The sequence below is a fragment of the Serratia sp. YWN4 genome, from assembly GCF_055790845.1.
Genome location: NZ_CM147696.1, coordinates 5,233,118 through 5,290,788, shown reverse-complemented (window position 1 = coordinate 5,290,788; position 57,671 = coordinate 5,233,118). Strand labels below are relative to the sequence as shown.

The following is a 57,671-nucleotide window of genomic DNA, read 5'->3' as shown; positions in this document are numbered from 1 at the left end:
CTGGCAGGACAACGGCGGGGCGCTGAACGATTGCGCGATCCTGTACCGCAGTAACGCCCAATCGCGCGTATTAGAAGAGGCGTTGCTGCAAACCGCGATGCCGTACCGTATTTATGGCGGCATGCGCTTCTTCGAACGCCAGGAAATCAAAGACGCGCTGGCCTATCTGCGCCTGATCGCTAACCGTAACGACGATGCCGCTTTTGAGCGTGTGGTGAATACCCCAACGCGCGGCATTGGCGATCGCACGCTTGACGTGGTGCGCCAAACGGCGCGCGATCGGCAACTGACGCTGTGGCAGGCAACGCGGGAGCTGTTGCAGAATAAGGTGCTGGCGGGCCGTGCAGCCTCTGCGTTGCAGCGTTTTATTGAACTGGTGGATTCACTGGCGCATGAAACCGCAGAGATGCCGCTGCATGTGCAAACTGACCGGGTGATCCGCGATTCCGGCTTGTTCATCATGTATGAGCAGGAAAAAGGTGAGAAAGGTCAGGCGCGCATCGAAAACCTGGAAGAACTGGTGACGGCCACCCGCCAATACAGCTATCAGGATGAAGATCAGGATCTGATGCCATTGCAGGCATTTCTCTCCCATGCCGCGTTGGAGGCGGGCGAAGGCCAGGCAGATGCCTATCAGGACGCGGTGCAACTGATGACCCTGCACTCGGCCAAAGGGTTGGAGTTCCGCCAGGTGTTTATCGTCGGCATGGAAGAGGGCATGTTCCCGAGCCAGATGTCGCTGGATGAAGGTGGTCGCCTGGAAGAAGAACGCCGCTTGGCGTACGTCGGCGTAACCCGCGCGATGCAGAAACTGACGCTGACCTACGCTGAAACCCGCCGCCTGTACGGCAAAGAGGTGTATCACCGTCCATCGCGCTTTATTGGTGAAATCCCGGAAGAATGTGTGGAAGAGGTGCGCCTGCGCGCCAGCGTTTCGCGCCCGGTGAATCATCGCCGCATGGGTACGCCAATCAGCGAGAACGATACCGGCTATAAACTGGGCCAGCGCGTGCGCCATCCGAAGTTTGGTGAGGGCACGATCGTCAACCTGGAAGGCAGCGGTGAACACAGCCGGTTGCAGATTGCGTTTCAGGGGGAAGGGATCAAGTGGTTGGTGGCGGCTTATGCCAGGCTGGAAACGGCTTAACTGAGGGTGATCGGGGCACCGTTTGCCGTGCCCCGATAATTTGCCTCAATGAGGGTAGCGATCGCCCACTTTGGCGGTGGCATACCAACGCATCACCGCTTCAATACCTTCGCCGCTTTCCGGCGGTGCCCAGGCCATACAATCTTCTTCTGCCAGCGCGCGATAAGGGCCTTGTTTCACTTCAAACACCACACCACCTGGATCGACGGACAGCACGGCGTGCCAGGTCGATGCGGGCATCTCCAGCACTTTGGTTTCTTCGCCCAGCAGGGTGCGTTGGGTGACGACGCCATCATCGTTGAACTGCAACACCACAAAGCGGCCACGCAGCGGAGTCAATAATTCCCAGGTTTGCGGATGGCGATGTGGGCGAATATAGGTACCCGGCTCCATGGCGATCGCCAATCGTTGCACCGGATCGCTTAACTCTTCATGTAAAGTGCGGTGCGCGCGCAGGCGTGCTACTTTGGCGGCCTGCTCGCTCATGGTCGTCAGGTCGTGGGCGGTAATCTGTTTCATAGGGTTATTCCGCAAGGGTTTTGTGCCCTAATCTTAGCAATTTTCCGGGTTGCGGTCAGAGATCGCTGTGTGTTTTTCTACAGCGCCGGGCCTCTGTTAGCAAATTGTGACAGGCCCACAGCCCGCGTGATGAATTGTGGCGCAATTATCCTGTCTACGTGTTGACAGGCTTTTTCTTCTCGGCGTAACATGCGCGCACTATTATCAATGAGGACACACGCCTTGGACACACCCAGTAGATACTGGCTCAATGACCTGGACAACAACAGGTACAACTTCTAAGGCTATCCCATCGCGCTGATACCCTTCGTGGTTGTCGGCGACCTTCTTTGTGTCGCTCTGAGTCAGATCTCTTCATGGTCTGGAACGAGCTGGTAATCAATTCCTCCCTCGATTTCTGTGCTTCAACGCGTTGTCTCTACCCGTCACCATAGGGGAGTTTTGGCACATGCTAAGCGCTTTTCAATTAGATAACGGCCGCTTATCCCGTCTGGAGTTGGATGACTCAGACGATTTGACCATGTCGCTGTGGGTTGACCTGGTTGAGCCAGAGGAGGGCGAGCGTGAGCGCGTGCAAACCGAGTTAGGCCAAAGCCTGGCAACACGCCCGGAACTGGACGACATCGAAGCCTCCGCCCGTTTCTTTGAAGATGAAGACGGCCTGCATATCCACTCCTTTTTCTACTTTGAGGATGCCGAAGATCACGCGGGTAACTCCACGGTGGCCTTCACCATCCGTGATGGCCGCCTGTATACCCTGCGTGAGCGCGAACTGCCTGCGTTCCGGCTTTATCGTATGCGTGCCCGCAACCAGAGAATGATGGAGGGTAACGCTTACGAGCTGTTGTTGGATCTGTTTGAAACCAAGATCGAACAACTGGCTGATGAGATCGAAAACGTCTACAGCGATCTGGAAAAACTCAGCCGGGTAATTATGGAAGGCCATCCAGGGGATGAATATGACGCAGCGCTATCAACGTTAGCGGAACTGGAAGATATCGGCTGGAAGGTGCGGCTGTGTCTGATGGATACCCAGCGTGCGCTGAACTTCCTGGTGCGCAAGGCGCGTTTGCCAACCGGCCAGTTGGAACAGGCGCGTGAAGTGCTGCGCGACATCGAATCCCTGCTGCCGCACAACGAATCGCTGTTTCAGAAGGTGAACTTCCTGATGCAGGCGGCGATGGGTTTTATCAACATCGAGCAGAGCCGCATCATCAAGATCTTCTCGGTGGTGTCGGTGGTGTTCCTGCCGCCAACGCTGGTGGCCTCCAGTTATGGGATGAACTTCGACTTTATGCCGGAGCTTAAGTGGTCATTGGGTTATCCAGGGGCCATTCTCCTGATGCTGCTGGCGGGGCTGGCGCCTTACCTATATTTCAAGCGCAAGAATTGGCTGTAAGCTAGGGCAAAAGGGGCTGAGTTTTCAGCCCCTTTTGCTAATGACCTTTTACCGCCTCAGTGCGTGTCCTCATGCGATTTCTTCTGTCAGAACGGTGTTTTTAACTACCTGAGCAGGGATCACTGCCACCAGTAACAAGGTGAAGGCAATCGCAATACCGGCGATCCCCAATAGAACCGGGATGCTGAACAGTGAAACCAGCCATGCACCGATTAATGCGCCGCTGCCAATTGCTCCATTAAAGAACGACACATAAATGGCTGTGGCTGGGAAAGCGTTATCCCCAGCCAAGCGAAGCACCCAGGTTTGGAAACCGACAAAAATGCCCGAGACCGCCAAACCCCATACAATCACCAGCAACAGGATTTCACTGCTGGTTAGGCTGTTACTTAATTGCCCCAATGCAATCAGTGTGGCGGCAATTAGCATCACAGAAAGTGCCACCATCGGTTTCAACCATTTATCTATCAGCGCACCGGTGAGGAAATTACCCGCCAAACCCGCCACTCCGAAGACAAACAGCACCACAGGGATCATGCTGGACGAAACGGAGGCAACGCCGTGTAGCCAGGGTTCGATAAAGGTGAAGGCGGCAAAATGAGCGGTAATGGCCAGCAGGGTCGCTATGTATATTTTCCACAGTGCGCTGGAGCGCATGACCTGCCGTAAGGCCGCTATGCCTAGCGTACTCTGGTGTTTCACCGCCGGGACAATCAATGCTATGCCGACAAACGCTACGATGCTTAGCAACGACATCAGCCAGAAAGCGGTACGCCAGCCGATGTTCAATCCGATATAGTTCGATAGCGGTACACCGAAGACGCTGGCAGCAGAAACGCCGCCAAACATTATTGACGTGGCTAAGCCAATAAATCGTACAGGCACCAGTGAAACGGCTGTTACTCCAATCATCGCCCAAAATGCCCCATGCGCCAGCGCACCAATCACGCGGGCAAACAGCAGCCACGAATAATTATCTACCGTGGCGCACAGGCTGTTGGAAATCAAAATGATCAAAGTCAGGATCAGCAGCAACGGTTTTTTTGGCAAATTACCGAGAAAGAGTGACGACAATAGCGCACTGATGGCGCCAACCCATGCATAGAGTGTCACCGTTAGTCCGATCATGGATTCAGACTGGCCCAAACCTTTGGCCATCGGTGTCAGTAAGCCAATGGGGGCCAGTTCGGTAGTGACGATGGTAAAGGTGGATAGAGCAAGGATGATCAATGCCAGCCAGGTTTTCAACGTTAGTCCCTGGTGGTCATGCGTTCTAGTGTTCATGGTGTTCCTATCGATTTTTCTGTGGCTGGGTATTAACGTGGTTTTTTTAATGGGGAGCCCATGAGCAGGGCGTATTTGGCAGGCATGGTGAAACCTCCTTTGCTAATGTTGAGAGGCTTTACAATAACTAGCTAATAACATTAGAGAAGTGTTAGTTTTGTAATATAACTATTGTATCAACGTGGAATGTTGTGGATTGCTCATACGTATTTATGGAAAGCCAAACCCTGGGCTTAAGTGCTCTTTGGATCCCACAGTGGCAGCACAATGCTGGAGCCAGTAACTGATGAATTTTAATGTGAAATTGCCGACTATCAGGCAATTGCAGTGTTTTCTTGCCGTTGCCCATGAGCTGAATTTTCGTCGTGCTGCCGAACGCATGCGAATGACCCAGCCCCCGCTGACACGGCAAATCCAGTGTCTGGAAGAGGTGATCGGTTGCCCCCTGTTTACCCGTGATACCCATCAAGTTCATTTGACGAATATTGGCCAACAGTTGGAGGAGCAAGCGAAACAGCTGATCAGCCAACTGACTGGTTTGGTTAAAGGGCTGCAAGTGGAGAGCGAAAGAGTGAAGATCGGTGTGACTCGTACGTTGGATTTCACTCAGATCCCAACGCTCTACAGCGCCCTGGAACAACTAACGAATATTGATGACATCTCTTCCCACCAACTGACTTCCAGGCAGCTATTGCAAATTCTGGCGCGCGGTAATCTGGATATGGCATTGGTGGGGGAAACTACGGCCGACAATGCGCAAGATTTCTGTTTCCATCGCCTCTATCGTGAGCCGCTGATGCTGGCGATGCCTGCTTCACACTCAGCCAGCCTTCAAGACCGTGTTGCGTTGAGCGAGGTGGCTGATTTACCCCTTTACTGGTTTGCTCGCAGCGCTAACCCGGTTTATTACGATAAGTGTGAGGCTTATTTGCAGCAGTTGCCCTTTGTGCTGAAGCGCCAATCAGAACCTGATGATTCGCTGATTATGCTGGCAAATATTGCCCGTGGAAAAGGCATGGCATTGATGCCGCAATCGATGTGTGTCTCTACCCGTGAAGGGCTGTGCTACCGTAAACTGGATCAGGAAGCGAATGAGAGGTTAAATATCGATGTTTATCTGGTGGTTAGGCACGATGAAAAGAGGGCTAACGTATTGAATACCAGAGATGAGTTTTTGTCCCTTATCCAAGACAATTGATGCCCTCTTAGTTACCTGACTATTTGCAACAGGTTCACCCTTAGCCTGCTAAATAAGGGTAGAATAGCGCCCATATTTGGTAGTCCGTAAGGCATGGGTTTTGATGGAGCGTTTCCCCCCTTTAGTTCAATGGTTGATCCTGTTACTGGCTTCGCTGGCATTGGGTTTTGGCTTGCAGGTTTTCCACATTCCCGCCGCATTGTTGCTGGGGCCGATGATCGTCGGCGTCGCGATGGGGTTGCTCGGTGCCTCGGTACGTATTCCCGAACCCTTTTTTATTGCCTCGCAGGCGGTGCTGGGTTGCATGATTGCTCAAAGTATTTCCCCTGCCATTATCACCCCTCTGCTGGCTGACTGGCCGCTGGTGCTGCTGGTGTTGATCGCGACGCTGATGGCCAGTGGTTTCTCGGGCTGGTGCCTGGTGCGCTTCAGTGATTTACCCGGTTCAACCGGCGCATGGGGGTCTTCCCCCGGCGGCGCATCGGCCATGGTGGCAATGGCAGGGGATTACGGGGCGGATGTTCGGCTGGTGGCGTTTATGCAGTATCTGCGCGTGCTGTTTGTTGCTACCGCGGCGGCGATGGTGGCACGCATCGGCTTGGGTGATGAGGCTGGGCACGGCAGTGTCAATCTGGTGTGGTTCCCGCCGCTTGACTGGCGCTTTCTCGGCACCTTGGCTATTGCCGCCGCAGGTTGCTGGTTGGGCCCACGCCTGCGCATTCCTTCCGGTTCGCTGATGTTGCCGATGATTATTGGCGCGGCGTTTCACGCCACCGGTACCATGACGTTGCAGGTGCCGGAGTGGTTATTGGCGCTGGCTTACACGCTGATTGGCTGGAGCGTTGGCTTGCGTTTTACCCGGCCGATATTTTTGCTGGCGTTGCGTACCTTGCCGCAGATGGTGGTGTCTATCATCGGGTTGATGCTGTTTTGCGGCGGGTTGGCCTGGCTGTTGACGCAGTTTCTGTCGGTCGATCTGCTGACGGCCTATCTGGCAACTAGCCCGGGTGGGCTGGATACCGTGGCTATTATTGCCGCTGGCAGCCGGGTGGATATGTCATTTGTAATGGCAATGCAGACGCTGCGTCTGTTCACCATTCTGCTCACCGGCCCGGCGATGGCGCGGCTTATCACCCGGCTATCGCCCACTCTTGATCAGAATCGCAAAAAAGCGCTAAGTTAACGCCGCTTGCGTTGGTTGTAGAGCGCATCCAAAGTGAACAGCAGCAACGCAGCCCAGATAAAGCCAAAGGTGACCAGTTTGTCTTGGCCGATGGTTTCATCGTAGAAAGTGACGGCCAGCAGGAACATTAGCGTTGGCCCCAGATATTGGAAGAACCCGAGCGTAGAGAGGCGCAGGCGGGTGGCCGCTGCGGTAAAGAACAGCAGCGGCACCGTGGTCACCACCCCGGCGGCGGCCAACAGCAGGTTCAGCGACCAAGGGTTGGCGCTCAGGTGGCTGGTTGGGCTGTCGGCGATCAGGAACAGGTAGATCGCGGCCACCGGCAGCAGCCACAGGGTTTCGATCAGCATGCCGGTTTGTGCATCAATCGCAATTTTCTTGCGCAACAGGCCGTAGAAGGCAAAGCTGAAGGCCAAACCTAACGCGATGATTGGCAAGGAACCGAATTGCCACAGTTGCAGCAGCACCCCGGTGAACGCCAGCGTGACGGCTACCCATTGCATGCGGCGGAAACGCTCGCCCAGAAACAACATCCCCAGCAGAACGTTGACCAGCGGATTGATAAAATAGCCCAGGCTGGCTTCCAGCATATGATGGTTATTCACCGCCCAGATAAACAGCAGCCAGTTGCCGCCCACCAGCAGTGCGGTCACCGCCAATAGCAGCAGCCGCTTGCGGTTACGGCAGGCCGCGCGCACCTGCGGCCAGTGATGCCCCAGTGACACCAATAACAACATAAAGAAGAATGACCAGATCACGCGATGAGTGAGGATCTCGTCGGCGGGCACCTGTTGGATCAGCTTGAAGTAGGCCGGGGCGATACCCCAAATAAAATAAGCGGCCAGAGCAAAGAGAATGCCCTGCCGCGTTTGTTTCACATCCATGACAGTTACCGGGTGGGGAAAAGAAGATGCGGCGATTTTACTTGAAGAGGGTAGGTTGTGTCCCGTCATTACGGGACACAATTTAGCTTATCCCACCAGATACGTGGCGGTAGCACTGGCGATATGCAGGCCATCGTGGTTGTGCAGCTCAACGCGCGCGACGGCGACTTTGTTGCCGCTGCGCAGCACGCTGGCGGTGGCAGTAAAATGCTCGCCACGGCCGGGGCGCAGATAATCGACGCGTAAATCGATGGTGCCCATACGCGAGAGGCGTGAAGCCAGCTCTTCTTCGATCAGCGGATCCTGGCGCATCAGCACGCTGCCGACGCAGACCAATCCGGCGGCCACATCCAGAACCGAGGCGATCACGCCGCCATGCAGGATGTTCTGCGCGGCATTGCCCACCAGTTTAGGCTGATTGGTAAAGGTGAGTTCGACAACGTCGTCGTCGAAGCGGCGCAGCTCCAGCCCCAACTCACGGTTAAACGGCATGTGGTAGACAAAGATCTCGCCTATTTTCTGGCGTGCGGCTTCTAGGGTGAGTAATGTATGCGACATAGTTCCTTTCTTCTTAACTGTTGTGACTGGGCTAACTGGTCAGTCCAGGTTAATCATTTGTAGATTTTATGCTTATTTTTTGTTGCTTTCCAGGTTTATCCCGTCTGCGTATTCCTAGGCTGTGTCCCTCAATTAAAAATGGTATACTGATCACCTAATTTTCAAACAGTTATCGCTATGGCTCGCTACGATCTTCCTGATGCTGCATGGGCACTCATCCTGCCATTATTACCTCCAGAACGCTCTCAGCGCCCTGGGCATCCCTATAGTGAACACCGTAAAGTCATCAATGGCATGTTTTGGGTGCTGTGCTCTGGGGCTCCCTGGCGTGATTTACCCGAACGCTATGGGTCATGGAAAACCGTCTACAACCGTTTCAACCGGTGGGCAAAAAAAGGCATCATTAACTCTATATTCAATAAGTTACTGTCCATTCTTGATGAGCATAAGCTGCTCGACTGGTCGGCTATCTCTCTGGATGGTAGCAATATTCGTGCAATGCGTTGTGCTGCCGGTGCCCAAAAAAACATCCCGATATCGCCAGTGATCATGGCCTGGGTCGCTCACGAGGCGGTTATGGCACCAAAATCCATCTGGCAACAGACGGAAACGGGCTCCCTTTAAATATCGTGCTGAGTGCGGGTCAAGCTCATGAAAGTCAGTTTGCGCTACGGTTATTAGATGGCATCGGCGTTCTAAGAAAAAATGGTTTTATGAAGCGTCGAGGCAAGGCCGTTCTCGCTGATAAAGCCTATTCAAACAAGGCATTACGTAGTGACTTAAAGCGGAGTGGTATCAAGGTCGTTATTCCGCATAAGTCGAATGAGAAGGCCAGTACAGATGGACGAACCCGATTTGATAAAGAGATTTATCGTAGGCGCAATGTTGTAGAAAGAAGCTTTGGTTTGCTGAAAGAAAACCGCCGCATAGCGACACGTTATGAAAAGACGGCGAGGAACTACCTGTCGATGGTTCAACTGGGCTGTATTCGGCTGTTTTTACGACGAATATGTAATTGAGGGACACAGCCTAGTGCGGTAAATGATTCTTTGTGTGTAAAATGGCCTGCTTTTATTTCAGGTCTTTTCCTAATCTTTCTGGAGTGATCAAAATCATGCGCGTTCTGTCTGGGGTTGTTATGGCGATGCTGTTAGCGCCAACGGTGGTGCAGGCTGATGAGGCCAAGAAGCAAGCAGGTCTGGTACGTGGCAGCATTATTTCCGGCATGCTGCAAAATTATGACGGGCCATTCACCTTTTATGCGTATGAACCCAACTACCTCATCTATACCGAGACCAGCGATCTCAATAAAGAAGCCATTGAATCCTATAACTGGGCTAAGAATGCCAATAAGGATGAGGTGAAATTTCAACTGAGCCTGGCTTTCCCGATCTGGAAAGGGATTGCCGGTGAGAATTCACTGCTGGGGGCTTCCTACACCCAACGTTCCTGGTGGCAGCTCTCCAACCATGAGGAATCGGCCCCGTTCCGTGAAACCAACTATGAGCCGCAGATCTTCCTGGGCTGGGCAACGGATTACCAATTTGCTGGCTGGACGCTGCGTGATATCGAAGTGGGTATCAACCATGAATCCAACGGGCGCGAAGATCCCACTTCCCGCAGTTGGGACCGTGGCTATGCGCGCCTGATGGCACAAAACGGTGACTGGCAGGTAGAAGTCAAACCCTGGTTCCGTTTTTCAGAAAGCGACAGCAATGACGACAACCCGGATATCACCAAATACATGGGTTATTACCGCCTGAAAGTGGGCTATGCCTGGCGTGAAAGCGTGTTCAGTGTTGATGGCTACTACAACTGGAACACCGGGTACGGCGGTGCAAAACTGGGTTGGAGCTATCCGATTACCAGCCATGTGCGCTTCTATACCCAGTTGTTCAGCGGTTATGGCGAATCGATGATTGATTACAACTTCCAGCAGACACGGCTTGGCGTTGGTGTCATGCTTAACGATATTATGTAATCTTGCCGTTCAAATAGCGGTGCTTATGGGCATCGCCGTAGCGTAAAAATGGGGAAGTGTGTGTCAACCGCAGCAGTGATAAACAGAGAGTTGCTGGCAGAACAGGTATTGCGCGATACCTTCGGTTACCAGCAGTTCCGTCCGGGCCAACAAACGATTATCAACGCTGCCATCGGCGGGCAGGATTGCCTGGTGGTGATGCCGACCGGCGGCGGTAAATCGTTGTGCTACCAAATCCCGGCGCTGGTGATGGATGGGTTGACGCTGGTGGTCTCCCCCCTGATCTCGCTGATGAAAGATCAGGTCGATCAGCTTCTCGCTTATGGCGTTTCTGCCGCCTGCTACAACTCGACGCAAACGCGCGAGCAGCAACTGGAGGTGATGGCCGGTTGCCGCAGCGGCAAGATCAAGCTGCTGTATATCGCCCCCGAGCGGCTGATGATGGACAGCTTCTTCGATCTGCTGGAGCAATGCCCACCGGCGTTGCTGGCGGTGGATGAAGCGCACTGTATTTCCCAGTGGGGCCATGATTTCCGCCCGGAATATCGCGCCCTGGGCCAGTTGAAACAGCGCTTCCCGGCGATGCCGGTGCTGGCGCTGACGGCCACGGCCGATGAAGCCACACGTAATGACATTGTGCGCCTGCTGGCATTGCAGGATCCGCTGATCCAGATCAGCAGCTTTGACCGCCCGAACATCCGTTACACGCTGGTAGAGAAATTCAAACCGCTCGATCAACTGTGGCGTTTTGTGCAGGATCAGCGCGGTAAGAGCGGCATTATTTATTGCAACAGCCGCGCCAAGGTAGAAGACACCACCGCCCGTTTGCAAAGCCGTGGGCTGAGCGTGGCGGCCTATCACGCCGGGTTGGAAAACGAGCGCCGTTCTCAGGTGCAAGAAGCGTTCCAGCGTGACGATTTACAGGTGGTGGTGGCCACCGTCGCCTTTGGTATGGGCATCAACAAACCCAACGTGCGCTTTGTGGTGCACTTTGATATTCCACGTAATATCGAATCTTATTATCAGGAAACCGGTCGCGCCGGGCGTGATGGCCTGCCGGCGGAAGCGATCCTGCTGTATGACCCGGCCGATATGGCCTGGCTGCGCCGCTGCCTGGAAGAGAAACCGGCGGGCCAGCAACTGGATATCGAACGTCACAAGCTGAATGCCATGGGCGCGTTTGCCGAAGCGCAAACCTGCCGCCGCCTGGTGCTGCTGAACTACTTTGGCGAAGGCAAGCAGCAATCCTGTGGCAACTGCGATATCTGCCTCGATCCCCCCAAGCGTTACGATGGGCTGGAAGATGCCCGCAAGGCGCTGTCGGCGATTGGCCGTGTCGGGCAACGCTTCGGGATCGGCTATGTGGTAGAAGTGCTGCGCGGTGCCAATAACCAGCGCATCCGCGAATTTGGCCATGAAAAGCTGCCGGTGTACGGCATTGGTCGCGATAAAACCACCGAACACTGGACCAGCGTGCTGCGCCAGTTGATTCACCTGGGCTTTATCAGCCAGAACATTGCGATGTATTCGGCACTGCAACTGACCGAGGCCGCGCGCCCGGTGCTGCGCGGTGAAGTCGAACTTCCTTTGGCGGTGCCGCGCATTCAGAGCCTGAAGGTGCGCAGCAGTGCCAATCAGAAATCCTACGGCGGCAATTACGATCGCAAGCTGTTTGCCAAACTGCGCAAGCTGCGTAAATCGATCGCCGACGAAGAGAATATCCCCCCCTACGTGGTCTTCAACGATGCCACGCTGTTGGAGATGGCAGAACAGATGCCGATCAAGGCCAGCGACCTGCTGAGCGTGAACGGCGTCGGCCAGCGTAAGCTGGAACGTTTTGGTGCGCCATTTATGGCGATGATCCGCGATCATCTCGACGATGACGATGAATAAGGACGAACAATCATGCTGATATTATTTTTGACCGTGGCGTCCACTATCAATAAATAAGCAGAGGGCCGGTTAATGAGTGCACAAGATGCGACAAAGCGCTTGCAGGGAAGGGTTGCCGAAGTTTCAATAAAGGGGTTTCGCAGCTTGGCAAACATCGAAAAACTGCAACTTCCCCAGTTGACCGTGCTCATCGGTGCCAATGGCGTTGGTAAATCCAGTTTTATCCGTTTTTTTGAGATGCTGGGATGGATGTTGCGGGCACAGAGACTGCAGGAGTTTGTTCTCCGGCAAGGCGGCGGGGATGATCAGTTTTTTATGGGTTCCCGTACCACGCCACAGATTACGGCAGAAATCCGCATCAGCACCAAGAGTGGGTTTAACGATTACTCCTTCGAAATGGCTCATCTCTCAGCGGGCGATACGGTAATGCTGACCAAAGAGGCATATCGCTATTCTGATAACCGCAAGCCGACAGAGGCACGTTGGAGCAGCTTGGGGAGCATCGGAAGAGAGTCGGCTTTGCCCAGTCAAAACAACAATACGGCGAAGACAATCTATCAATTACTCAAGCAGTGCTCCACCTATCAGTTTCATGATACTTCCGCTAACGCTGCGATTCACCAGCGCTGGGATGTTTCTGATGCGGTTCGTTTGCGTTCTGACGGCGGTAATTTAGCCGCAGTATTGCTTGATTTAAAAGAAAATGCGCACTCTCGATATGAGCAGTTGATCCGGCAGATCCAACGGGTTTTCCCAACGTTGGATGACTTTGTTTTGGAGCCTGTGGCAGGTAAGGTGCTGTTACGATGGAAAAGTAGGTATAGCGATAAAGTGTTCGGTTCGCATCTGACTTCCGATGGTTCGCTGCGTCTGTTTTGTCTTTTAACCCTGTTAAGTTTACCAGACGAACGCCTGCCAGATGTTTTGTTCTTTGACGAACCCGAATTGGGGCTGCACCCACACGCGATCACTCTGGTATCAGAGATGATGAAGCGGGTTTCCGAGAGAAGACAATTGTTCATTGCTACCCAATCGCCTTATATGGTGGATTGCTTTGGTCTGGAGAATATCATTGTTGCTGATGCCAAGGATGGAGCGACTACATTACGTAATCTGCCAAAAGAGCAATATCAGCAATGGTTGGACGATGACTACCTGCTATCGGAGATTTGGCTGAAGTCTCCAATAGGAGGCTCTCTATGATCAGAGTCTGCGTTGTTTGTGAAGGGCAAACAGAGGTAGAGTTTATCAAAACGTGTCTTTCCCCTTATCTGTTCGCCAGCAATGTTAGTGTCTATCCGGCTATTTTGCAGGCTCCATCGGGAAGGCATCGCGGTGGTAGAGTGACCGTTGAAAGGTTGGTCGATTTTCTCTCTCATCAGTATTATGAGGCCGATCGCATTACCACTCTGGTTGATTTCTACGGTTTTCAGGACGCGGCTGGCCTAACTGCCACGCAGTTAGAGCAGAATATCCTGGCCGGGGTGCAGAAAAAAATGACGAAGGGATTTAACGCGAGTTTCATTCTGCCTTACGTCCAGCTACATGAATTTGAGGCTCTGCTGTTTTCTGACGTTGAGCAGTTCAGCTGCGTTCTGGACGGCTGGGATGATAGGGTGAGAAACGAATTGATAGAAATCCGGCAACAGTTCGCTACTCCAGAAGATATTAACAACCATCCCAATACCGCGCCTTCTAAACGCATCTTCACCGCTTTTTCGCCGGGTACCTATAACAAAACAGAGCATGGTCCATTAATTGCTGAGGCGATTGGCATTACAAAGATGCGCCAGGTCTGCCCAGGTTTTAATCGCTGGTTGAATAAGATCGAGGAGTGGGGAAACATTGCGTAGAACATCAAATAAAACAGCGTTCGGTGCACCGTTTACAACGACGAATAAGGACGAACAATCATGCTGATACTATTTCTGACCGTGGCGATGGTGCATTTAATTGCGCTGATGAGCCCGGGGCCGGATTTCTTTTTTGTTTCGCAGACTGCCGTCAGCCGTTCGCGCCGCGAGGCGATGATGGGCGTGGTCGGGATCTCGCTGGGCGTTATGGTTTGGGCCGGTGTGGCGCTGCTGGGGTTGAATCTGATCCTGCAAAAAATGGCCTGGCTGCATCAAATTATCATGGTGGGCGGTGGTCTGTATCTGTGCTGGATGGGCTGGCAACTGCTGCGCTCTGCCCGCGCGCAGAATGCGCAAACTACGCCAACAGAAGAAGTTGCCGTAGTGTTGCCGAAGGCGGGCCGCAGCTTTATCCGTGGTCTGTTGACCAATCTTTCCAACCCGAAAGCGGTGATTTACTTCGGCAGCGTGTTCTCGCTGTTTGTCGGTGAAGACGTCGGTGCCGGTGCGCGCTGGGGGTTATTCATGCTGATCACCGGCGAAACCTTTGTCTGGTTCAGCCTGGTGGCGGTGGTGTTTGCGCTGCCCGCCATGCGTCGGGGTTATCAGCGTTTAGCCAAGTGGATCGATGGCGTAGCGGGTGTGTTATTCACCGGTTTTGGCCTGCATCTGATTTTTACCCGCTAGGCTATGAGCATCAGGCTTTTCTGGCCGTTGCTAGCAATCCAGCCACCAGAATAAACAGTGAGCCAAAAATACGGTTCAGCAAGCGCATTTGGCGCGGGGTCTTCAGCCAGTTGGCAATGCGCGTCGCTAGCGTGGCATAGCCAATCATCACGAAGATATCGACCACCACCGTGGTAACGCCCAGTATCACGTATTGCTCGGCCTGCGGCTGATTGGGCACGATAAACTGTGGGAACAGCGCGGCCAGGAACACGATGCTTTTCGGGTTGGTCAGATTCACCAGTACCGCGCGGCGAAACAGGCGGCGGCGCGGCAGGGTGCCCGCCAAGGTATGCAAATCCAGCGCCCCGGCGGCTCGCCACTGCTGAATGCCTAGCCACACCAGATAGGCCGCACCAAACCATTTCAGCAGTTCAAATGCCAGCAGCGACTGAGAAACCACTGCGCCGAGGCCAATCCCCACCAGCACGATATGCAGGCTGAGCCCAACCTGCAATCCGGCGATCGACGCCACAGCACCACGATAACCGTGGCTGATGCCGGTACTCATGGTGTTAATCGCCCCGGAACCGGGGGAAAGACTGAGGATAAGGGTTGTCAGCAGATAGGTTAACCACCAGTCTAAGGTCATTGCAGTGCTCCCTGAATACACCAATTTATGTCACAATACGCTAGTATTATTTCTTGTGCTAGAGATCACATTTGCATCCCTGAACCCCCCGTGAAAAGGCATTCGATGACGTTATCCACTTTCAGTCCCGCTGAATGGCTAAGCCGCGAAAAACAGTTCTCTGCTTTCGCCACCGGGCCATTGCTGGATTTTTGGCGGCGGCGCGAAGAGGGCGAGTTCCTCGGCGTGGGCGATGTGCCGATCCGTTTTGTGCGCTTCAGTTCGCCGCAGCATCAGCGCGTGGTGGTCGTCAGCCCTGGGCGTATCGAAAGTTACATTAAATACCCGGAAGTGGCTTACGATCTGTTCCACAGCGGTTATGACGTGATGATTATCGATCACCGTGGGCAGGGGCGCTCCGGGCGCATGCTGACAGATTCACACCGTGGTCATGTGGTAAACTTTGCCGATTACGTTGATGATTTTGCCCGGTTTTACCAGCAGCAAGTGCTACCGCACGGTTATCAACAGCATCTGGCTTTGGCGCACTCGATGGGCGGCGCAATCATGGCGCAGTTTCTGGCGCGTGAACCTCAGGCTTTTGCGGCGGCGGCGTTATGCGCGCCGATGTTCGGTATTTATCTGCCGATGCCGGGCTGGATGGCGAATCGTATTCTGAACTGGGCAGAAAAGCGCCCGACGCTGCGGGACTATTACGCCGTAGGCACCGGCCAGTGGCGGCCATTGCCTTATGTGGTGAATGCCTTGACCCACAGCCGTGAGCGTTATCGCCGCAGTTTGCGCTATTATGCCGATTACCCTGAACTCCAGGTGGGTGGGCCAACCTATCACTGGGTGCGGGAAAGTATTCATGCCGGGCAGCAAATCATTGCTCAGGCAGCTAAAATAACTACACCGGTTTTACTATTGCAGGCTGGTGAGGATCGGGTGGTCGACAACCGTTCCCATTCGGCTTTTTGTCAGGCAATGTCAGACGCGGGGCATCCTTGTGAAGGGGGTAAACCGTGGGTTATCACAGGCGCACGCCATGAGATCCTGTTCGAACGGGACGCGATGCGCGCCGAGGCACTGAACGCAATCCTGCACTTCTTTGCCCAGCACTTAGGCGGCACTGCTGCTGCCGAAAACACCACTAGAGGTTAGAACATATCGCTATGTATCACGTTGTCGCTTCCGATTTAGATGGCACGCTGCTGTCTCCTGACCATACCCTGACGCCCTATGCCAAAGAGACGCTGAAGCTGCTGACGCAGCGCGGCGTACACTTTGTTTTCGCCACCGGCCGCCACCATATCGACGTTGCCCAGATCCGCGATAATCTCGGGATCAGCGCTTTTATGATCACCTCCAACGGCGCACGGGTGCACAACACCGCAGGTGAACTGATCTTCAGCCATAATCTGGACGAAGATATTGCCCACGATCTCTACAACATGATGCATGACAATCAGGAGATCCTGACCAACGTCTACCGCAACGACGACTGGTTCATGAACCGTGAAAGTCCAGAACAGGAAGAGTTTTTCCGCGAATCCGTGTTTAAATATCAGCTGTTTGAGCCGGGCCTGTTGGAAACCGACGGGGTGTGCAAGGTGTATTTCACCTGCGACGATCACGATAAATTGCAGCCATTGGAAGATGCCATCAATGCGCGCTGGGGCGATCGGGTCAACGTCAGTTTCTCGTTGCCGACCTGTCTGGAAGTGATGGCGGGCGGGGTGTCAAAAGGCCATGCGTTGGAAGAAGTGGCCAAGATTATCGGCTATTCGCTGAAAGAGTGCATTGCCTTCGGCGACGGCATGAACGATCTGGAAATGTTATCGATGGCAGGCAAGGGTTGCATCATGAGTGGTGCTCACCAGCGTCTGAAAGATACCTTGCCGGATCTGGAGGTGATCGGCTCTAACGCCGATGATGCGGTGCCGCATTACCTGCGCAAAATGTTCCTGTCGTAACTTGTTGGGGCGCAGCCTGCTGCGCCCACTCTCGCTGCCTCAGCGACTCAGCTCACATTCCATCAACGATTTTTTCGATACAAACCTCATCGCTGTATCAATCTAATTGCAACTGAAAGCCCGCCTTCCGGCTATCTCACACTTATTGTACGGGTATTTGGCCTGCTGCAAAATTTTCGTCGCTGCCCGCGAAATCGTTTATCTGTTATGTCTCCCCGCGCTCTTTATACTCGAAGCAGACCCTCAAGATTATCGGCCTACAGGCCGAAACATAACGAATCAGGAGTGCTCATGACACAGAAAACTTTTCACGCAGAACCTTTTGCCCTGCCGTTTGAGATTGGCAGCACCGCGTTGGTAATGATCGATATGCAAAAAGACTTTGTTGAGCCGGGCGGCTTTGGCGAAGCGCTGGGTAATGATGTCTCTTTCGTCCGTAGCGCTATCGAGCCCTGCAAGCGAGTGCTGGATGCCGTGCGTCGCCAGGGAATGCTGGTGATTCATACCCGCGAAGGCCACCGTGCCGATCTGAGCGATTGCCCTCCAGCCAAACTGACGCGCGGTGGGCAAACCTTTATCGGCACTCATGGGCCAATGGGGCGCATTCTGGTGCGCGGTGAAGCGGGCCACGACATCATTCCTGAACTCTATCCGCAGGCCGGTGAACCGGTGATCGACAAACCGGGGAAAGGCGCGTTTTACCAGACCGATCTGCATCTGATCCTGCAAAATCACGGCATCAAGACGCTGATCGTGTGCGGTGTCACCACGGAGGTTTGCGTGAATACTACCGTGCGCGAAGCCAATGACCGTGGCTACGAGTGCATTATTCCGCAGGACTGCGTCGGCTCTTACTTCCCGGAATTCCAGAAATCCGCACTGGAGATGATCAAAGCGCAGGGCGCTATCTTCGGCTGGGTCAGCGATGCTTCCGCCATTGTGGATGGCTTGCAGAGCTAAGCGGCATGGGGCAGCCAATGATTTTCCCGGTGCTTTCTATGGGCTACCTGGCTGCCAGCCGGTTGGCGGACGGGGATCGGCTCCAGGTACACAGTGGTTTTCAACGCTCATTGAACCTGCGCCACCCCGACGGTTATTTGCTCTCCATCCTGAGCCGCGATAACCAGAATCTGCCAGATGCAATCCGTATTGCGCTTCCTGGCAATTGGGACTGGCGTTACCACATGCAGGCAGGGCAAAGCGTCCGGTTTGCTAACGGCATTTTGCAGAGTGAGCGCTGGGGCATCGTACTGAACAGGAGTACCCGCTGGCACCCGCAGCCGTGGTTATCGGGTGAATTTGCCCCTTTGCTGCCGAACGTATTGCGTTATTACGCCCTGCTTGCCAGCCAACTGAGCCAATACTGCCAACAGCACCAGATTAAAAGCGATCTGCAATTGCTGCCCGGTATGGAGCCAGGCGCGCGGGTGGTCACGCTGGAAATTACCGATAGCCCCGCGCAACTGACGGCAGAAGTGACCGCGCTGATTGGCTACGGGCGCGGGCTGACGCCGGATGGTGATGACTATTTATTGGGATATATGACGGCACTGTGGCCGTGGCGGCAGCACCCGGCCATCGCCACGCACGATGCCACGCTGCGCAGCATTATTGGCAGCCAGCTATCATGCACCAATGACATCAGCCGCCATTATCTGGCGCGCGCGCTGGCAGGCCACGTTTCGCAGCCGATCTGTGACCTGATGCTGCTGTTGGGCACCGAGGCGGTTGCCACCCAGATCCAGGCGGCAGCCCAGCAGGTGATGCAGTTTGGCGCCTCTTCTGGCGTGGATTGCTTGGCCGGGTTGTTACATGGTTTGAGGACGTTAAGAAGCGCGCTCTAAGCCCTGCAAGATGAACCGATTAATTTCAACATGCTGAAAAGCCCTTTTTCAGCAGGGAACCCTTTTGCCTGCGGTTAACCGGTGGGCAAATCTCGTACAGGTAACCGCTATGAGTGTAATGCATAAAGTTTTTGCCAATCTCTATCAGGATTCTGTATCGCTGATGCAGATTTCGGCGCAAATCAGCCAACTGCCCGGTATTGAACAGGCCTCGGTGGTGATGGGAACCGCCACCAATCTGGCCCAACTGCGCGATGCCGGTTTGGATAACGGCTGCCTGGCTGGGCCGAACGACCTGATCATTGCCGTGCGTGGGGAAGAAACCGCCTGCGTCGCTGCACTGGAACTGGCGCATCAGCGCCTGAACAGCAAACCCGCTGAAAGCAGTGGTGGAGGCGTGCAAGCTCCGCCACTGGTGAGCCTGGAAATGGCCGCCGAGCAACAGCCTGATATCAATCTGGCGCTGATCTCGGTACCGGGGGATTACGCGGCAGCCGAGGCGATTAAAGCCCTGCATCTGGATATGAACGTGATGCTGTTCAGCGATAACGTCAGCCTGGAGCAGGAAAAGCAGATCAAGCTGTTGGCCCAGAGCAAGAACCGCTTGGTGATGGGGCCAGATTGCGGCACCGCGATCATCAACGGCCTGCCGCTGGGATTCGCCAACGTAGTAAAACCCGGTGCGATCGGCATCGTTGGTGCGTCGGGCACTGGCGTACAGGAAGTGACCTGCCGCATCGATCAACTGGGAGCGGGCATTTCTCAGGCCATTGGCACCGGCGGCCACGATTTGCATGAAGAGATCGGCGGCATCTCGATGCTGCACGGCTTGCAGGCGCTGGCTGCCGATCCGGCCACTCAGGTGATTGTACTGATCTCCAAGCCCCCGGCGCGCCCGGTGGCCGAACGTATTCTTGAGCAGGCGCAAGCCTGCGGAAAACCGGTAGTGGTCAACTTCCTGGGTGCTGCGCCGGAAGAGGTGACTCGTCCTGGGATCACTGCGGCAGCCACCTTGGCAGACGCCGCGGGGCTTGCGGTAGCGCTGGCTAACGGCACGCCATTACCGGCCACGATCACCACGATCTCAGCGGAGGATCGGGAAATACTGCAAAACGCCAGCGCTCGTTTGCCCGCCACCCGCCACGCCATTCGTGGCGTGTTTGCCGGTGGCACCTTCTGTTATGAAAGCCAACTGTTGTGCCAGCAGCAAGGGTTCAGCGCGGCATCCAATACGCCGGTTAAGGGCAATACCAAGCTGGCGGATATCTGGCGTAGCCAAGGCCATACGCTGATCGACATGGGCGACGACGATTTCACCCGCGGCAGGCCGCACCCGATGATCGACCCCACCCTGCGCAACCAGCGCGTGGTGGCGGAACTGAACGATGCCGATACCGCCGTGGTGCTGTTTGATCTGGTATTGGGCTATGGCGCGGCCGCTGAACCTGCGACAGAACTGCTCGCCCTGTTGAGCCAAAACCATAACCCATCCAGGCCGTTGCTGATTGCCCATGTCTGCGGCACCGAGGCCGATCCACAACAACGTTCACGCCAGATTGCGGCCCTGCGTCAGGCTGGCGTACTGGTTGCCGGTTGCAACGCTGAAGCGGCCATGTGGGCCAGCCTGATTGCCCGCATTCAGGCAGAGAAAAACGGAGAAAAAGCATGAATCCATTATTCCAGCAGCCACTGAAAGTGGTGAACGCCGGGCTGGCCGGTTTTGCCGATAACCTGAAACAGGCCAACGGCGACGTGGTTGCGCTGAGCTGGCAACCGCCCGCCTTGGGTGATGTGCAGGCTGGGTTGGATCTGGCGGCGCTGATTCGCCATCCGTTGGTGGAGCATGCTAACCAGATTGCTTTCGAACGCTATCTGAGTGCTCAACCGGTGTTGATCGACGTGATGAGCGCCGCAGAAGCCATTCCAGCCATGGCCCAGCGCAAGCTGATCCTGCACTCCGGCCCGCCGATTGCCTGGCAGGATATGTGTGGCCCGGTAAAAGGGGCGATCGTGGGTGCGATCCTGTTTGAAGGCTGGGCCACGGATCATCAGGCCGCCGAACGCCTGATTGCCGAAGGCGTGGTGGAATTGGAGCCTTGCCACCACCATCAGGCGGTCGGCCCGATGGCTGGCATCATCAGCCCATCGATGCCGCTGTGGGTGATTGAAAACAAAACCAACGGCCAGCGCGCGTTCAGCAACTTCAACGAAGGCCTGGGCAAAGTGCTGCGCTTCGGTGCCAACAATGACGAAGTGCTGCAACGCCTGTGCTGGATGCAGCAAGAACTGGCCCCGGCGCTGAAAGCCGCCGTGCGTCAGATTGGCGAACTGGAATTGAAACCGCTGATGGCGCAGGCGCTGCACATGGGCGACGAGGTTCACAACCGTAACGCTGCGGCGACCGGGTTGCTGATCAAGCGCCTGGTGCCTGCGTTGCTGGCCTGCAACCTGCCGCTGATCACGCTGCAAAGCGTGGTGGCGTTTATTACCGGCAACGATCACTTCTTCCTCAACCTGTCGATGGCCGCCTGTAAAGCCATGATGGATGCCGCCGCCGACGTACCCTATAGCTCGATGGTCACCGTGATGGCGCGCAACGGCGTCAATTTCGGTATCCGCCTGTCCGGCACCGGCGATCGCTGGTTCCAGGCTCCGGCCAACGCGGTGGAAGGGCTGTTCTTCCCAGGCTACGGCGTGGAGGATGCGGCGGCCGATCTCGGCGACAGCGCGATCACGGAAACCGCTGGCGTAGGGGGCTTTGCCATGGCGTCATCACCGGCCATCGTCAAGTTTGTCGGCGGTACACCGGCCGATGCCACCAATAACAGCCGCCGTATGCAGGCGATTACCGTCGGTGCTAACCCGGCCTTTACCCTGCCTGCGCTTAACTTTGCGCCGACGGCGGCGGGTATCGATGCGCGTAAAGTGGCCGATCGCCAGATCCTGCCGGTGATCAATACCGGTATCGCCCACAAACAGGCGGGGGTCGGGCAGATTGGCGCAGGCATTACCACCGCGCCAATGCCTTGTTTCGTCGATGCCATTCAGGCGTTGGCTCAGTCACTGCCCGCGGGAGAAACAGCATGAGCAAACCTTTAGCCGTGGTTGCCGTTGGCGGTAACGCGTTGATTCAGAACGATCGGCAAAACAGCATTCCCGATCAGTATCAGGCGGTGATGGAAACCGTTAGGCACGTTGTCGAGATGATCGAAGCCGGTTGGGATCTGGTGCTGACCCACGGTAACGGGCCGCAGGTCGGCTTTATCCTGCGCCGTTCCGAGCTGGCGGCGGAAGAAGTGGCACCGGTGCCGTTGGACTATGCGGTGGGCGATACCCAGGGCGCGATTGGCTACATGTTCCAGAAAGCTCTGCATAACGAACTGCAACGCCAGGGGATCCAGCGGCCGGTAGTGGCGCTGGTAACACAAACCCTGGTCAGCATTGATGATGCGGCATTTCAGCACCCCAGCAAGCCGGTGGGGGCATTCTTCGATCGGCAAACGGCGCTGGATCGCCAGCAGAAACTGGGTTGGACGGTGATGGAAGACGCGGGCCGCGGCTGGCGCCGCACGGTGCCTTCCCCTGAGCCGCTGGAGATCATCGAGCGTGAGGTGATCGGCCAACTGCTGGCCCAGGGCTGCATCGTGATCGCCTGCGGCGGCGGCGGGATCCCGGTGATCCGCGATGAGCATCAGCAACTGCAAGGTGTAGAAGCGGTGATCGACAAAGATCTCGCCTCGGCATTGCTGGCAGAACAGCTCGGTGCGGACCTGCTGATGATCCCAACCGGTGTTGAACAGGTTGCTATCAATTTCGGCACTCCGCAGCAGCAATGGCTGGATACGCTGAGCATTGAACAGGCGCAGGAATTACTGCAACAGGGACAATTTGGTGCTGGCAGCATGCAGCCGAAAGTCGAAGCCATCTTGGGTTTTGTCACCCGCAGTCAGCAGCAGGGCAAGAACGGCCAAGGGCTAATCACCAGTCCGCAAGCCATTAAGGCGGCCCTGAATCACCAGACCGGTACTTGGATTACGTCATAACAATTAAGGAATCAACACGATGAGTCAGACTACTTTGGTGGCCGTAAATGGCACCTTGATGCGCGGCCTGGAGCTGAACGGCAACATGACCGGAGCAGGCGGCGTTTTTGTGCGCGAAGACCAAACCGATGCCCACTATCGGCTGTGGAGTATTAACGATCGCCACCCCGGCATGATCCGGGTGATGGAAGGCGGTGTTTCGGTAGCGCTGGAACTCTGGCAACTGCCGATGGCGTCGTTTGCCACTCTGTTGCTGAGTGAACCTGCCGGGCTGTCGATTGGCAAAGTGAAACTGCTCGACGGCAGCGAAGTGCTGGGCGTGCTGGCGGAACCTTGGCTGGTGGAAGGGCAGAAGGAAATTACCGAGTGCGGCGGCTGGCGGCAGTATACCGGTCACACCTTTACCGAGTGAGTCTGTTGATGTTTTAAAGCATTGGCTCAAAAGGAGTAATTTATGCGTAAAACGGATGAAAGCGTCAGTACCGCATCCGGCTTTCATATTGCGATGATCTTACTGGGGATTGCGGTCACCCCGGTGCTGCTCTCTTCTTCCAGCCTTGGCAACCAGCTCTCTCGTTCAGAGCTGATCACCGTGGTGGGGTTAGGGGGAGTTATTCTGGCGGTGTTGGCCGCCATCACCATCAGCGTGGGTGAAAAAGCCCGTTTGCCGACCTACGGCATTGTGAAATATCCCTTCGGCGAACGCGGCGCGGTGGCCATCAACATCTTGATGGCGATCAGCCTGTTTGGCTGGATTGCGGTGACCGCCAATATGTTCGGCCATTCGGTGCACGATCTGCTGGCGCAGCGTGGCATGGATCTGCCAACGCCGCTGCTGGTGGCTATAGGCTGCTGTATTTTCGTTGCGTCCACCGCCTTCGGCTTTGCCGTGCTGGGCAAAGTGGCGCAGATCGCGGTGCCGATTATCGCGCTGGTACTGTGCTACATCCTGTATGTGGCGACGCACGGCGAGGCAGAACTGGCACAACGCGCTGGCAGTATGGACATTGGCGTGGCGGTGTCTACCGTGGTGGGGACGATCATTGTGCTGGTGGCCACCTTGCCGGACTTTGGCAGCTTCGTGCATAACCGCAAGCATGCGCTGATCGGCGCGTTGATCACCTTTCTCATCGCTTACCCTCTGCTGTATTGGGTGGGAGCCACCCCGAGCGCATTAAGCGGGCAAGGGTCGCTGCTGGCGGCGATGGCGGTATTCGGTTCGGTATTACCGGCGGCGTTGTTGCTGGTGTTTGCCTGCATCACCGGTAACGCCGGTAATATGTTCCAGGGAACGCTGGTGGTATCGACGCTGTTAACCCGCTTCCCGAAATGGCAGATCACTCTGGCGCTGGGCGTGCTGTCGGCGATTGTCGGCAGTATGGATATCATGAGCTGGTTTATTCCGTTCCTGCTGTTCCTGGGGATTGCTACACCGCCGGTGGCCGGTATTTATATCGCCGACTTCTTCCTCTATCGCCGTCAGGGCTATCAGGAGGCGGTGCTGGTGGCGGAACCGCAGATCAAGCTGCTAACCTTTGTGGCCTGGGTTGCGGGCTCGGCGGTGGGTTTTATGACGGTGAAAGGGATGTTTACCCTGACCACCATTCCTTCGGTGGACTCGATCCTGGTGGCCTGCGTGGGTTATGCGCTGTTAAGCCGGATCGGTACGCAAAAATAATACTCAGGTATAATCGGACATAGTGAATATGCTGCCAGCACGTAAGCTGGCAGTCTCCTCTCTAGGCTGCTTCAGGGAATCATTATGTTTATCTCCGACGAAACATTGCGGGTCATCCATCTGGTTGCCAAATACCAGAGCATTACTACCGCCGCCGAGCACCTGAATAAAGTCCCTTCCGCAATCAGCTATACGGTGAAAAAGTTAGAGGAGAGTTTTGGTGTTGAACTCTTCCTGCGTAAAGGCCGCTATATCGAACTCACCCCAGCGGGTGAATACTTTGTCGAACACAGCAAAACCATTCTTAATGATTTGGATGCCTTACAGCGCAATACCGCCCTGATTCACGGCGGTGTGGAGCAGGAACTGACGATCGCGGTGAACAATATTATCCCCCGTTCGGCGATCGTAGAGTTTGTCTGCGACTTTGAAGCGATGTTTCCCTCCACCCGGCTGACCATTGATACCGAAGTGTATAACGGCTGCTGGGATGCGCTGTATGGCAAACGGGCCAACCTGGTGATTGGCGCGCCGCATGTGGTGCCCAGCAGCGAAGGGATTATCAGTGAGTCGATCGGCCACCTGGAGTGGGATTTTGTCGTCGGGCCAGAGCACCCGCTGGCCACCCAGGTGCTGCCATTACAGAACAACGAGCTGCGGCACTATCCGGCGCTGTGCATCCGCGACACCGCAGTCAATTTTGTGCCGCAGCAGGCATGGTTGCTGGAGGGGCAAAAACCGATGTTTGTGCCTGATTTCGCCACCGCCATTGAGCTGATCCAGCGCAATGTGGGCATCGGCTATGTGCCGCACCATCTGGCTTTGCCGCTGTTGAACGGTGGCTCGTTAGTTAAAAAGTCGATGCAGGAACACAAGCATGCTACGCAGATCTTTTTAGCCGCCCGTTCCGATGGCATGGGCAAAGTCAGCCGCTGGTGTATGGATTACCTGCTGGCGCCTGCGTTCCGTGCCCGGTTGCATGGCCAATTGTGAAAGCGGTTTATTCCTGAATTTTGCAGACTAAATCGTACGAATATAATGTTCCATCAGGTGCTCCCTGAATGAGCTCCATATCCTGATCCAAACTGCAAAATAAAGCGGCACTGCTGTGGGCGGCTGAAGCATAGGTAATATCAAACAACAGCGGCGTATGATTTTCGTGCTGCTGGTTTTTCACTGCTTTTTTTATCCACAGCTCCATTTCTAAGGTTATTTTTTGCAGGTCGTCATTTTCTTTGAGCAGATGAATTTCATAGTTTCTGCTCCCCGCCATATTCGCCAGCGCAGTTTTATATTCTTGCTGCAAAGATTCCGGGATCAGCAGTGATAATTTTTCCGCTGCCCGGTAGGTTTGCAAAAATAGGGGCAGATGCTCCAGCAACGGCGAACCCACCACCTGCGGGCAGTAGAGTAGCGGTTTTCTTTTAGCGATCCGGTAAAGGTGTGGTTTTTTGACGTGATGCAAGGTCATTACCGAGGCAAATAACAGTAACAGCGTCGTAAAGATTAAGGGAATAAACCAGATGAGAAAACTGACTAAATCACTGAACGGGTGGGAATAACGCTCAACGTCGTCTGGGCGGAAAAAACGTAATATCATTTTGAATATCAGCCCTTCATTCAGCGCATCGGCGACCCAACCGCTCAGCACGATGGCCGATAAGGCATAACATGACGTTTTAAGGTGCTGTAATAAGACCGAGCGATCCATGAGCTATTTCCTCGTTAATAAACACATTATTCTTATCCTTCCATCAGATACGGTAATAATCAATCCCCGCCGGTGTAGGGTATAACGTGTTTGGCGTCGTGCTGTTCCTCTTCTACTTGCTTGCTTTCTGTTCGATGCAACCGGATAATACCCATAAAAATATAAAGACTATTTGCCATTAATATATTCAGGGATCACCCATGTTGGGATGCAGGACGCGCTCGTGGCGGTACACGACATTAGTAGCGGTAGTGGCATTGGCGGTCGGAGTTTTTCCGGTTACCGCCGCTTTTCTTAGCCCGGCAGATCGCGACACTATCCAACAGCAACAGCGTGATCTGTTGCAGCAAAACCAGCAACAACGCCAGCAACTGCAACGCAGCCTGACTCCCACGCGCCCTGCGTCACCGCCTGCTGCGGCTGACAGTGGCCCCTGTTTCACCATCAATACTGTCCGTCTTGATGGGGCCACTCACCTGCCTGCCAGCGCGCGGCAAACGCTCACGCAATCTTATCTCCAGCGCTGCCTGAATCTGGCGCAGATCCAGACCTTGGTACAACAGGTTTCCGACTGGTATATCGCTCGCGGTTACATCACCAGCCGCGCGTTCCTCACCGAACAGGATCTGTCCCTCGGGGAACTGAAACTGCGGGTGCTGGAAGGCCAACTGGAGAAGATCCAGTTAGATAAACGCGATGACCGGATGCTGAAGATGGCGTTCCCTGCTCTGGTGGGTAATATCCTCAACCTGCGTGATATCGAACAGGGCATGGAGCAGATCAACCGCCTGCGCCAACAGCCGGTACAGATTGAAATCCTGCCCGGCAGCCAGCCGGGTTATTCGGTGGTGAACCTGACCGCTACCCCGGAGTCGCCGGTGATGCTGGGGTTGGGGTTTGATAACAGCGGGCAAAAAAGCACCGGCACCGGGCAGATCAACGGGTCGCTGACCGGCAATAACCTGTTGGGGCTGGCGGATCAGTGGTTTGTTTCAGGAGCACGCAGCAGCGATTTTGCCAACGATCACAACGCCCGCAGCGTGCAGGCGGGTGTCAGCCTGCCTTACGGCTACTGGCTGGCAGATTACAACTATTCCTACAGCGATTACCTTTCAACCATCGACAATCAGGGCTTCGATTGGCGCTCCAGCGGCGACAGCCAGACGCACCGTTTCAACCTGTCACGCGTAGTGTTCCGCAACAGTGAGATAAAAACCGGTCTGGCGCTGGGCCTGACGCACCGCATCAACCGCAACTACCTCAACGACGCCCGGCTGGAAAGCAGCAGCCGCAAGCTCACCAGCGTGTCGCTGGGTGCCACACATAGCCAGAAGCTGTGGGGCGGCTTTGCCACGCTCAACCCGACCTACAGCCGTGGCGTGCCGTGGCTGGGGGCGGAAGACGACAGCGGCAAGAGTAACGATGCGCCAAGGGCGGAGTTCAACAAGACTTCACTCTCCAGCAGCTATTACCTGCCACTGGCCCAGGACTGGACCTACCTCACCAGCGTCTACGGCCAGTGGTCGCCGGACCGCCTGTACGGCAGCGAACGCCTGACTATCGGCGGCGAAAGCTCGGTGCGGGGTTACAAGGAGCAGTATCTGTCCGGGGATAACGGCGGTTATTGGCGTAACGAGGTCAACTGGTCGCCGTTCAGCCTGCCGTACCTCGGCAACATCACCCTGTTGGGCGCGGTGGATGGCGGTTACCTGCGCCACGATTCACAGGATACCTATGCCTCCGGCACGTTGTGGGGCGGCGCGGTGGGGCTCGGCAGCCGCAACCGCTATTTCGGCAGCCAGTTGACCGTCGGTTGGCCGCTGTCGCACCCGAGTTGGCTGGAGCCGGACCGGGTTTCTGTCTATTACCGCATCAATATTGTTCTTTAATTTCCAGGGAAAGGGTTAACACATGAGCCAGTCAACGGATCGTCCTCTTCATGCCACCCAACGTTGGCTGAGCTATACCCTGTGTACTCTTTTGGTGTGGCAACCGGTGTTACCCGCGTTTGCCAACGGCGTGAATGTCGCCGAAGGCAATACCCAACTCGATCAGGCCGCTAACGGCGTGCCGGTAGTCAATATCGCCACGCCCAATCAGGCCGGGATTTCCCACAATAAATACAACGATTTCAACGTGGGAAAAGAGGGGCTGATCCTCAACAACGCCACCGACCGGCTCACTCAGAGCCAGTTGGGTGGCCTGATCCAAAATAACCCCAACCTGCAAGCTGGGAAAGAAGCCCAGGGCATCATCAACGAAGTGGTGGCCCCGAACCGTTCACAACTGCAAGGCTACCTGGAAGTGGCGGGCAAGCAGGCCAACGTGATGGTGGCCAACCCCTACGGCATCACCTGTGATGGCTGCGGCTTTATCAACACCCCGAATGCAACATTAACCACCGGTAAACCGGTGTTGGGTGCCGACGGCAGCTTGCAGGCGCTGGAGGTGACCCAGGGGGCGATCAGCATTCAGGGCAAAGGGCTGGATGCCAGCCAGAGCGACAAGTTCGCGCTGATTGCCCGCGCCACCGACCTCAACGCACAACTGCATGCCAAAGACGCGGCCATCACGTTGGGTGCCAACCGAGTGGATGCGCAAGGCAATGCCACGCCGATTGCCGGTCAGGGCGAGGTGCCGAAAGTGGCCATCGACACCGGTGCGTTGGGCGGGATGTATGCCAACCGAATTCACTTGGTCTCCAGTGAAACCGGCGTCGGCGTCAACCTCGGCAACCTCAATGCCCGTGACGGGGATATCACCCTTGATGCCAGCGGCAAGCTGACGATCAATAACAGCCTGACCAGCGGTACGCTGACGGCAAACGGGCAAAGTATCCGTCTGCTGGGTGATCACAAAGCCGGTCAATCCATCGCGTTGACCAGCCAGGGCGATCTCACCCAACAAGCGGGTACGCTGGTCAGCGACCAGAATATGGTCCTGACCAGCGGCGGTACGTTGCAGATCAGCAACGGCAAGCTGACCGCCGGAAACGATATCAGCCTGCGCACCCGTGACCTGCTTATAGACGCCAACAGCCAGGTTGATGCAGCACGCCATATCGATATGACGCTGTTTAATTCCGGTCTGACCCAAGGGCAAACGATCGCCGGGCAAAACCTCACTCTCAGCGGTGGCGCACTGGCAAACAGCGGCACGCTGGTGGCCAATGGGGCAATACAAAGCACCCTCTCCTCCCTCGGAAACAGCGGCACCGTTCAGAGCTTGGGGAACATGACGCTGAACGGCCAATCACTGACCAACAGCGGCAACATACTGAGCGGTGGGGCCTTGACCCTTTCCAGCCAAACGCTGGATCAGGACGGTATGCTGAGCGCCAAAGGGCAAGCCCATCTTAATGTCAGCGGGATGTTGCGTAATGGCACCACCGGTGAACTGTTGAGCGATAGCAGCCTGAGCGTGACAGCGGGAACGTTACAACAAAACGGCCTGCTCTCTGGCACGAAAGCATTAACCCTCAACGGCGATACGCTGTTCACCGGGGCAGACTCCATCACCACCAGCCAGGGCAACATTACCGTTAACGCAGGGAACGCCACATTAGGCGGAGAATGGAGCGCCGGGGGAGATCTGGCGCTGCGGAGCACTACGCTGACCACACAGTCCGGGGCACAGGTACAAAGCGGAGGCGATCTCACCCTCCAGGCCCAGCAAGCTACGCTGGCAGGCACCCATACCGCCAAAGGGACTTTGACGGTAGCGGCAGATTCCGTGTTACACAGCGGGAAAAGCCATGCGGCAACCCTGGCGCTGAATGCGAAAACCCTCACCAACCAAGGGACCCTGGTCGCCCCCATCTTGACGATAAACAGCCAAACGCTCACCAACAGCGGCCTGTTGCAGGGCAGCCAGACTCTGGATCTGATCGCCCAATTGCTCGACAACCAACAGGGCGGAACCCTGTATACCGCCAATTCGCTGTTGCTGACGGTCCCGACGTTAAAAAACGCGGGGTTGATCACCACCGATCGCGATGTGCAGCTCAAGGGTGAACAACTGAGCAACAGCGGTGAAATCAACGCCGCTAACCTGATGGCGGACTATCAGCGCATTGACAACCAGCAGAGCGGTTTGCTGCTGGCCGAGGATCACCTGTCGTTCACCGCGATGGCGTTCTCCAACGCCGGGCAACTGGCGGCGGATCAACTGGCCCTGACCAGCAACAACCTCACTAATAGCGGAACATTACAGGGCGACAGCGCCCTTTCCATCAAGGCTGATGAGGTGACTCATCGTGGGCGCTTACTCACTGGCGGCACGCTAAGCCTGGCAGCAGAAACCCTGAGTAACGCCGGGATAATGCACGCGGCCATGATGACGCTGTCACTGGCCAAACAGTTCAGCAACCAGAAAAGCGGCACCATCAACGCAGTTGAGTCGTTAACGTTAACCACCCCTCTGTTCAATAATGACGGCCTGCTGTCAGCATCCCACCTGACGCTCGATACCACCACCCTCTTTAACACTGGAACCCTGCAAGGCAGCAACCAGCTTAGTATCGGGAGCGCCTCGCTGGACAACCAGTTGGGTGGCGTTCTGTTCAGTGCCGGGAAATTGGCATTACAAACAGAGACACTGACCAATGCCGGGTTATTGCAGGGTCAGACGCTGGAGCTGTCGACCCAGACGTGGCTCAACAGCGGTAATGCGCTGAGTGAACAAACCGCCGATCTGAACATCGCTCAGGCGTTCACCAATCAGGGGAAAGTGCTCAGCCAGCAAGGGCTGAATGTTTCAGCCAGTATGCTCGATAACTCGGGGTGGCTGGCGGCCAATGTGCTCAGCGTGGTGGGCGATGTCATCAACCAGGGGCTGCTGCAAGGCAGCCAATCCGTGCAACTTTCGGGTACCCATCTTAATAACGGCACCACCGGCCAGATGTTGACAGGGGGCACATTGCGCCTCGACGCTCAACAGTTGGTTAACCAGGGCACCCTGCAAGGCCAACAACTGGCGGTCAACGCCGAGAGCTGGCAGAACAGTGGCAGTGCTCAGGCACAGACGCTGCTGACCGCAGATCTTACCGGCGATCTCACCAACAGCGGTTATTTACTGAGCCAGGATCGGTTTGCCCTCACGGCGGCCAGTATTCTGAATCAGGGTACGCTGGCGGCTGACACACTGACACTGACCGCACCGCAACTGACCAACAGTGGCTTACTTCAGGGCAACAGCCATCTGCAACTGGCTATCCCTACCCTCAGCAACCTCGCCTCCGGGAAACTGATCAGCGGCGGTGCGCTGAATCTGGCCCTCGACCAACTGGATAACGCCGGGTTATTGCAGGTCAATGACGATTTATCGCTTACAGGTCAGCAATTTACCAACCAAGGCAGCATTCTGGCCAATAACCTGAGCCTGAACGTGCGCGGTGCCCTGGTTAACCAGCAAAACGCTCAACTGGTGGCCCGTGAAAACGCCACCTTCCGCAGCCAATCGGTAGACAACGCCGGGGTGCTGGCGGGCAACAGGCTGACGCTCAACAGCGGTAACGTGGCTCACAGTGGCATCATGCAGGGCAATAGCGTGCTGACCCTGATCACCACAGGGCTGAAGGTGCTGGCCGGGGCACAGTTGCTGAGCGGCGGTGAGCTAACGCTCAACAGTGGCGCGGTCACCAACGCCGGGTTCTGGCAGGCGGATACGCTGACGTTTAACGTCGATAGCCTGGATAACACCGGGTCGATCAATGCGATCTCCAACCTGACCGGTGATCTCACCGATACCTTGGAAAACGCCGGGCAGATCGGCAGCCTGAATACGCTGAGCCTCAACGGCACTCACCTGACCAACAGCGGCAAGCTGGTGGCAAACCAGTTGACGCTGGGGGCCAGCACGCTGAGTAACAGTGGATTATGGCAGGGTAACGAATGGCTTGATGCTCAGGGTGATGTGATGACCTTGGGAGGATCAAGCCGTACCTTGGCCGGGGAGCAACTGGCGCTGAATGCCGGGCAACTAACCTCGGAAGGCCTGGTGCAGGGTGGGCAAACCCACATCACCGCGAATAGCTGGCTGAACCGTGGCACCTTGCTGGGAACCGACTCGCTGTCGCTCAAAGTCACCAACGAACTGCTGAACGAAGGTTCACTGCTCAGCCAGGGCGACAGTGAGATACAGGCGCAGACGCTGACCAACAGCGGTGCCGTGCTGAGCGAAGGGCGGTTGTCCCTGGCGGGTGCTCGGTTAGACAACCAGGGGGCCGTACAGGGTAACACCCTGAGCCTGGCCCAGGTTGTGGTGAACAACGCAGGCACGCTGATCGGCCTGCAATCGCTGACGCTCGGCACTCAGGCGCTGACCGCCCCGCTGCTGACGCTGGTGAACAGCCGCCAGGGCTCCATCCTGACGCAGGGCACACTGACGGTGAACGGCGGCACGATCACCAATGACGGGCAGTGGCAGGGGCAGCAGATCCTGTTAAGTGCTCAGCAACTGGAGAACAGTGGCGCGATCCAGAGTGCGGATGCACTGCAAGTGGCCTTGTCTGGGGCGTTGCATGCCGCAGCCAACAGCAAAATCACCGCGAACGGCACGGCGGCGTTACAGGCGCTGTCGTTGGCCAATGCCGGGCAATGGCTGGCAAAAAACCTCACCCTGCACGGCAATACCCTGAATAACCAGGGCGACATCAGCGGCGTTGACGGGTTGACGATCGCCCTGAGCGGCGATTTTATCCAGCAACAGGATCACACCCTGCTGACGGCAGGCACCCTGAAACTGGATGCCGCGTCGGTAACCAACTTTGGCCGTATCCAGGGTAATGACCTGTGGGTGAACAGCGGAGCGCTGAGCAATAGCGGGCGCATACAAGGGGAAAACGGGCTGACGCTGAACCTGTCCGGCACGTTGACCAACCATGCCTCGGGTACGCTGCTCAGCCAGAACGCGCTGACCCTCACCACACCGCAGTGGGTTAACAGTGGCCTGATACAAAGCGGTGGCCAGGCCTCGATCGACGCGGCGACATCTGGGTTCAATGACGGCAAGCTGCTTTCCGGTTCTGACCTCACGCTTAACGGCACACAATTCACCAACAACGGCTGGTTGCAGGCCGCCACGCTGCTGCTGAATGCCAATACGGTCAACAACAGCGGCACCCTGCTGGCAGAACGGCAGGCAACATTGACAGGCGGCAGCCTGAACAACCAGGGCACCGTCCAAGGCAGCAGTCTGGCCGTCAGCACCCAGCAACTGACCAACGGTGGGACGCTGCTCGGCACATCGGGGCTCAGTATCCAAGCCAACCAGGTGGATCAACAGACCACGGGGAAACTGTTCAGCGGTGGCGATTTATGGTTGAACAGCGCCAGTTTTGCACAACAAGGCCAAGTGGTCGCGCTCGGCAACCTGACGCTGCAACTGGTGAATGCCTTTACCAACCAGAATGTGATTGTCGCAGGTCAGGGCTTGAACATCAGCAGCCAGGGGGCGTTGACCAATCAGGGCACATTGCAGGGGCAGAGCGTTAACCTTGCCACCTACGGCATCTTGACCAATAACGGGCAAATCACCGCTGGGAGCGGAGCCAGTACCCTCAGTGGCAGCGCCATCGCCCTGAATGCCTCCGGAACGCTGCAATCAGGGGGAGATGTCACCCTGAACAGCCAGAGCGATATTACCGTTGGAGGCTTTACCGGCACGCTGGGCACACTGACGCTGAATGCGGCGGGCAACCTGGTCAACACCGCCCTGCTGTATGCCGGTCACAACCTGTATCTGCTGGCCAACAGCATCAAAAACCTGCGTGGTGATATTCTGGCGGGCAACAGCCTGTGGATGCAGCGCGACATGGCGGGCAACGCCAACGGCGAAGTGGTGAATAGTTCAGGCACCATCGAGACGCAACAGGGTGATATTACGGTCAATACCGCCAGCTTGCTCAATGAGCGTACCGGATTGACCTACTCAACCCAAACTCTGGATCTGAGTAACACCTACAGTTGGTTAAACAGCGCTTCCGCCGATATCCCTGTTGAGGTCTTGGGGCTGGACACCTTGACGCAGAGGAGCGTCACCTGGTACTCCACCTCGGGCTCCTGTAGCGGTGTTCCCTGCTTCTTGTATGCCAATAAAACCTATTACTACCTGCCCACACCCGGCAACGAAACCCGGCAATTTGCCGTCAGCCAGATCCTGTCACAGGCCTCTGCCGAAGGGGGCAGCGCACGTCTGTCTGCGGGCGGCAACTTAACGGTTCAGGCTAACGCCCTTAACAATCAGGCCAGCGTACTGCTGGCAAACGGCGATATTGTTCTGTCGGGTACCACGCTCAATAACCAGAGTTATCAATCCGGTGCCTACACCGAGTACGCGGTTTTCAACTATATCGACGGTGTCCGTCAGGACGGGAGCCTTCCTGGCAATGCCAGTAGTCACGTCCCTCGTCCTGGCACCAGTAAAACCGAAAATACAGTCCACTATGTTCTGGCGGGCCACACCACAGAAACCACCTCAGATGACAGCTACCGTTCCGTTATCCAGGCGGGCGGTAACGTCACGGCAAACTTCAGTCAGGATATCAGCAACACCAACGCCACGGCCAACGCAGGAAGGGTAAGCAATACCCTCACGGCCCCTGCACTGAATACCCTGAGTCAACAGGCAATCGGCGGTGCCGTAGGGCAACAGACGCTCTCAGCCAGTGACAAGGTGGCCGTCAATTCTCCAGAATGGCAAGACAACCTGCAAAATGCCCTGCAACAGATCGCGGGTGGCAGCGGGTTGGAGAACGCCACGCCAGAGCTCACCGGATTAGGAAAGTACAGTGGCAATGGCCTGGGGAATGCCAATCTGGGGGATGGGGCCAGTTTGCAAAACACCACCACCGGTGGAGCGAACTTGGTCAAGCCCGGCGGCAACGATTTAAGTCAGTATCAGGGCAAAACGGTCGATACCAGTGCCTATCCCCTGCCCTCGGGTGAGAACGGCTATTTTGTCACCTCGACCGATCCCAACAGCCCGTACCTGATCACCACCAACCCGAAACTGAATGGCCTGGGGCAACTGGATCCGAGCCTGTTTGGCGAGCTTTATGCCCTGTTGGGCACCTCTCCCGGCCAGGCTCCGCGTGAAACTGGTGGGCAGTACACGGATGAAAACGCCTTTATCGGTTCGGCCTATTTCCTCGATCGCCTGAATCTCCACCCGGATTACGACTACCGGTTCCTGGGGGATGCGGCCTTTGATACCCGCTACGTCAGCAATTTCCTGCTCAATCAGACCGGGAGTCGCTACCTGAACGGCGTAGGGTCGGATCTGGAACAAATGCACACCCTGATGGACAACGCCGCCAAGGCGCAGCAGTCCCTGGGGCTGAAGTTCGGTATTTCGTTGACGAGCGAGCAGATCGCCGCACTGGACCACAGCATTTTGTGGTGGGAAGCCACCCCCCTCAATGGCCAGACGGTGATGGTGCCGAAGGTCTACCTGTCACCAAAAGACGTGACGCTGAATAACGGCAGCGTGATTTCCGGCAAAAACGTCACGCTCACAGCGGGGAATATGACGAACAGTGGCAGTACCCTGACCGCCCAGAATGCCCTGACGCTCGATAGCCAAAACAGCATCAGCAATCTCAATGCCGGCCTGCTCAATGCGGGCGGCAACCTGCAACTGAGCGCGCTGGGGGATATCAACAATATCGGCTCCACTATCAGTGGCAACCGGGTGGCGTTGGAAAGTGTCGGTGGCAGCATCAATAACCTCACGCTGGCGGAAACCAACAGTTTCAGTGCCAGAGGGCCCAACGGCGAGTTTGTCGGGTTCACTGACACCACACTCGGTAATACCGCCTCCATTACCTCGCTGGATTCACTGAGCCTGAGTGCCGGTAAAGACATTCGCTTGACCGGTGCCAACCTGTCTGCCGGTGGCGATGTGTGGCTGGATGCCTGGGGGGATATCGCCATCACCGCCAATCAGGTGACCCATAGCTATGCCCAGTCAGGTTTTGGCAAGGACAGCACCCTGAATACCGTTACTGACATCGCGCGCAGCACGCTGACCAGCGGCGGTGATTTGACGTTGGATGCGGGCCGGGATGTGACCTTGCAGGCGGCAGCAGTGGCAGCGGATAACAACGTCAGCCTGAATGCCGGACGTGATGTGAATCTCACTACCCAGCAAACCAGCCAGTACAGTGAAAGCAAAAACGGCAAGCGCCAACAGGTGGACGAATCTCTCCGCCAACAGGGTAGCGAGATTGCTAGCGGCGGGAATACCACGCTCCAGGCAGGCCGAGACGCGACCTTGAATGCGGCACAGGTGCAGGCCAGCGGTGACGTGGCGGTGAATGCCGGGCGGGATATCACGCTCAACAGCGCCACCGAGAGCGACTACCACTTCTTTGAAGAGACCAAAACCAAGAAAGGCTTCCTGTCGAAGACCACCACCCATACGGTGCGGGAAGACTACGCGACACAGGAACAAGGGTCGATGCTCAGCGGCAACAACGTGTCGTTGTCGGCGGGTAATGACCTGACGGTGAAAGGTTCCGCGGTGGTGGGTGACGGCAATATTAATTTGAAGGCAGGTAATAACGTCGAGATTGTGGCATCCACCGAAGAGCAATCGAGCTACCGGTTGGATGAGAAGAAAAAGAGCGGTGTGTTCAGCGGCGGAGGACTGGGGTTCACTGTCGGCAGCACCTCGTCACGCCATCAGATGAACGAAGACGGCACCACCCAGAGCCAGAGTGTGAGCACCATCGGTTCGACCGGTGGCGATGTGAACATTGTTGCAGGCGGCAAAGCCCATATCGGCGGTGCCGATGTGATTGCCAACCAGAACTTGTCGGTGACCGGTGACAGCGTACAGATTGACCCAGGTGAAGATATTCACCGCCGAGACGAAACGGTCGAGCAGAAACAAAGCGGACTCACTGTTGCCCTGTCTGGCCCGGTAGGCAGTGCGGTCAACAGTGCGGTTACCACCGCACAACAGGCGAAAAAAGAAACTGACGGGCGCTTGGCTGCCTTGCAAGGGACCAAAGCGGCGCTGTCAGGTGTTCAGGCCGTGCAAGCCGGGCAACGGGTGCAGGCGGAGGGTGGCGATGCGGCGAGTATGGTGGGCGTCAGCGTTTCATTGGGTTCACAGAAATCGTCCTCGCAGCAACATCAGGAACAGAAAACCGTCAATGGTTCGACACTGACGGCAGGCAACAACCTGACGGTCACGGCCACCGGCCAAGGAAACTCGGCAAACAGCGGCGACCTCCTGATTGCCGGTAGCCAGCTCAAAGCCGGTGGTGATACCACGTTGGATGCGCAACGCGATTTGCTGTTGCTCGGTGCAGCTAATACGCAAAAAACCGAAGGCAGTAACAGCAGCAGTGGCGGTAATATTGGCGTCAGCCTTGGCGTAGGGGGCTCAGGTAGTGGCTTGAGTGTGTTTGCCAACGCCAACAAGAGCCAGGGCAATGAGCACGGTGACGGCACCTTCTGGAGCGAAACCCTGGTCGACAGTGGCGGTACGCTGTCGCTGCACAGTGGTCGCGACACGGCACTGGTGGGTGCGCAGGCCAGCGGTGACACGGTGAAGGTGGATGCGGGGCGTAATCTGACGCTGCAAAGCCAGCAGGACAGCGACAACTATGATGCGAAGCAGACCAGCATCAGCGGCGGTGTCAGCGTGGCGGTGGTGGGCGGCGGTGGCTCTGCCAACCTGAGCATGAGCCGTGACAAACTGCACAGCAACTATGACTCGGTGCAGGAGCAGACCGGGGTGTTCGCCGGTAAAGGTGGCTTTGATATCACGGTGGGTGAGCATACGCAGCTTGACGGTGCGGTGATAGCCAGCACGGCAGATGCGGATAAAAACCGGTTGGATACCGGCACGTTGGGCTTTAGCAATATCCATAACCAGGCAGACTTCAAGGCCGAGCATCAGGGCGGTAGCCTGAGTTCTGGTGGCCCGGTGGGCTCTGACCTGCTGAGCAATCTGGGCAGCCTGGCGTTGTCGGGCCTGGGCAATAATGGGCATGCAGAAGGCACAACGCAGGCCGCAGTCAGTGATGGCACCCTTATCATCCGTGACCAGGCCAACCAGAAGCAGGATGTGGCGGAGCTAAGCCGGGATACCGACAATGCTAACGGAAGCATTGGGCCGATCTTTGATAAGGAGAAGGAGCAGAACCGGTTAAGGGAAGCCCAACTGCTGGGCGAAATCGGTGCGCAGGCGATAGACATTGCGGCGACGCAAGGCAAGATCCTGGCGACAAACGCCGGTCGTGCAGAACTGGAAGCGAAAGGCATCAAAGCACCGGGAAGTGATGCGACACCGGAAGAGCGGGCGGCGTATGACAAGTTGCTGACCAGTTCGTCGGCCTACAAAACCGCGCAAGCGGAATGGGGCACCGGCAGCGCGATCCAGCAGGGTATCCAGGCGGCGACGGCGGCGTTACAAGGCTTGGCGGGTGGCAATCTGGCGCAGGCACTCTCTGGCGCTGCTGCGCCGTATCTGGCGGAAATCATCAAACAGACGGCCCCTAATGAAGCCAGCCGGGTGATGGCGCATGCGGTATTAGGCGCAGTAGTGGCGCAGGCCAGTGGTAACAGCGGTCTGGCGGGTGCTGCGGGTGCGGCAACCTCGGCGATGATCGGGGAAAGCCTCAAGAAGTCGCTGTACGGTGATATCCCGGTAAGCCAACTGAGCGAAGAGCAGAAGCAAACGCTGGTCGCGCTGGGTAGCCTGGCGGCGGGTCTGGCTGGCGGGTTGGCCGGAGGTGATACCGCTGGCGCGATGGCGGGAGCACAGGCAGGCAAGAACGAACTGAGCAATAATATGGCGGGTGCTGGCATGTTGTCGCAAATGCTGGCGCAGGAAACGTTGAACGCCGCCGCGATGGCTGAAGCCGGTAAAGGCGGGGCCAATGAGCAGGCAGCGCTGGCCCTGACGAAGAAAGTGAAGGAAGGGTTAGACGCGACGTGTCTGCAAAATGCAAGCTGTGTGCTGATGGCGATAGTTGCGGCGCAGAGCCAAGCAGCCCCGAAAGGCCCTTCTCATACCGGTGGTGATCAGATAGTAGAGTCAGGCCCAAGCAATACGGGCGGAAACCAGTTACCAGAACAGGGTGAAAACCATACAGGTAATAATAATGGTCAGACTGATGTGGGGCCAAATAATACAGGTGGAAATCAAACTGTAGACCCATTGCCAAACAATACGGGTAATACCGAAGCCGCACCTGACTTGCCAAATCATATGACAAGTGATGGTTATGATAATGGGGCAGAAAAGCCATCTAATATAAAAATGGCAGATGATAAGTATTTAAAAAATAATGGCGTAGATGCTCATGCCTTGAAGGAAGATTTTTTGGGTGATGGTAAAAACTCCAATTATGATATCTATATAGATAGAGACTCGGGGCAACTTTGGATCTTTAAGAAAGGTGGCAAGGGTGAAGGTATACCTACAGGCGAGTACATTAAATAGGATATTATTATGGATAAAACAACAGTAATGGCATATTTTTCTATTTATGGTGACTCTTTTGATGTTGATGATGTTACCCGGAAACTATGCCTTCAACCCAGTGAGGTAAAAATCAAGGGATGTATTCCTGATGGTAAGAAAAGACCAAGTATTGAGACTGCTTGGAAATTATCTACGGGTGATGAAGTATCTTATGATATTAATGATCAGTTAGATAAAGTCATTGCATTGCTTGATGGCAAAGAAAGTCAGTTACAATCTATTAAAAGTCAATATGACGTGAGTTTTATTTTTGCACTTGTAGTTAAGATAGAAAATGGTGAAAAACCAGGGATGCACTTTAATACAGAAAAACTAGGTTTTATAAGTAAGGTCGGGGCCGAGATAGATATTGATTTATATATTTATAGTTAAACTTAATATCGATTAGTTATATAAGCTCCCGGCCAATTGGCCAGGAGCTTTGCTTCTAAGCCTTGAAAACCTCCACTTCTCGGTGTACTTCCGGTGAACTCGTATTTTCATAATAATTTCAGCAGGTAAGATCGGCACCATCCTCCACTGACACAAGGGTGTTTACCGATGCAAAAACAACGATGGTTCATTGACCAGAAAAAACAACACGTCGCCAGTTGGCGCGCCAGCGGCCTTACCCGCCGGCAGTATTGTGAGCTCAACGATATTCCTTTTACCTCCTTTCGTGAATGGCCCCAAGATGTCGCAAAAGCTCAACGACGTGCAAGCAAACCTACTGTTTTGCCCGTTCATATCGTCCAATCCGCTCCACCTTCTGAACCCTTTTCATCTGTGGCGAATGAACCCGTTACGCTATTCCTGCCCGGCGGAATACGGATGTGCTGCCATCCTTCACAACTGACCGATGTCTTCAAGGCGCTCAAGCATGCTGACGCCTGAAAATGTCTTTCTCGCCGTGAAACCCGTTGATATGCGGCGCGGGATCGACACGCTTACGCAGTACGTGCAAGATGAACTGCAGGCGTCCTGGCACGAAGGTGCCGCCTTCGTCTTCACCAACAAGGCTCGCTCCCGCATTAAGGTGCTGCGCTGGGATAAGCACGGCGTCTGGTTGTGCGTTCGTCGTCTGCACAAAGGAAACTTCCGCTGGCCCCGGGCAAATGAGGTTGCCTGGTCACTCACGCCCGATGAGTTCAACTGGCTCGTCAGTGGTGTTGACTGGCAGCAGGTGAGAGGCCACGACCTCGAAAAATGGGTCTTCCGTGGCGAGTCTGAATATGGCTCGCAGAACATGATAACCTCATGAAGAATAATGATTATCCATGTCGGGAGTGGTATAATGATCCGCATGGATATCTCCGTTCTCACCACCATCAGTGACATCGAACAGCTTCGCACTCTGGCACTTGCCATGGTGCAAAATGCAATGTCTGAGAATGCAGAAAAAGAAAAACTTCGTCAGCAAAATACCGGGCTTCAACAGCGTATCGAACTCCTGGAAGAAATGCTGAAACTGGCCCGCCAACAGCGCTTCGGGAAAAAAAGTGAGACCCTGGCCGGGATGCAACGCTCCCTGTTCGAAGAGGATATGGATGCCGATATCGCCGCCGTTGAAGCGCAACTGGATACATTGCTTCCCCCAGAAGAAACGCCCCCCGGCAAAAGTCCGGCACGTAAACCGCTTCCGGCACATCTTCCGCGAAAAGAGATCGTTATCGTTCCCGCATCAACGGAAAGCTGCCTTGACCCCGAATGCCCTGGAATGCTGCACCACATCCGCGATGAAGTGAGCGAAAAACTGGAGTACATCCCGGCCCGCATCGTGGTTAACCGGTATGTTCGCCCGCAGTACGGCTGCAACTGCTGCCAGTGTGTGGTCAGCGGTGACATGCCCGCGCACATTATCCCGAAAAGTGTGGCTGAACCGTCACTCATCGCGCAACTGGTGATAAGTAAACACTGTGACCATATGCCGCTGTATCGTCAGCAGTCGGTGCTGGCCCGGTCAGACATCAGTCTGCCCGTCAGCACGATGGCGGATATGGTCGGGCGTGCGGGCACCGTACTGACGCCACTGGCAGAGACGTTGCACCGGATGTTGCTGACACGGGATGTGGTACACGCCGATGAAACGCCCCTGCAACTCCTCGACACGAGAAAAGGGGGCAAATCCCGCGCCGGTTATCTCTGGTGCTACGTCAGTGGTGAACGAAGTGGCCCGCCAGTGGTGTGCTTCGACTGTCAACCCGGCAGAAGCAGCCAATATCCGGCGGGATACCTGAAAGACTGGGCCGGGAGCCTGGTGGTTGACGGGTACCCGGCGTATGAAACGCTGGCAAACCAGCACAACGGGATAATCCTGTCGGGGTGCTGGGCTCATGCCCGCAGAAACTTCGCGGACCTGTATAAAGCGGGTAAAGATCCGCGTGCAGCCACGGCGATAAGACAGATAGCCAGCCTGTACCGGCTGGAAAAGAAGATCCGGCACCGGCCAGTAGAAAAGGTCCGCCAGTGGCGACAGCGTTATGCGCGACCGGCACTGGAAAAACTTTGGCACTGGCTGGAACAGCAGAAAAATGCGTGCCCGGAGAACTCTGCGCTGGGCAAAGCGATCACGTACGCGCTGAAACGTCGGGTTGCCCTCAGTCGCTTCCTGGACGATGGCGGGTTGCCGCTGGACAACAATGTCTGCGAGCGGGCGATCAAACCGGTGGTCATGGGCAGAAAATCATGGTTGTTCGCAGGTTCGGTTGCAGCAGGCGAACGCGCGGCGAAAATCATGAGTCTGCTGGAAACGGCAAAGATGAATGGCCTGGAGCCGCATGCCTGGCTGACGGATGTTTTGCGGCGTCTGCCGGGCTGGCCAGAAGCGCGTCTGGAGGAGTTGTTGCCGCTGCCGGGGTTCACCTTCGCGGGGAGCGACGCCTGCCAGTAATCCCGTGACTTCCCGCACTAAGGACTTGCGGCGCTGACACCGTAAATATCGGGAGCCCGCGTCCCACATGGCTTCAACGGCAGCGACAACGGACTCAGCCCCTGTGCCAAAGCCCCCCAACACCACACTCAGCACTTCACCACCTGACGAACGGCCTCCTGTAAACCAGATGCAGGTCTCATAAACCTGTCAATACGGGTTCACCGGAAGCACACGCCAACGCCAACAAGAGTCAGGGCAATGAGCACGGCGATGGCACGTTCTGGAGCGAAACCCAGGTCGACAGTGGCGGTACGCTGTCGCTGCACAGTGGCCGCGACACGGCCCTGGTGGGCGCTCAGGCCAGCGGTGACACGGTGAAGGTGGATGCAGGGCGTAATCTGACGCTGCAGAGCCAGCAGGACAGCGACAACTATGATGCGAAGCAGACCAGCATCAGTGGTGGTGTCAGCGTGGCGGTGGTGGGCGGCGGTGGCTCTGCCAACCTGAGCATGAGCCGTGACAAACTGCACAGCAACTATGACAGCGTGCAGGAACAGACGGGTATCTACGCGGGTAAAGGTGGCTTTGATATCACGGTGGGTGAGCATACGCAGCTTGACGGTGCAGTGATAGCCAGCACGGCAGATGCGGATAAAAACCGGTTGGATACCGGCACACTGGGCTTTAGCAATATCCATAACCAGGCAGACTTCAAGGCCGAGCATCAGGGCGGTAGCCTGAGTTCTGGTGGCCCGGTGGGCTCTGACCTGCTGAGCAATCTGGGCAGCCTGGCGTTGTCGGGCCTGGGCAATAATGGGCATGCAGAAGGCACAACGCAGGCCGCAGTCAGTGATGGCACCCTTATCATCCGTGACCAGGCCAACCAGAAACAGGATGTGGCGGAGCTAAGCCGGGATACCGACAATGCTAACGGAAGCATTGGGCCGATCTTTGATAAGGAGAAGGAGCAGAACCGGCTGAGGGCGGCGCAACTGCTGGGCGAAATCGGTGCGCAGGCGATAGACATTGCGGCGACGCAAGGCAAGATCCTGGCAACGAATGCCGGTCGTGCAGAACTGGAAGCCAAGGGTATCAAGGCACCGGGGAGCGATGCGACGCCAGAGAAACGTGCCGAGTATGACAAGTTACTGACCAGTTCGTCGGCGTATAAAACCACGCAAGCGCAATGGGGCACCGGCAGCGCGATCCAGCAAGGTATCTAGGCGGCGACGGCAGCGTTGCAGGGCCTGGCCGGTGGCAATATGGCGCAGGCGCTCTCTGGTGCAGCCGCCCCGTATCTGGCGGAGGTCATCAAACAGTATGCCCCGGATGAAGCCAGTCGGGTGATGGCGCACGCGGTATTAGGTGCGGTGGTGGCGCAGGCCAGTGGTAACAGTGCAACGGCTGGGGCGGCGGGTGCAGCAACCTCGGCACTGATCGGGGAAAGCCTGAAGAAATCGCTGTACGGTGATATCCCGGTAAGCCAACTGAGCGAAGAGCAGAAGCAAACGCTGGTTGCGCTGGGTAGCCTGGCGGCGGGTCTGGCTGGCGGGTTGACCGGTGGTGATACTGCTGGCGCGATGGCGGGAGCACAGGCAGGCAAGAACGAACTGAGCAATAATATGGCGGGTGCTGGCATGTTGTCGCAAATGCTGGCGCAGGAAACGTTGAACGCCGCCGCGATGGCCGAAGCCGGTAAAGGCGGAGCCAATGAGCAGGCGGCACTGGCCCTGACCAAGAAAGTGAAGGAAGGGTTAGACGCGGCATGTCTGCAAAATGCAAGCTGTGTGCTGATGGCAATCGTTGCGGCACAGAACCAATCAGACTCGAACGGTAGTCAGAATCCGAATATCGGCAAAGACCTGACGGATGAACAGAAGAAAGAGCTGGGTGGTTCGGGGTCTGGAACGCCGGGTGGTTGGGGACCGGAGGATGAGGAAAATGCGAGGAATAATGCCAATAACTTTGATCGCTTTAAGAAAGATGCTCTAGTCTCTTCAGCTAATGAGCCAATTAATGAACAAGGATTATCTGCTGCCGCAAGGGCTTGGGAAAAACATGCCGGTAGATCCGGTGGTGTTTTTGAACCGTTGAAAGGCAACCCTGTTCAAAAGAATGAGGTTGCTAATCAATTTGTGAATGAAGTGCTGAATAATACAAACACAGTGAAAACAGATCTTTCAAGAGGTGGCGTTGAATACCGCTTACCTGATGGGCGCGGTATCCGTTATAACTCTGATGGTTCTTTCTCTGGATTTTTAGACCCTAAGAGGCCGCAATAATTATGCGTACTGATTTTGATGTTGTCTTTTTTAGTGACTCTCGTTACGAAGAGCTAACAGCGGAGATCTCTTATAAAGATCAAATACTTTGCCAACTCAATAAAGATAGAGGAATAGACAATATTGAAGTGGAATTTTTTGCTGATGCAAGAATGCTTGCTGAGCAAGTAGCAATGAAGTTCCCACTAAATGATTTTTTGTCTGTATTAGAAGAGGCGAAGAAAGATCTTATTGAATAGTAATGTTCCCCGGCCCGTTGGCCGGGGTTCTTACTTCTAAGCCTTAAAAACTTCCACTTCTCGCCGCTGTAACCGGAGCACACCGTGCGCAATGATGAGTTCCAGTTGTTCCGCATCGGTAATGCCGGACTCGGTGAGCCAGTCGCCGCCGATAATCAGTTCGCCGTTATCCCGCACCCAATCCGCACCCAGGTCGGGACGGTCTTGGCTGGGTATATTCGCCCCTTCGGGGCAGCTGCAAGCAGCGTTCAACTTTGCCTGTGGCAAAGTTGTCACACAGCGCTTCCCATGCGGCTTCGTCGGTGACGACAGTGATCCAGAGCCGGTGATGCTGGAGCGTCAGTTGTAACGGGGTGCCAGCGGTAAATCCGAGCCTAGCCAACGTAGCGCCTTCAATCATCAGTTCCGGGATTGGTTGAGGGGTAAAGGTGATGTTCATGCGTTCCCCTCATTGGCGGGCGCGGTGCGGATAATCAACTGGCCGTGTTCAGTGGCACTGGGTAAATACTAATGCTTCCAGCCAGCGGCCCTTGATGGTCAGTTGCGAAAGCGGGTTGGGCCTGTCAAACCGGGCTAGACCTAAAATTGGGTGTCAGCCTGACGCCACAGCAGGTCGCAGCATTGGACAAGAGCATCGTTTAGTGGGAACCGGTGACGGCCAACGGTCAGACGGAACTGGCACCTAAGCTGTATCCGTCGAGCAAGGATACGGTGAGTCAGTCACAGCGTAGCGCCGTGCCAGTGGTAATGTACTAACGCCCCAAAATAGCAGTGCTCCGCAATAACTGGCGGAGCACTGTTCAGGGGCGGTTATTTGTGTAACTTGTGCTGTTGCAGGAACTGTACGCCTTTGTCTGGGAAGTCGGTGAACAGGCCGTCAACGCCTGCATCAATGTAGAAAATCTTCAGCATATCGTTGAAATCCTTGGCATAAGACGGAACCTGACCAGGATCGGCACGGAAGGTGTACGGGTGGATCTGCAAGCCCTGCTGCTTGGCCTCTTTCGCCAGGGTGGTCAGCTCAATGTGGCCAGGGGTTGAGGTGCTTTTCACAATCATTGGATACCATGGGCCAATGCCATCGGCATATTTGGCCAGCTTGGCGGCGGCACCAGGTTCATACATCCAATCGTAGTTGTACGGCGTCAGGCTACCATCCGGGTGGATCACCATCGTTTCGCTCACCTTCTGATCGCCGGTATTGGTGATCAACTGTACCAGTTTGATGTCCATGTTCATCGCCGGTAACAGCTCTTTCTTCACCCGCTCTAAATCCGGCGCATCAAAGCTTTGCAGGTAAGCCTTGTCGTCTTTTTTGGTGTAACCGTAGGATTTCAGCACTTCCAGCACGGCTTTGGAGATATCCTTGCCTTCAATTTTGTGGAACCAAGGCGCCTTGGTTTCCACGTAGATGCCAATATCCTTGCCGGTTGAGTGATTCATCCCCTGAATCATCTCAATCTCATCTTGCAGCGTATGGATGCGGAAATCAGATTTCCACATCGGGAAACGGTTAGGGAATTTCTGCTGCTGCACGCCGTCTTTAACCAAAAACTCTTCGGTGAACTTCAGCGACTGGATCTCGGCCAGGGTGAAGTCGATGGCGTAATAGCGGCCATCTTTACGTTTACGATCGGGGAACTTCTGCGCCACGTCGGTCACGCGGTCAAGGAAGTGATCGTGCAGGACGATCAGTTTATCGTCCTTGGTCATGACCACGTCCTGCTCCAGATAGTCCGCGCCTTGGGCGTAGGCCATCGCCTTGGCAGGCAGCGTGTGCTCCGGCAGGTAACCGCTGGCACCACGGTGGGCGATGACCAGTTTATCCGCAGCCTGCGCAACGCTGAGCATGGAAGTGGCGAGAATGATCCCTGCCAGCAGGGCTTTGGTTTGAGTTCTCATTCGCATTCTATAATCTCCATTTTATAGGCAGAGGTAAGTAAAAAGGCCGCAGAAAGCGACCTTTAAATCGTGCAAAAAGATTGTGACAATTAACCGCGTTTGGCTGCGATATCAGCGTGATGTTTCTTCTCGCTGATCATGGTCAGCAACAGCAGGATGACTGCGCCGATGCTGCCGCCGATCATCACCATAAAGCCGCCGTCCCAGCCGAAATAGTCAACGGTGTAACCGACGATGGCGCTGGCGGCAACCGAGCCACCCAGGTAGCCGAACAGGCCGGTGAAGCCCGCAGCGGTACCCGCGGCTTTTTTCGGTGCCAGTTCCAGCGCATGCAGGCCGATCAGCATGACCGGGCCGTAAATCAGGAAGCCGATGGTGATCATACAGGCCATATCGATGCCCGGATTACCCACCGGGTTCAGCCAGTAAACGATGGTAGCGATGGTGACCAGCACCATGAAGAACACCCCGGTGGCACCACGGTTGCCTTTGAATACCTTATCCGACATCCAACCGCACAGCAGCGTGCCTGGAATACCGGCGTATTCGTACAGGAAGTAGGCCCAGGATGATTTATCCAGCGCGAAATGTTTGACTTCTTTCAGGTAGGTCGGCGACCAGTCGAGGATGCCGTAACGCAACAGGTAGACAAAAACGTTGGCGATGGCGATATACCACAACAGCTTGTTCGGCAGGACGTACTGCATGAAGATCTGCTTGGCAGTCAGTTCTTCTTCTGCTTTATCGCTGTAATCATCCGGGTAGTCGTTTTTGTATTCTTCAATCGGTGGCAGGCCAACAGACTGCGGGGTATCACGCATCAGGGCGAAGGCGATCATCGCCACCAGGATCGCACCGAAGGCAGGCATATACAGCGCCGCTTTCCAGTCGTTGAACCACGCCATCCCCAGCAGGAACAGCAGCGGCGGCAGACCGCCACCCACGTTATGAGCGCAGTTCCACACCGAAACGATACTGCCGCGCTCTTTCTGCGACCACCAGTGCACCATAGTGCGGCCACACGGTGGCCAACCCATGCCCTGGAACCAGCCACACAGGAACAGCAGCACAAACATCACCGCAATGCTGGAGGTGGCCCAAGGCACAAAGCCCATAAACAGCATCACTGCGGCCGACAGGATCAGGCCTGCGGGCAGGAATACGCGTGGGTTAGAACGGTCGGAAACCGACCCCATGATGAACTTGGAGAAGCCATAAGCGATGGAAATCCCTGACAGCGCAAAGCCCAGGTCCCCACGGCTGAAACCTTGCTCGATCAGATACGGCATCGCCAGGGTGAAGTTTTTACGCACCAGATAGTAGGCGGCGTAACCGAAGAAAATCCCCATAAAAATTTGCCAGCGCAGCTTACGGTAGAGCGGATCTACCTTATCGACCGGCACACGGGAAATGTGTGCTGCTGGCTTAAAAATACTCAACATGAGCGCCTCCGATGGCTTTATCAGTTATTACATCAGCAGGAAACGGATGTCCTGAAGATGATCGAGCGGATACCAGAATTAAGTGTTGTCAAATTGTTCCATAACGAGCGTCATCCTAGTCAAAACCCTGGGGTTCCATTGTGATGAATGGCGCAATTGTTACACTTTTATGAAACATCGGCGGATTCTGCGCGATTGGTTAACATTTTGAAATGAGTAAACAGCAAAAACTTGTGATTTTGATCACATTTGTGGTTTTTTAAGGTCATTTTACTTTCGTTTTTTGTTCGTTATTGTTCCTTATCAAACAAAGTCCTTAATAAATGTGTACCAATAGGATGATAACCATAGGCTCAGGGGGCGTGATGAGCAACAACTCACCAGTGACCGAAACGGATGTGATCATTATTGGCGGCGGGGCGACCGGCGCAGGGATTGCCCGTGACTGCGCGCGGCGCGGGCTGCGCTGCGTTTTGCTGGAGCGGCATGACATCGCCACCGGGGCGACCGGCCGTAACCATGGGCTGCTGCACAGCGGAGCGCGCTATGCGGTGACCGACGGTGAATCGGCCCGCGAGTGCATTGAAGAAAACCGCATACTGAAACGCATTGCCCACCATTGCATCGAACCTAGCGATGGCCTGTTTATTACCCTGCCGCAGGATTCGCTGGCGTATCAACAGCAGTTTATTGCCGCCTGCCTGAATGCCGGGATTAATGCCGAAGCGATCGAACCCCAGCAGGCGCTGCGTCTGGAGCCTGCTGCTAACCCGACGTTGATCGGTGCCGTGCGGGTGCCGGATGGCACTGTCGATCCTTTCCGGCTGACCGCCGCCAATATGCTGGATGCGCGTGAGCATGGTGCGCAGGTTCTCACCTATCATCAGGTCATCGGTTTACTGCGCACGAGCGATCGTGTCACCGGCGTGCGCGTTTTCGACCATAAAAATGCGCGTCAATACGACATTCATGCGCAGGTGGTGGTGAATGCCGCCGGCATTTGGGGCCAACAGATAGCAGAATATGCCGATCTGCGGGTGCGCATGTTCCCGGCCAAAGGGGCGCTGTTAATCCTCGGCCATCGCATTAATAACATGGTGATTAATCGCTGCCGCAAACCGGCAGACGCCGACATTCTGGTGCCGGGAGATACTATCTCGTTGATCGGCACCACCTCTACCCGCATTGATTACGACCAGATCGACAACATGGTAGTTACCCCGCAGGAAGTGGACGTGCTGATCCGCGAGGGTTCGCTACTCTCACCAATACTGGCGCAAACCCGCATTCTGCGTGCCTATGCTGGCGTACGGCCACTGGTGGCGCGCGATGACGATCCTTCCGGGCGTAACGTCAGCCGTGGCATTGTGCTGCTCGATCACGCGGAACGTGACGGGCTGGAAGGTTTTATCACCATTACCGGCGGCAAGCTGATGACCTACCGGCTGATGGCGGAATGGGCGACCGACAAAGTGTGCGCCAAACTGGGTATCAACAGCCCTTGCACCACGGCGGAAGTGGCGTTGCCGGGTTCCCGCCAGTCGGCGGAAGAAACGGTGCGCAGCGTGGTATCGCTGCCAGCGAGCATCCGGGGTTCGGCGGTTTATCGCCACGGCGATCGCGCAAGCCAGATTCCGTCGGGCGATCGGCTGGATAACAGCCTGGTGTGCGAATGCGAGGCCGTGACCGCCGGTGAAGTCCGCTATGCGGTGAACTCCCTGACCGTTAATAACCTGGTCGACCTGCGCCGCCGCACCCGCGTTGGCATGGGCACCTGCCAAGGGGAACTGTGCGCCTGCCGTGCTGCCGGGTTACTGACGCACTTTAACGTCGCTACGCCGCAGCAATCCATTGCGCAACTCTCTCACTTCCTCAATGAACGCTGGAAAGGTGTGCGGCCTATCGCCTGGGGCGATGCGTTGCGGGCCAGCGAATTCACCAGTTGGGTTTATCAGGGGCTGTGCGGGCTTGATGCGCGCGGTGACCAGCAGCAGGAGGCCGATGATGCAATTTGATGTGGTAGTGATTGGCGGCGGGCTGGCCGGGCTGAGCTGCGCCATCCGTTTGGCCGAGCAGGGCAAGCGTTGCGCGGTGGTCAGCTCTGGCCAGAGCGCGCTCTATTTTTCTTCCGGATCGCTCGATCTGCTGGCGCAATTGCCCGATGGCACGGCGGTGGAATCACCGTTGGCGGCTTTACCAGCGCTGGCGCAGCAGGCTCCGCAACACCCTTATAGCTTGATGGGTGCCACCCGCGTCGCTGCGCTGGCCGCAGAAGCGGCGCAGTTGCTGGCGCGCTGCGGCGTGCAAATGCAGGGCAGCAGCGAGCGCAATCATCTGCGCATCACGCCGCTCGGTACGCGCCGCGCCACCTGGCTCAGCCCGCAGGCGATCCCGATCACCGTACTTGGCGGCATTTTGCCATGGCGCAAGATCGCGGTGCTTGGCATCGAAGGCTTCCTGGATTTTCAACCGCAGATGGCGGCCAGCTCGCTGGCCGAGGAACAGGGGGTGAGAGCCGAGGTCGCTTCGCTGCATTTACCGCTGCTGGATCGGCTGCGCAATAACCCTAGCGAGTTCCGCGCGGTGAATATCGCCCGCGTGCTGGATGTGCCAGAGAATTTGGCCGTGCTGACGGAAGAGATCAAACGCCAGGCGGGTGAGGCAGAAACCATCTTCCTGCCCGCTTGCCTGGGGCTGGAAAACGATCGGCCACTGGCGGCGCTGCGCGAGGCGCTCGGTAAACCGGTGTTCCTGTTGCCGACGCTGCCCCCTTCGGTGCTCGGCATGCGGCTACACCAGGCATTGCGCCAGCGTTTGCAGCAACTGGGTGGCGTATTTATGCCGGGGGATACCGTGCTGCGGGCGGATTTTGACGGGCAACGTATTCGCGGCCTGTATACCCGCAATCACACCGATATCCCGCTGCGCGCACAGCAGGTGGTGCTGGCCAGCGGCAGCTTCTTCAGCAATGGGCTGGTGGCGGAGTTTGACGGCATCCGTGAACCGGTGTTCGGCCTCGATGTTTACAGCCAACCCCAGCGTGAAGAGTGGAGCCGCAGCGATTTGTTCGCGCCGCAACCCTACTTGCAATTTGGCGTGCAGACCGATGCCAGTTTACGTGCGCTCAAGCAAGGGCAGGCGATCGCGAATCTGTACGCTATCGGGGCCGTCACCGCGGGCTACGATCCGTTGCAGCAGGGCTGCGGAGCCGGGGTATCGCTGATAGGTGCGCTGTATGTGGCACAACAGATTGCTATGCAGGAGGTATCGGCATGAGCCTGTTAAAAGACAACAGCTTTGAGAGCTGCATTAAATGCACGGTGTGTACCACCTATTGCCCGGTGGCCAAGGTCAACCCGCTCTATCCGGGGCCGAAGCAGGCCGGGCCGGATGGCGAGCGCCTGCGGCTGAAAGATCCGGCGCTGTATGATGAGGCGCTGAAATACTGCACCAACTGCAAACGCTGCGAAGTGGCGTGCCCATCCGAGGTGAAAATCGGTGATATTATTCAGCGCGCCCGTGCCAATTTCAGCCAGAAAAAGCCGACGCTGCGCGATGCCATTCTCAGCCACACCGATATTATGGGCTCGTTGTCGACGCCGTTTGCGCCGATCGTCAATGCCACCACCGGGCTGAAACCGGTGCGTATGCTGCTGGATAAAGCGCTGAAGATCGATCACCGGCGTGAACTGCCAAAATACTCTTTCGGCACCTTCCGCCGCTGGTATCGCCAACAGGCGCAGCAGCAACAGCGTTATAGCGAACAGGTGGCGTTTTTCCACGGTTGCTTTGTCAATTACAACCATCCGCAGCTCGGTAAAGATCTGATCAAGGTGTTCAACGCCATGGATATCGGCGTGCAACTGCTGAAACGTGAGAAATGCTGCGGTGTGCCGCTGATTGCCAATGGTTTTATCGAACAGGCTAAAAAACAGGCCAAGGTGAACGCCGAATCCTTGCATGATGCGGTGCTGGAGCGCGGTATTCCGGTAGTCGCCACCTCTTCGAGTTGCACCTTTACCCTGCGCGATGAATATCCGCATCTGTTGGGGGTCGATACCTCGGCGGTGCGCGAACGGGTGGAACTGGCAACGCGCTATCTCTATCGCCTGCTCAGTCAGGGGCGCAGGTTGCCGCTCAAGCACACGCCGCTGCGCGTGGCTTACCATACGCCGTGCCATATGGAAAAAATGGGCTGGACCGCCTACACGCTGGAGCTGATGCGGCAGATCCCAGGTTTAGAACTGGTGGTGCTGGAATCGCAATGCTGTGGGATCGCCGGGACTTACGGCTTCAAGTCGGAGAACTATGAAACCTCGCAGGGCATTGGTGCTTCGTTGTTCCGTCAGATCGAAGAGAGCGGCGTGGATAGGGTGATTACCGACTGCGAAACCTGCAAATGGCAGATCGAAATGTCGACCAGTAAGCGCTGCGAACATCCGATCACCCTGCTGGCGCAGGCGCTGGGGTAAGAATTAAAGGGGCCGGTACAAGCACCGGCCCTGGCAAGATTAAGGCTGTAACTTCAACGAACTGATAATGCCTTCGGCTTCGCTTTGTGCCTGCTGCTGGTTATCCGCTGGCAGCGTGACCTGAATAGTCAGCAACTGGTTACCCAGCTCACCGAACAGGATCGACGAGTAAGCCTTTTGGCCGCTGCTGGTAATGATGCTGTCCAGTTGGCGCAATGACACCCCGTTGATATCGATGACTTTATTGGTGATAACCTGGAGGTTGGCATCGCGTGAGCGCTGCTGCTGTTCCATGTTCTGGGCCAGAGTTTCCAGACTGTCTGCTGGTTTATCACCCAGGATGATGATCAATGCACGCTGGCCGGTGCTGTCGGCGAAGACGTGGCGGTTATTAGATTGCTGGCTCAGCTTGCTGCTCTGATCCGCCATGCCGTTTGGCAGGGTAAAGGTCAGTTTGCCATCCAGTAAGCTCACCGCTTGGTTGGCTGTTGTACTCGCGCTGCCGTTGACCGGCTCTTTATTGTCTTTGGCACCGTCACAGGCCGCAAGGCCAAGCACTAACAGGCTGATACCCATCAATTTTGCTACTTTACGCATGGGGCTTCCTTATTCCTTCACAGGTAGGGGGGTTGTCGCGTATGGCACCGTATTCCAGGCTGAAATGCAAGGCGGATGTTGTCACAAGGCTTGTTTGCGCAGTAGCGGGGCAGCCGAGCCACCCCTGATCAGCGGATTAATTCGGCTGTAACTGGCCGTCTTGCTGGCGCGATGCCAGGCGTTTGAGCAGCATGTTTAGCAGCACGCCGTACATCGGCAGGAAGAACAGCATGCAGATCAGCACTTTGAAGCCGTAATCGACCAGCGCAATCTCCACCCAGTTGGCGGCCATAAAGGGATCGCTGCTTCTATAGAAAGCGATAAAGAAGAACGCCAGCGTATCGCTGATATTGCCGAGGAACATCGCCGCTGCCGGAGCGAGCCACCAAGTGCGGCGTTGGCGCAGGCGGTTGAAGACATACACATCCAGGATCTGGCCCAGCACGTAGGCCATAAAGCTGGCGACGGCGATGCGTGCCACAAACAGGTTAAAGTGGGTCAGTGCGCCCAAACCCTGCCATTCCCCCTGAAAAGTGATGGTGGAGATCACATAGGAGATAAACAGCGCGGGGATCATCACGGCAAGGATAATTCTGCGCGCCAGCGGGGCACCGAAGATCCTGACCGTCAGATCGGTTGCCAGGAAGATGAACGGGAAAGTAAACGCCCCCCAGGTGGTATGGAAACCGAAAATACCGATCGGCAACTGCACCAGATAGTTACTGGAGGTAATGATGGCAATATGGAATAACGATAGCCAAACCAACGCGGTAACGCGCTGTTGAGCGGTAAACGAATACATGATGTGGCCTTTTTAAGTTGGGGTGAGGGAACCCATATTTAACGGTAGAGATTTTACCTGCGCGGCGCATATTACGCGTTTGCGCAACCAATGCAACTTAAGTTGTGGTTAAATTTCACGCAAACGATAACCTGTGTTGCACAGAAAAACCACTGGCGTAAACTATATGCCAGTGAGATCCGGCGAGCCTTCGCCGATCGTTTTTGATCGAGAACAATGCATGACTGATATCTTTACCCAGGCAGACCAGACGCTCGACGCGTTAGGCTTGCGCTGCCCGGAACCGGTAATGATGGTGCGTAAAACCGTGCGCCATATGGACAACGGTAAAACGTTGCTGATTATTGCCGACGATCCGGCCACCACCCGCGATATTCCGGGTTTTTGCCGTTTTATGGAGCACACGCTGGTGGCGCAGGAAACCGAAACGGCCCCTTATCGCTATCTGCTGCGCAAAGGACGGGTGGAGTAACGCCAGGCCCGCGTGGAGCCTGGCGGATTGCCGCTATGGGCGTTTCTTCAATAGACGCAGTGCGTTGGCAGTCACCAGCGCGGTAGCGCCGGAATCCGCCAGCACCGCCAGCCACAAGCCGGTCACCCCTAGCAGGGTGGTGACCAGGAAAATCCCTTTCAGCCCAAGCGCGATGGCAATGTTCTGGCGAATATTGGCGTGTGTGGCGCGTGCGATACGAATCATCTCGGCTACTCCAACCAGACGGTTGTGCGTCAATGCGGCGTCAGCCGTTTCCAGTGCCACGTCGGTGCCGCTGCCCATGGCGATGCCGATACTGGCGGCTTTCATCGCTGGGGCATCGTTGATGCCATCGCCAATCATTGCCGTCTGCTGCTGTTGATTCAGCTCGGTGATGGCTTGCACCTTGTCTTCCGGCATCAGCCCTGCGCGGTAATCAATTCCCAACTCGTCAGCAATGGCTGCCGCCGCGCGCGGGTTATCACCGGTCAGCATCACGCCGCGGATGCCTAATTCTGCCAACTCGGCAATCGCCTGTTTGGCGTCGTTGCGTAAGGTATCACGCAGTGCCAGCAGGCCGACGGGAACACCCTCTTCCAGCACCACTACGGCGGTTTTCCCTGCCGTTTCCAGCGTTTCAACCTGGCTGCGCCATGCGTGGCTAAGCTGGCTTTCTGCCAGTTTGCCCGGCGCGCTGATCAAAATGGTTTTACCGTTAACAATGCCTTCCACGCCAACTCCTGCCAGCGCCCGGCGGTTTTCTGCCAGCGGCAGTGCCTCGCCGTTTTCCCCGGCGCGGTTGATGATGGCCTGCGCCAATGGATGGTGGGAACCCACCTCAACCGCAGCCGCCAGAGCCAGCAACTGCTGCTCGCTGATGCCGTTGGCTGGCAACACGTCGGTGACGGTCGGTTTGCCTTCGGTCAGCGTGCCGGTTTTATCGAACGCAATGGTTTGTACTCGGCCCAACTGTTCCAGCGCCGCGCCGCCTTTAATTAGCGCACCACGGCGGGTGGCGGCGGCCAAGCCGGAGGTGATCGCCGCCGGAGTCGAGATCACCAGCGCACAAGGGCAACCGATCAGCAGCAGGGTCAGGCCACGATAGATCCACATCTGCCAAGGTTCGGCGAACATCAACGGTGGCACCAGGATCACGGCAACCGCCAGCAGCATGATCGCCGGGGTGTAATAGCGGCTAAAGCGATCGAGGAAGCGTTCGATCGGTGCGCGGCGCTCTTCGGCCTCTTCAATCAGTTGCAGAATACGGTCGATGGCATTTTTACCTGGCTCAGAAGTCACTTTCATCTGCGCCGCCTGATCAACCGACAGGCTGCCTGCCGCCACTTTCTCACCCTGTTTGCGTTCAACCGGCACGGACTCACCGGTTAATGCACTTTCGTCAAAGCTGGCGAAGGGGTTGATTAACTCAGCATCGGCAGGCAGACGGCCACCCGGCGCGATTTCAATCACATCGCCGGGGCGCAGGCTGGCGACCGGCACCTTTTTGCGCGAATTACCCTGGATCAGCAGTGCATCCTCCGGCACTAACGCCATCAGGGCTTTCACGCCTTTGCGGGCGCGGTTGGCGGCATAGGATTCCAGCAGTTCCCCCACCATAAACAGCAGCAGCACCATGGCGGCTTCGGCCGTGGCACCGATGAACAGTGCGCCAATGGCGGCGACGCTCATCAGAGTTTCAATAGCGAACGGGGTGCCTGAGCGGATCAGGCGCAGGGCTTTACGGCCGATAGGTGCCAAGCCGACCAGCGTGGTAATGATAAAGGCAATCTGGCCGAATTGCGGGTTGATGAGATCCAAGATCCAACTGCTTGCCATCAATACCGAGAGGAATACCAGCGGGCCGAATTCACCCAGGCGGGAGGTTTTTGGCTCATCGGTTTTAACTGCGGTATCCAGCAGGATAAAACCAGCCTGTTTTACCGCATCCTGCACGCGCAGGCTGATATCGCTCTGGGCATCCACCACCAGCTTTTCCGTAGCAAACAGTACGCGTGCGCTTGCGACACCGGGAATGGCAGTGACGGCATTTTCAATTTTTTTGGCACAGCTTGGGCAATCCATGCCAGTGACTTTCCAACTGAAACGTTGGCTGCCGGAAGGGGGAGCGGCAGCCAGCCTGTCGCTTTCCTCATCCGGATCGTCGTGGCCGCTGCTGCAACAGCTGGCACTGTGCTCATGGGCCGGTTCGTGGGCATGGGCGTGATTTTCCGCCCCGGTGGTTTTTTCACTGCTGCAACCGTGCTGGGTTTGCGCGTGGCTATGGTTGCAGCCGCAGCCGCTCTCTTTATGGCTATGTTCCTGATGATGATGTTCTTTATGAGTATGCATAACGCCCCCTTCAGGCAATTAACGGTGTTCTCAGAATTGACTCTACACCTTGGAGCTGACTCCAGAGTCAAGCCCTATATGAGAATTATTGCTAACTGAAGTGGGGAAAAGGCAAAACGGGTTCGGCGAACCGAACCCATGGTCTCTGTTACAGATAGAGCGAGCGGACGATCAGGAAATGGCCGACGAAGTAGCAGAAAGCCACAATCGCGTCTGCGGCACGGAACGTGAAGCGGTAGCGGTTCAGCAGCCACACCACGTTGGCCAGCAGCAGTAGGGATGTGCCTGCCAGCAGCGAGAAGCCCAAATCGGTAC

44 protein-coding genes and 1 pseudogene (2 of these 45 running past the window's edge) are annotated in these 57,671 nt (G+C 56.0%); 32 read left to right on the top strand and 13 right to left on the bottom strand.

Going from position 1 to position 57,671, the window contains the following annotated elements:
• On the top strand, positions 1–1,147 hold the 3' portion of the coding sequence (gene uvrD / locus ACX9GT_RS24320; protein WP_473189086.1) for a DNA helicase II. Its footprint begins 1,016 nt before the window's first position; the window shows 1,147 of its 2,163 coding nt (coding positions 1,017–2,163); its start codon lies off the left edge, out of view; the stop codon is at positions 1,145–1,147.
• A 45-nt stretch (positions 1,148–1,192) separates the two neighbouring features.
• Here the strand turns inward: uvrD and ACX9GT_RS24315 are convergent, their stop codons facing one another.
• On the bottom strand, positions 1,193–1,666 hold the full coding sequence (locus ACX9GT_RS24315; protein WP_473189085.1) for a WbuC family cupin fold metalloprotein: 474 nt from the start codon (positions 1,664–1,666) through the stop codon (positions 1,193–1,195).
• A gap of 448 nt (positions 1,667–2,114) precedes the next feature.
• Here ACX9GT_RS24315 and corA point away from each other — a divergent pair, with 448 nt between their 5' ends.
• On the top strand, positions 2,115–3,065 hold the full coding sequence (corA, locus tag ACX9GT_RS24310) for a magnesium/cobalt transporter CorA (RefSeq protein WP_473189084.1): 951 nt from the start codon (positions 2,115–2,117) through the stop codon (positions 3,063–3,065).
• Positions 3,066–3,134: 69 nt separating this feature from the next.
• On the opposite strand, the gene ACX9GT_RS24305 is transcribed toward corA, so the two are convergent.
• Positions 3,135–4,349, bottom strand: coding sequence for an MFS transporter (locus tag ACX9GT_RS24305; RefSeq protein ID WP_473189083.1), 1,215 nt, complete (start codon positions 4,347–4,349; stop codon positions 3,135–3,137).
• A 286-nt stretch (positions 4,350–4,635) separates the two neighbouring features.
• On the opposite strand from ACX9GT_RS24305, the gene ACX9GT_RS24300 reads away from it, so the two are divergent.
• Together ACX9GT_RS24300 and ACX9GT_RS24295 are read left to right on the top strand one after the other, a co-directional pair.
• A complete protein-coding gene (locus ACX9GT_RS24300; protein ID WP_473189082.1) occupies positions 4,636–5,547 on the top strand; it encodes a LysR family transcriptional regulator in 912 nt (303 codons plus the stop codon).
• A 103-nt stretch (positions 5,548–5,650) separates the two neighbouring features.
• The gene (locus ACX9GT_RS24295; protein WP_473189081.1) at positions 5,651–6,730 is read left to right on the top strand and encodes an AbrB family transcriptional regulator; all 1,080 of its coding nucleotides are present in this window, start codon (positions 5,651–5,653) and stop codon (positions 6,728–6,730) included.
• On the opposite strand, the gene rarD is transcribed toward ACX9GT_RS24295, so the two are convergent.
• Positions 6,727–7,614 carry an EamA family transporter RarD gene (rarD, locus tag ACX9GT_RS24290; protein ID WP_473189080.1) on the bottom strand — a complete coding sequence of 296 codons (888 nt, stop codon included), beginning with the start codon at positions 7,612–7,614 and terminating at the stop codon, positions 6,727–6,729. The genes ACX9GT_RS24295 and rarD overlap by 4 nt on opposite strands.
• Positions 7,615–7,701: 87 nt before the next feature.
• Complete coding sequence (locus ACX9GT_RS24285) at positions 7,702–8,172, bottom strand: thioesterase family protein (protein ID WP_076943526.1); 471 nt, start codon at positions 8,170–8,172, stop codon at positions 7,702–7,704.
• 177 nt (positions 8,173–8,349) lie between these two features.
• On the opposite strand from ACX9GT_RS24285, the gene ACX9GT_RS24280 reads away from it, so the two are divergent.
• The 6 genes from ACX9GT_RS24280 (at position 8,350) to rhtC (ending at position 14,586) form a co-directional block, all read left to right on the top strand.
• A protein-coding gene (locus ACX9GT_RS24280; RefSeq protein ID WP_473188083.1) for an IS5 family transposase occupies positions 8,350–9,191 on the top strand; the annotation gives its coding sequence in 2 pieces (ribosomal slippage) (positions 8,350–8,692 and positions 8,692–9,191; 843 coding nt in all).
• A 95-nt stretch (positions 9,192–9,286) separates the two neighbouring features.
• Complete coding sequence (pldA, locus tag ACX9GT_RS24275) at positions 9,287–10,153, top strand: phospholipase A (protein ID WP_473189079.1); 867 nt, start codon at positions 9,287–9,289, stop codon at positions 10,151–10,153.
• A gap of 60 nt (positions 10,154–10,213) precedes the next feature.
• Entirely contained in the window at positions 10,214–12,046 is a 1,833-nt protein-coding gene (gene recQ / locus ACX9GT_RS24270; RefSeq protein ID WP_473189078.1) for an ATP-dependent DNA helicase RecQ, read from the top strand.
• 72 nt (positions 12,047–12,118) lie between these two features.
• Positions 12,119–13,249 carry an AAA family ATPase gene (locus ACX9GT_RS24265; RefSeq protein WP_473189077.1) on the top strand — a complete coding sequence of 377 codons (1,131 nt, stop codon included), beginning with the start codon at positions 12,119–12,121 and terminating at the stop codon, positions 13,247–13,249.
• Positions 13,246–13,899, top strand: coding sequence for a DUF4276 family protein (locus ACX9GT_RS24260; RefSeq protein WP_473189076.1), 654 nt, complete (start codon positions 13,246–13,248; stop codon positions 13,897–13,899). The genes ACX9GT_RS24265 and ACX9GT_RS24260 overlap by 4 nt, the downstream gene beginning before the upstream one ends.
• A gap of 60 nt (positions 13,900–13,959) precedes the next feature.
• Positions 13,960–14,586 (top strand): threonine export protein RhtC, encoded by a 627-nt coding sequence (rhtC, locus tag ACX9GT_RS24255; protein ID WP_459400850.1) that lies wholly within the window; start codon positions 13,960–13,962, stop codon positions 14,584–14,586.
• A 10-nt stretch (positions 14,587–14,596) separates the two neighbouring features.
• On the opposite strand, the gene rhtB is transcribed toward rhtC, so the two are convergent.
• Positions 14,597–15,217: a homoserine/homoserine lactone efflux protein gene (gene rhtB, locus ACX9GT_RS24250; protein ID WP_473189075.1), complete on the bottom strand. Its 621-nt coding sequence runs from the start codon at positions 15,215–15,217 to the stop codon at positions 14,597–14,599.
• Between the two features lie 105 nt (positions 15,218–15,322).
• Between rhtB and pldB the strand changes: the two genes are divergently transcribed.
• From pldB to ACX9GT_RS24200, 10 genes are all read left to right on the top strand, one after another.
• Entirely contained in the window at positions 15,323–16,360 is a 1,038-nt protein-coding gene (pldB, locus tag ACX9GT_RS24245; protein ID WP_473189074.1) for a lysophospholipase L2, read from the top strand.
• Between the two features lie 11 nt (positions 16,361–16,371).
• The gene (yigL, locus tag ACX9GT_RS24240) at positions 16,372–17,172 is read left to right on the top strand and encodes a sugar/pyridoxal phosphate phosphatase YigL (RefSeq protein ID WP_473189073.1); all 801 of its coding nucleotides are present in this window, start codon (positions 16,372–16,374) and stop codon (positions 17,170–17,172) included.
• 291 nt (positions 17,173–17,463) lie between these two features.
• Entirely contained in the window at positions 17,464–18,132 is a 669-nt protein-coding gene (locus ACX9GT_RS24235) for a cysteine hydrolase family protein (protein ID WP_473189072.1), read from the top strand.
• Between the two features lie 17 nt (positions 18,133–18,149).
• Complete coding sequence (locus ACX9GT_RS24230) at positions 18,150–19,016, top strand: oxamate carbamoyltransferase subunit AllH family protein (protein ID WP_473189071.1); 867 nt, start codon at positions 18,150–18,152, stop codon at positions 19,014–19,016.
• 109 nt (positions 19,017–19,125) lie between these two features.
• Positions 19,126–20,685, top strand: a complete 1,560-nt coding sequence (gene fdrA, locus ACX9GT_RS24225; protein ID WP_473189070.1) for an acyl-CoA synthetase FdrA — start codon at positions 19,126–19,128, stop codon at positions 20,683–20,685.
• Positions 20,682–22,103 (top strand): YlbE family protein, encoded by a 1,422-nt coding sequence (locus tag ACX9GT_RS24220; protein ID WP_473189069.1) that lies wholly within the window; start codon positions 20,682–20,684, stop codon positions 22,101–22,103. Before fdrA ends, ACX9GT_RS24220 begins: the two co-directional genes overlap by 4 nt.
• On the top strand, positions 22,100–23,059 hold the full coding sequence (gene arcC / locus ACX9GT_RS24215) for a carbamate kinase (RefSeq protein ID WP_473189068.1): 960 nt from the start codon (positions 22,100–22,102) through the stop codon (positions 23,057–23,059). The genes ACX9GT_RS24220 and arcC overlap by 4 nt, the downstream gene beginning before the upstream one ends.
• Before the next feature lie 19 nt (positions 23,060–23,078).
• Complete coding sequence (locus ACX9GT_RS24210) at positions 23,079–23,471, top strand: allophanate hydrolase-related protein (RefSeq protein ID WP_473189067.1); 393 nt, start codon at positions 23,079–23,081, stop codon at positions 23,469–23,471.
• A 42-nt stretch (positions 23,472–23,513) separates the two neighbouring features.
• Positions 23,514–24,737 (top strand): cytosine permease, encoded by a 1,224-nt coding sequence (locus tag ACX9GT_RS24205; RefSeq protein WP_473189066.1) that lies wholly within the window; start codon positions 23,514–23,516, stop codon positions 24,735–24,737.
• A gap of 84 nt (positions 24,738–24,821) precedes the next feature.
• On the top strand, positions 24,822–25,730 hold the full coding sequence (locus ACX9GT_RS24200) for a LysR substrate-binding domain-containing protein (RefSeq protein WP_473189065.1): 909 nt from the start codon (positions 24,822–24,824) through the stop codon (positions 25,728–25,730).
• A 7-nt stretch (positions 25,731–25,737) separates the two neighbouring features.
• Here the strand turns inward: ACX9GT_RS24200 and ACX9GT_RS24195 are convergent, their stop codons facing one another.
• The gene (locus tag ACX9GT_RS24195) at positions 25,738–26,388 is read right to left on the bottom strand and encodes a hypothetical protein (RefSeq protein WP_473189064.1); all 651 of its coding nucleotides are present in this window, start codon (positions 26,386–26,388) and stop codon (positions 25,738–25,740) included.
• A gap of 260 nt (positions 26,389–26,648) precedes the next feature.
• Between ACX9GT_RS24195 and ACX9GT_RS24190 the strand changes: the two genes are divergently transcribed.
• The 8 genes and pseudogenes from ACX9GT_RS24190 (at position 26,649) to ACX9GT_RS24155 (ending at position 45,320) form a co-directional block, all read left to right on the top strand.
• The gene (locus tag ACX9GT_RS24190) at positions 26,649–28,337 is read left to right on the top strand and encodes a ShlB/FhaC/HecB family hemolysin secretion/activation protein (protein ID WP_473189063.1); all 1,689 of its coding nucleotides are present in this window, start codon (positions 26,649–26,651) and stop codon (positions 28,335–28,337) included.
• A gap of 22 nt (positions 28,338–28,359) precedes the next feature.
• On the top strand, positions 28,360–39,906 hold the full coding sequence (locus ACX9GT_RS24185) for a hemagglutinin repeat-containing protein (RefSeq protein ID WP_473189062.1): 11,547 nt from the start codon (positions 28,360–28,362) through the stop codon (positions 39,904–39,906).
• Between the two features lie 9 nt (positions 39,907–39,915).
• Positions 39,916–40,320 (top strand): DUF4279 domain-containing protein, encoded by a 405-nt coding sequence (locus tag ACX9GT_RS24180; RefSeq protein WP_473189061.1) that lies wholly within the window; start codon positions 39,916–39,918, stop codon positions 40,318–40,320.
• Positions 40,321–40,488: 168 nt separating this feature from the next.
• Positions 40,489–40,821 (top strand): IS66 family insertion sequence element accessory protein TnpA, encoded by a 333-nt coding sequence (tnpA, locus tag ACX9GT_RS24175; protein WP_473189060.1) that lies wholly within the window; start codon positions 40,489–40,491, stop codon positions 40,819–40,821.
• Positions 40,808–41,188, top strand: coding sequence for an IS66 family insertion sequence element accessory protein TnpB (gene tnpB, locus ACX9GT_RS24170; protein WP_473189059.1), 381 nt, complete (start codon positions 40,808–40,810; stop codon positions 41,186–41,188). The genes tnpA and tnpB overlap by 14 nt, the downstream gene beginning before the upstream one ends.
• Before the next feature lie 42 nt (positions 41,189–41,230).
• Complete coding sequence (gene tnpC / locus ACX9GT_RS24165; RefSeq protein ID WP_473191545.1) at positions 41,231–42,817, top strand: IS66 family transposase; 1,587 nt, start codon at positions 41,231–41,233, stop codon at positions 42,815–42,817.
• Positions 42,818–43,032: 215 nt separating this feature from the next.
• A pseudogene (locus ACX9GT_RS24160) lies at positions 43,033–45,081 on the top strand (hemagglutinin repeat-containing protein); the annotation flags it as partial.
• A gap of 2 nt (positions 45,082–45,083) precedes the next feature.
• On the top strand, positions 45,084–45,320 hold the full coding sequence (locus tag ACX9GT_RS24155; protein ID WP_473189058.1) for a hypothetical protein: 237 nt from the start codon (positions 45,084–45,086) through the stop codon (positions 45,318–45,320).
• A 36-nt stretch (positions 45,321–45,356) separates the two neighbouring features.
• Here ACX9GT_RS24155 and ACX9GT_RS24150 read toward each other — a convergent pair whose 3' ends face one another.
• The 3 genes from ACX9GT_RS24150 to glpT form a co-directional block, all read right to left on the bottom strand.
• On the bottom strand, positions 45,357–45,596 hold the full coding sequence (locus ACX9GT_RS24150; RefSeq protein WP_473189057.1) for a hypothetical protein: 240 nt from the start codon (positions 45,594–45,596) through the stop codon (positions 45,357–45,359).
• Between the two features lie 534 nt (positions 45,597–46,130).
• Entirely contained in the window at positions 46,131–47,222 is a 1,092-nt protein-coding gene (gene glpQ, locus ACX9GT_RS24145; RefSeq protein WP_473189056.1) for a glycerophosphodiester phosphodiesterase, read from the bottom strand.
• An 89-nt stretch (positions 47,223–47,311) separates the two neighbouring features.
• A complete protein-coding gene (glpT, locus tag ACX9GT_RS24140) occupies positions 47,312–48,664 on the bottom strand; it encodes a glycerol-3-phosphate transporter (RefSeq protein ID WP_473189055.1) in 1,353 nt (450 codons plus the stop codon).
• A 365-nt stretch (positions 48,665–49,029) separates the two neighbouring features.
• On the opposite strand from glpT, the gene glpA reads away from it, so the two are divergent.
• Genes glpA through glpC form a run of 3 tightly spaced genes read left to right on the top strand, consistent with a single transcriptional unit; the run spans position 49,030 to position 53,136 of the window.
• The gene (gene glpA / locus ACX9GT_RS24135) at positions 49,030–50,679 is read left to right on the top strand and encodes an anaerobic glycerol-3-phosphate dehydrogenase subunit A (protein WP_473189054.1); all 1,650 of its coding nucleotides are present in this window, start codon (positions 49,030–49,032) and stop codon (positions 50,677–50,679) included.
• Positions 50,669–51,940: a glycerol-3-phosphate dehydrogenase subunit GlpB gene (glpB, locus tag ACX9GT_RS24130; protein WP_473191682.1), complete on the top strand. Its 1,272-nt coding sequence runs from the start codon at positions 50,669–50,671 to the stop codon at positions 51,938–51,940. Before glpA ends, glpB begins: the two co-directional genes overlap by 11 nt.
• Positions 51,937–53,136, top strand: a complete 1,200-nt coding sequence (gene glpC / locus ACX9GT_RS24125; RefSeq protein ID WP_473189053.1) for an anaerobic glycerol-3-phosphate dehydrogenase subunit GlpC — start codon at positions 51,937–51,939, stop codon at positions 53,134–53,136. Before glpB ends, glpC begins: the two co-directional genes overlap by 4 nt.
• A 39-nt stretch (positions 53,137–53,175) precedes the next feature.
• Here the strand turns inward: glpC and ACX9GT_RS24120 are convergent, their stop codons facing one another.
• Together ACX9GT_RS24120 and ACX9GT_RS24115 are read right to left on the bottom strand one after the other, a co-directional pair.
• Positions 53,176–53,733 (bottom strand): DcrB family lipoprotein, encoded by a 558-nt coding sequence (locus ACX9GT_RS24120; RefSeq protein WP_473189052.1) that lies wholly within the window; start codon positions 53,731–53,733, stop codon positions 53,176–53,178.
• Between the two features lie 136 nt (positions 53,734–53,869).
• Positions 53,870–54,535, bottom strand: a complete 666-nt coding sequence (locus ACX9GT_RS24115; RefSeq protein ID WP_473189051.1) for a 7-cyano-7-deazaguanine/7-aminomethyl-7-deazaguanine transporter — start codon at positions 54,533–54,535, stop codon at positions 53,870–53,872.
• 220 nt (positions 54,536–54,755) lie between these two features.
• Here ACX9GT_RS24115 and tusA point away from each other — a divergent pair, with 220 nt between their 5' ends.
• On the top strand, positions 54,756–55,007 hold the full coding sequence (tusA, locus tag ACX9GT_RS24110; RefSeq protein ID WP_473189050.1) for a sulfurtransferase TusA: 252 nt from the start codon (positions 54,756–54,758) through the stop codon (positions 55,005–55,007).
• 33 nt (positions 55,008–55,040) lie between these two features.
• Here tusA and ACX9GT_RS24105 read toward each other — a convergent pair whose 3' ends face one another.
• Positions 55,041–57,356 (bottom strand): zinc/cadmium/mercury/lead-transporting ATPase, encoded by a 2,316-nt coding sequence (locus ACX9GT_RS24105; RefSeq protein WP_473189049.1) that lies wholly within the window; start codon positions 57,354–57,356, stop codon positions 55,041–55,043.
• A 148-nt stretch (positions 57,357–57,504) separates the two neighbouring features.
• Positions 57,505–57,671 carry the end of a lysoplasmalogenase gene (locus ACX9GT_RS24100; protein WP_473189048.1) on the bottom strand. Its footprint extends 460 nt past the window's final position, so the window shows 167 of its 627 coding nt (coding positions 461–627); its start codon lies beyond the right edge, outside the window; its stop codon occupies positions 57,505–57,507.

Coding starts and splice junctions, on each gene's coding strand:
- ACX9GT_RS24315 (WP_473189085.1), bottom strand. CDS start 1,666: ATGAAACAGATTACCGCCCACGACCTGACGACCATGAGCGAGCAGGCC.
- corA (WP_473189084.1), top strand. CDS start 2,115: ATGCTAAGCGCTTTTCAATTAGATAACGGCCGCTTATCCCGTCTGGAG.
- ACX9GT_RS24305 (WP_473189083.1), bottom strand. CDS start 4,349: ATGAACACTAGAACGCATGACCACCAGGGACTAACGTTGAAAACCTGG.
- ACX9GT_RS24300 (WP_473189082.1), top strand. CDS start 4,636: ATGAATTTTAATGTGAAATTGCCGACTATCAGGCAATTGCAGTGTTTT.
- ACX9GT_RS24295 (WP_473189081.1), top strand. CDS start 5,651: ATGGAGCGTTTCCCCCCTTTAGTTCAATGGTTGATCCTGTTACTGGCT.
- rarD (WP_473189080.1), bottom strand. CDS start 7,614: ATGGATGTGAAACAAACGCGGCAGGGCATTCTCTTTGCTCTGGCCGCT.
- ACX9GT_RS24285 (WP_076943526.1), bottom strand. CDS start 8,172: ATGTCGCATACATTACTCACCCTAGAAGCCGCACGCCAGAAAATAGGC.
- pldA (WP_473189079.1), top strand. CDS start 9,287: ATGCGCGTTCTGTCTGGGGTTGTTATGGCGATGCTGTTAGCGCCAACG.
- ACX9GT_RS24265 (WP_473189077.1), top strand. CDS start 12,119: ATGAGTGCACAAGATGCGACAAAGCGCTTGCAGGGAAGGGTTGCCGAA.
- ACX9GT_RS24260 (WP_473189076.1), top strand. CDS start 13,246: ATGATCAGAGTCTGCGTTGTTTGTGAAGGGCAAACAGAGGTAGAGTTT.
- rhtC (WP_459400850.1), top strand. CDS start 13,960: ATGCTGATACTATTTCTGACCGTGGCGATGGTGCATTTAATTGCGCTG.
- rhtB (WP_473189075.1), bottom strand. CDS start 15,217: ATGACCTTAGACTGGTGGTTAACCTATCTGCTGACAACCCTTATCCTC.
- pldB (WP_473189074.1), top strand. CDS start 15,323: ATGACGTTATCCACTTTCAGTCCCGCTGAATGGCTAAGCCGCGAAAAA.
- yigL (WP_473189073.1), top strand. CDS start 16,372: ATGTATCACGTTGTCGCTTCCGATTTAGATGGCACGCTGCTGTCTCCT.
- ACX9GT_RS24235 (WP_473189072.1), top strand. CDS start 17,464: ATGACACAGAAAACTTTTCACGCAGAACCTTTTGCCCTGCCGTTTGAG.
- ACX9GT_RS24230 (WP_473189071.1), top strand. CDS start 18,150: ATGATTTTCCCGGTGCTTTCTATGGGCTACCTGGCTGCCAGCCGGTTG.
- fdrA (WP_473189070.1), top strand. CDS start 19,126: ATGAGTGTAATGCATAAAGTTTTTGCCAATCTCTATCAGGATTCTGTA.
- ACX9GT_RS24220 (WP_473189069.1), top strand. CDS start 20,682: ATGAATCCATTATTCCAGCAGCCACTGAAAGTGGTGAACGCCGGGCTG.
- arcC (WP_473189068.1), top strand. CDS start 22,100: ATGAGCAAACCTTTAGCCGTGGTTGCCGTTGGCGGTAACGCGTTGATT.
- ACX9GT_RS24210 (WP_473189067.1), top strand. CDS start 23,079: ATGAGTCAGACTACTTTGGTGGCCGTAAATGGCACCTTGATGCGCGGC.
- ACX9GT_RS24205 (WP_473189066.1), top strand. CDS start 23,514: ATGCGTAAAACGGATGAAAGCGTCAGTACCGCATCCGGCTTTCATATT.
- ACX9GT_RS24200 (WP_473189065.1), top strand. CDS start 24,822: ATGTTTATCTCCGACGAAACATTGCGGGTCATCCATCTGGTTGCCAAA.
- ACX9GT_RS24190 (WP_473189063.1), top strand. CDS start 26,649: ATGTTGGGATGCAGGACGCGCTCGTGGCGGTACACGACATTAGTAGCG.
- ACX9GT_RS24185 (WP_473189062.1), top strand. CDS start 28,360: ATGAGCCAGTCAACGGATCGTCCTCTTCATGCCACCCAACGTTGGCTG.
- ACX9GT_RS24180 (WP_473189061.1), top strand. CDS start 39,916: ATGGATAAAACAACAGTAATGGCATATTTTTCTATTTATGGTGACTCT.
- tnpA (WP_473189060.1), top strand. CDS start 40,489: ATGCAAAAACAACGATGGTTCATTGACCAGAAAAAACAACACGTCGCC.
- tnpB (WP_473189059.1), top strand. CDS start 40,808: ATGCTGACGCCTGAAAATGTCTTTCTCGCCGTGAAACCCGTTGATATG.
- tnpC (WP_473191545.1), top strand. CDS start 41,231: ATGGATATCTCCGTTCTCACCACCATCAGTGACATCGAACAGCTTCGC.
- ACX9GT_RS24155 (WP_473189058.1), top strand. CDS start 45,084: ATGCGTACTGATTTTGATGTTGTCTTTTTTAGTGACTCTCGTTACGAA.
- glpQ (WP_473189056.1), bottom strand. CDS start 47,222: ATGAGAACTCAAACCAAAGCCCTGCTGGCAGGGATCATTCTCGCCACT.
- glpT (WP_473189055.1), bottom strand. CDS start 48,664: ATGTTGAGTATTTTTAAGCCAGCAGCACACATTTCCCGTGTGCCGGTC.
- glpA (WP_473189054.1), top strand. CDS start 49,030: ATGAGCAACAACTCACCAGTGACCGAAACGGATGTGATCATTATTGGC.
- glpB (WP_473191682.1), top strand. CDS start 50,669: ATGCAATTTGATGTGGTAGTGATTGGCGGCGGGCTGGCCGGGCTGAGC.
- glpC (WP_473189053.1), top strand. CDS start 51,937: ATGAGCCTGTTAAAAGACAACAGCTTTGAGAGCTGCATTAAATGCACG.
- ACX9GT_RS24120 (WP_473189052.1), bottom strand. CDS start 53,733: ATGCGTAAAGTAGCAAAATTGATGGGTATCAGCCTGTTAGTGCTTGGC.
- ACX9GT_RS24115 (WP_473189051.1), bottom strand. CDS start 54,535: ATGTATTCGTTTACCGCTCAACAGCGCGTTACCGCGTTGGTTTGGCTA.
- tusA (WP_473189050.1), top strand. CDS start 54,756: ATGACTGATATCTTTACCCAGGCAGACCAGACGCTCGACGCGTTAGGC.
- ACX9GT_RS24105 (WP_473189049.1), bottom strand. CDS start 57,356: ATGCATACTCATAAAGAACATCATCATCAGGAACATAGCCATAAAGAG.